The following is a 57,671-nucleotide window of genomic DNA, read 5'->3' as shown; positions in this document are numbered from 1 at the left end:
TTGTACCACGAAGAGTAAGATCTCCTGTTACGTTATATTCATTATCGTCTGTTTTTTCAATGGCAGTAGCTCTGAACGTCATTTTTGGGTGATTATCCACATCAAAGAAATCTGCAGAACGAAGGTGAGCATCGCGATCACTGCTACGTGTATCTATACTTGCTACATCCACTGTAAATTCAATATCAGCTGTTGTTAAATCCGTTGGATCCGCTACAATTGTTGCATCATATTCATGAAAACCGCCTTTAACTGTAGCGAACATCATGTGCTTCACCGAAAAGTCCACTGTACTGTGGGATTTGTCAACATTCCATACTGTTTTACCCATAATAATATTCCTCCTAAATTCCCTTTTAATAAAATATCTTTAATTCAAGATTTATAACTTCAAGATAAATTATATGCTGGAGGTGTTAAATTGTCAACAACTATTTTTTCCTATAATTTACTCTGTTTTAAAAATATGAGATACAACTCGTGACATGGGGATACTCTTATGATATGTTGCAGGAAACACCAATTTCATATAAGAGGTGAAGCTGTGAAAAAGGATGAAAAGGAAGAATTAGAGGAGTTTGAGGAGCCTTCTTTGGAAGATTTCCAAATAAACGAGGAAGAATTAGCAGCCAAAGCTAGGAAAAAACAAAAACGTCAAAAGACAATAAAGTACATAACATTTTTTATCATATTAGCCCTATTAGTAAACATATGGGCCATTTTTCCTCGTGTCGTGAATATCCCATCCATACAATTTTTGTTAAAATCCAATGAATTATCAAAAGATAGTGATATACAGGCATGGAAGGAAGCCGTTGTAACCATTAACGGAAACGGGCGAAAAGGAACAGGATTTGTCATTGATCCTGCTGGATTAATTATTACAAACTTTCATGTTATTGATAAAATGAAAGATATACAGGTTTCCTTTTCAAATGGAGAAATATACTCAGCAGAAATTCTAAAGGAAAATCCAGAAAACGATATCGCATTGTTAAAGGTTATGGGACAGAAAGAGAAATTCTCTTCCCTACCGTTAAGTGATCAAAAGGTTGAACCAAACCGACCTATCTATATTATCGGAAACCCACTAGCACATACTTTTATTGTAAATGAAGGCACTTCCGGAGAAATGATCCGTTCTTCATTACATTCAGACGTTTTACTCATTGATGTTCCTGTACATTCTGGTAACAGCGGGAGCCCTGTCATTACAGAAGGTGGAATGGTGGTAGGAGTGGTATATGCAACAACAGAGGAAAACAAGGGATTGGCAATACCATCGAAACAAATACTAGAGCTTTTAGACATTGATTAAAACAAACATCTAAAGTCTCTAAACATACATTAAAGGAGACTTCATCATGGACAAATTAAGCATCATTCATTCAACATCTTTGGATCGAACAAAATACAAGATAGAAGAAGATATTCAACAATTTTTTGAAACAAGAGAAGACCTGCCGACATTTGCTGAATATATAGAAGAACGTAGGCATTACGTGGAACAGATATGGTACAACGTTTGGCTTAATAAAGTAACTAACGACGTTGCCAGAAAAGAGAAAAAACAAATTTTGAGCGAACACGGGTTTGAAGTAGAAGGAGTAGACAAGAAGATTATCAACCAACTTTTCAAAAATGAAATGAGGGAATATGAACCTTTTGATGCAGTAGAGTGGTTGCAGAATTCTTCTTATACGAGCCCAACTGTTTGGGAAGAAAAATACATTCAGGCTCGTAAAGATTTTCAAAAAAGGATGGAAGAAAAACGTATACAACTTCGCATGGATGCTGTTACAAACACAGTTGATCAGGCTGCTCATAAGATAGTTGAAGCAAATCAAGCGAATTACTTCTTGTATGTCAGACACTTTGTTGCCAAGAAAGTAAGAGAGGACCTACAGAACAATCCGAAGTTTGAAGAAACAGATTCCTACAGAAGAGAAGACGTGTTAAAAGAGTCAGGCCCAATGGATGCATCTGACTATCACACGTTGAAGGACTTTTTTGGTGAGTTGACAGGTGCTGTTCACCAAAGCTTTGATTATTATGAGGAATACTTGGAGTATGAAACATACTATTTCTTCTATGAAAAAAGAATTACGGATTATCTTTTCGGTTTTTTACCCGGGCTAATCATGAATGAGCTTTCAGATGAGGTTTTGACAGAATACGAAACCGTGACTTCTGAAGAATTTACTGTTTCTAAGCTTAGAAAGTTACTTGCAAACTCTTTTTACTTATTGGTCAATGATTATATGGAGCAACTGCAAGAGGAATTTGTTACGGATCTGCTCGAACTTGCGGAAAAACCATTTGATTTAGAAATACATGAGCAGTATTTGCAAAGAGATATCAAAGATAGGGAAAGAAAAGAAGAAGAGATTTTAGCAGAGATCCGCCGGAAACAAGAAGAAGAGGAGCGGATGTTAGAAGATATTTTCGGTAGGGAGTATATTCCTTCCAACGGTAGAAGCACACGGTATGTAATACATATTGGGGAAACAAACACAGGGAAGACTTTTCAGGCTTTGCAGAGAATGAAAGAAGCAAAAAGCGGATTATATCTAGCTCCATTACGGCTATTGGCATTGGAGGTATATGATACCTTAAATTCTGATGGAGTACCATGCTCACTTAAAACTGGAGAAGAAGAGAAACTTTCTCCAGGTGCCACCCATTTCTCTAGTACGGTCGAAATGTTTTATGAAAAAGATCATTATGAAGTGATTGTGATTGATGAAGCACAAATGATTGCGGATAAGGACCGCGGTTTTTCTTGGTATAAAGCCATCACAAAGGCGAACGCAGATGAGGTGCACATTGTCGGTAGCTTCAGTATGAAAGAAATGGTACTGCAGCTTTTAGGAAATGCGGACATTGAAATTAACGAATATACAAGGGATACACCTCTGCAAGTTGAAGATCGGCCATTTACTCTTAGGGATACAAAAAGAGGGGATGCCCTTGTTTGTTTTTCTCGAAAGCGGGTTTTAGAAACGGCATCAATTCTTCAGAACAACGGTCATCAAGTCAGCATGATATATGGAAGTATGCCTCCTGAAACAAGAAAAAAGCAGATGCAACGTTTTATAGATGGAGAAACAACAGTAATTGTTGCAACAGATGCTATCGGGATGGGATTAAATTTACCGATTAGAAGAGTTGTCTTCTTACAAAATGAAAAGTTTGATGGAACGAGACGAAGACGACTCACCTCACAAGAAGTAAAGCAGATTGCAGGTCGGGCTGGCCGAAAAGGAATGTATGATGTTGGCAAGGTTGCTTTTACAGGAGACATAAAAGCAATGGAAAAACTACTAGGTGGGAAAGATCGTCAGGTACATACTTTTGCGATTGCCCCAACAAGTTCCATATTAGAGCGTTTTCAAAAGTATTCCAACAAACTAGGCCATTTCTTTGAACTATGGGAAAAGTTTGAAAGTCCTGCGGGTACAGAAAAAGCCTCCCTTAGCGAGGAACAAATTTTGTACGAGACGATAGAGGACACCATCATTGAAGCTAGACTGACGGTTAATGATTTATACGGCTTTTTACATCTACCGTTTTCCACTAAAGAACAGACCCTCATTAACCAATGGAAAAAAACAATGGAATCGATTGTAACTAGGGAAGATCTGCCGGAACCGTTCATGAATAAGGATAGCCTGGAAAATGTAGAGTTATCCTATAAATCCATCGGCCTTCACTTGCTGTTTTTATATAGATTGGATAGAAGGACGGAAGCAACATATTGGGAAAGAATAAGAGAATCATTTAGTGATGAAGTGCATGAACGATTGCAAACAGACGTCAAACTGCGGACAAAGCAGTGCACCAAATGCGGTAAGAAATTGGACCCTGATTTCAAGTATGCTGTATGTGACGCATGTCACTTTTCCAAGCTGCGGAAAAAGCACAAGAACTTTTCTATTAAACGCCCTTTTTAGGGGAATCATTTAAGAGGTGCTGTCGACAGCACCTCTTTTCTTTGATTGTTTTATAAAAACAATAAAACAGTATTAGAAGGATAATAATCGGGAGAGGAGTGTTCAACATGTCTACTTGGTAATTCGTGGGGAAAACGTTCAAACACAAACTAACGCCATCTCCTATCAATTAGATATGTTCGAACAGTTCCATGTTCAAGGTTTGAAAGTGGGGGACAAAGTTTTTTATAGTGACTCCACACACATTTGTTGTATAAGTAAAATAATGTCGCTCACGATAATTGATAAAATAACCATCACCATGCAGTAATGAACAACATCAAACACTTGCTACTAAGCACTTACGCAATACCTGGGGTCTGAAGAATTTAGATATCTTCAAAATGGAAGACAACAAAATTTTGTTACTAGATGATGAAAAAGAGCAATTATTGGATAGAAGGAATGGCCAAATATGAACATCTGGATAATCAATTGTTTCAATACAAATCGGTTAGAATCTTGCAACCATGAATTGGGACCAATTCATAGCAATTGGTGAACAGTTGCCTGCTTTTCAAATGCCGCTGCATATTTACTTGAATTCATTTCTGAATGAAAAAACCTTGGTGGATGACCGCTAAGGTTTTTTAGTAAGTTTAGGAGATAAGTGTGTGTGTGGCTGGTGTCGAAAAATGTAATAAGGTAGAAGGTGGTCGTTTAGTTGTAGAAACTCTCTCAATAATGGTAGAAGAGAGAGTCTAAAGTGTAGAAGTTGGTTTGGGAAATGTACAAGCAGATCTGGGAAATGTAGAACCTAGGTTCTCGATAATAGTAATCAACTAAAAATGTACCGCAACTCCTAATTTATATGTGCTACTTTTCACCCATTATATGACCTGATAATAAAACTAGCATGTATTTAGTACGAATTTTCAGAAATCTATATTGACAACGCTTTCACTCATTAGTAATCTTTTCTTGTATACATAGAAAGAGGGAGGAATTAGGGTGAATTCTGTATGGTTGGCAATTGTCGGATTTATTGTTTTTGCTCTGGGCTATCGTTATTATTCCAAATTCATCGCAGAAAAAATATACCGCCTAGATCCTGATTATGTAACACCTGCCCATAAGTACAATGACGGTGTGGATTTTGTACCAACGAAAAAGGTGGTCCTATGGGGTCATCATTTCTCTTCTGTTGCGGGTGCGTCGCCTATTTTAGGTCCTGCAATTGCACTTTATTGGGGCTGGGGGCCGGCTTTTCTTTGGGTAATACTTGGTACAGTATTTGCTGCAGGAGTCCATGACTTTGGAACCCTAGTGCTTTCAGTAAGAAATAAAGGACAATCTATAGGCACTCTAACGGACCGTTTGATTGGTAAACGTGCAAAAATGCTCTTCTTATTTATTATTTTGATTTTAGTCCTCATGGTTAATGCCGTATTTGCATGGGTTATCTCCAACCTGTTCATTAAGTTTCCGGCAGCAGTTATCCCAATTTTTATTGAGATCCCTATAGCGATTTGGATTGGATATGCAGTTTACAAAAGAAAGGCAAAAATGCTGGTTCCCTCTTTGATTGCACTTGCGGTCATGTATGGTTCAGCAGTTATAACAAGCAAGGTCGAGTTCCTCCAAATCGATTTAGTCCGTTATTTCGGCGGTGCAAATAATACGGTGATATTTGGTTTGGATGGTGTGTCCATGTCCTTCTTTGTCTGGATTGTAATCCTTCTTATCTATTGTTATTTTGCTTCCACATTACCTGTATGGAAGCTTTTGCAACCACGTGACTATATCAACTCTCATCAATTAGTTGTCGGTCTTTTAATGCTTTATGCAGGTTTACTTGTATTGAGACCTGAACTTACTGCACCGATGACAAATGAAGTAAGTGATGTTTCTTGGTTCCCTTTGCTATTTATCACCATTGCCTGCGGTGCCATTTCTGGATTCCATGGCCTGGTTGCGTCTGGTACAACTTCAAAACAATTAGATAAGGAAACAGATGCTCGTTTTGTAGGTTACTTGGGCTCAATAGGAGAGGGGGTACTTGCATTAATCTCCATTATCGCGGTAGCCACTTTGTTTGCCAATGCTGGTGACTTCAGGGCAGCTTACTCTGACTTTGGTGCAGCAAGCCTTGGTGGGATGTCCAACTTCATTAACGGTGCAGCCCAACTTGCTACAGGAATTGCGATTCCAGCAGATATTGCCAGAACCATTGTAACCGTCATTGTTGTCAGCTTTGCTGCAACTAGCTTAGACACATCCTTACGTCTCATGAGATACATCATTTCTGAAATTGGCAGTGAATATAACTTTAAACCTTTAACAAACATGCATGTCGCAACGTCTGTAGCAGTTATTTCCAGTGCTGCATTGGTGTTGATCCCTAAAGGACCAAATGGTTTTGGTTCAGGAGGTTACTTGCTCTGGCCGCTATTTGGTACAAGTAATCAGCTCTTGGCAGGGGTCAGTCTACTTTTAATTTCGGTATGGTTAAAGAAGCAGGGAAGAAACTTCTTCTATACTTTCGTACCGATGGTTTTTATTTTCTCTATGACTCTTTACGCTATGTTTGTACAAGTCGTCTTTCAATGGTCAGGTCTAGGTGAAACAGATGCAAACATGTTACTTTTCATTCTAGGTGGAATTATTTTCGTGTTCGCGTTTTGGATTATATTAGAGGCGTTCAGAGTATTTTTTAAGACGGACAAGAGCCCTCCAATAGATCCTTCCATGTAACATTTACCGAGAGGATGAAGCATGTTGCTCATCCTCTTCATTTATAAAAGCAGAAAGGGGGCTTCCTTCCTAATGGACATACTGGAAAAATTCAAGAAAGTCATAACTATTTATGATGAAATACTTCAACAACCACATAGAACGGAAATCGCAAGGGAGTTGAGGGAGGAAGAGGACCTGTTCACATTATTATGTTTTTCTGAAATGCTCGGTCTTCCTAATCCTGCATTTTACTATACGTTGGAGTTATATCCATTTGTCATTGAGAGGTTTCATGATTGGCACCTTCGAATGGGGATGGAAAAATCACCACTAAACGGCATACGCTGCTGTTAGGAGGAAGAAGAATGAGTAGGCTTTTCAACCATAAAATTATGTTTATTGGTGGCAAAGGGGGAGTTGGAAAATCAACCACAGCTTCTGCCATTGCCCACCTTTTATCAGAAGAAAGCAAAAAAGTTTTGTTGGTTTCAACAGATCCAGCCCACAATATAGGAGACATCTTTCATGTAAAGCCGAAAGATAAAGTAATGTCGATAACCACATACCTCCACCTTCTAGAAATTAACCCTCAAACTGAATCAAAGAGGTACATCGAGGAGGTTAAAACTAATCTAAAGGGATTAGTAAAGGCAACTATGGTGGAAGAAGTACATAGACAAATTGATCTGGCAAGCGCGTCACCTGGAGCTGACGAGGCGGCACTATTTGATAAAATTACTTCCCTAGTGCTGGAAGAATACGATTCTTACGACCATATCATATTTGACACCGCTCCAACCGGCCACACCATCAGGCTGTTAACATTACCTGAACTAATGAACGTTTGGATCAGCGGACTGTTGGAAAAAAGAAGAAAGGTTCAGCAAAACTATAGCCAGCTATTAAATGATGGAGAACCAGTGGAAGACCCGATATTTGAAAAATTACAGGCTAGAAAACAAAAGTTCGTTAAGGTAAGGGACATCCTCCTTGATCAAAGGAAGACAGGTTATGCATTTGTACTAAATGCCGAAAGACTTCCTATCCTTGAAACACAAAAAGCAATAGAAATGTTGGAGAAGCAGAACATGAACGTTTTCACTGTTTTTGTAAATAAGGTTATTCCCGAGCATGCAGATGGGGTCTTTATGGGAAACCGTAGAGAAAATGAGAGACCATATATTCAACAGATTCATGAAATTTTCAGCAAGCAAGAAATCATTAAAATTCCATTGTTTGAACATGATATTTCTAATGTGAAACATCTAAGCAAGTATGCTGGTAGCTTAACAAATGACTTTCCATTGAAAAACTCTTAAGAAAGGACAAATTCCTCCTTTTCTCAGGAGTTTTTTCTTGTTTGAAGGAAAGCCTATTAGGAAATGAGTACGGGAGATATGGTACATGAAAATGTTGTGTCTAGATGGAGGTGGAATTAGGGGAGTATTTGCCGTTTCTATTCTTCAGGAGATGGAGGAAGAATACAACCGGCCAATAGCCGACATGGTGGACCTAGTTTCAGGCACGAGTACAGGTTCGATCATCGCCTCATCCGTTTCCATAAAAAAGCCAATGAAAGAATTATTAGCAGGTTATCAAAAGTACGGAAAACGAATATTCACTCGTCAGGCAAAAGTGGGGATTTTTAAAAGCATTTATAGTGACCGTCAGCTTAGACGTTTTATCATGCAAGCGTTTGGGAAGCGGAAATTGAAGGATATCACAAGTCCACTGTTGATTCCTGCAGTTGACCTAACACATGGCAGGCCTTTTGTGCACCGTTCAAATTATGGAAACAAGGCAGCAAAAGATATGACTGTTCATTTATGGGATGCGGTGCTTTCCTCTTGTTCTGCACCAGTTTATTTTCCCCCAAACAATATAGGCAACGACTATCTTTCAATTGACGGAGGTCTGTGGGCTAATAATCCATCAATGGTTTGTATTACAGAAGGATTGGAATATTTCAAATTGAAACTCGAAGATATAGAAATTCTCTCTATCGGAACTGGACTTCAAAAAATCGATTTTACCATTCAGAAGAATAAATATTGGGGGGTGAAACAATGGCTACCCTTTCAATTCCCTTCTATGAAAGTTACGCCAAAATTATTAGACCTTGCTTTGCAATTATCATCTGAATCTGTGTCCTATCAATGCAGTCATCTCTTAGGAAGTAATTACATCCGTCTCAATAAGGAATTGGGAGAGGAAGTTCCATTTGATGATATAACGTATATGGACGAGCTGATCCAATTAGGTCAATCTGTTTATCATGAACAGAAAAATGTGATAAGCGAATTCTTGGGTTCTTGATTTGTTTTTTTCTATATGAGAAGGGGTACTATAACTATAGAAAATAAATGAAGGGGGAATTTCGATTTGTCTTCGGAAAAAAGAATCACACTGCATGAATTTAATAATTTAACAAAATCCTTGAGTTTTAATATGTATGATATCTGTTATACAAAGACTAAAGAGGAAAGGGAATCCTATATTGACTATATAGACGAACAATATAATGCCGATCGCTTGACTAAAATCTTAAAAAACGTTGCTGAGCTAATTGGTGCACATGTACTAAATGTCGCAAAACAGGATTATGTACCTCAAGGGGCTAGTGTGACGGTACTTGTTTCTGAAGGACCTGTAGTAGAAGTCCCGACCGAATCTTATGAGGAATCTCCGGGCCCACTACCAGATTCGGTAGTATGCCAGCTTGATAAAAGCCATATTACCGTACATACTTATCCGGAATATCATCCTGTAGAAGGAATAAGTACATTCCGGGCTGATATTGATGTATCTACATGCGGAGAGATCTCCCCATTGAAAGCATTAAACTATTTGATACATTCATTTGAAACAGATATCATGACTATGGATTACAGGGTTCGTGGCTTTACGCGAGATATTAATGGGAACAAGCTGTTTATTGACCATGACATTAACTCTATCCAAAACTACATACCAAATGATGTAAAAAGTCTTTATGATATGATCGATGTAAACATCTATCAGGAAAACATTTTTCACACAAAGTGCCGTCTGAAGGAGTTTGATTTGAACAATTATCTGTTCGGCTACTCTAAAGACAAATTGTCAGATGATGAAAGATATGAAATTACCAACAAGTTAACAAATGAGATGGACGAAATATTTTATGGGAAAAATATCAACTTTGGACACCGGGAAGATTGAATAAGGAATTTCAACTTTAAAAAAGCGATGAGTCAAATGACTTATTGCTTTTTTTGTTGGTATGAATTCCCCTTTTGAAGAATAACACCTATTAATAGGCTAAAAAGGGGAGATTCATATGGGACATGACCATGATCCAAATTTAAGCGGTTCCGATAAACTAATTTTAGCGATTTCTATGACACTTCTTTTTGCGCTTGCTCTGCTTTTTGTAGGTGGAGCGTTTTTGTTTGGTTTTGCTGGTCTTTTTCAACTGTTCAGTGTCCAATATGATACAAAAAGTTCATTGATTTACTATATTGTTTTACTGATTCCACTGACCTTGCTTTTTGAAATAGCAACCATGACCTTCCTGATTAGAGTTTTGCCTAGATTAAGGAGCAGGTGGAACATTACCATTTCAAAAATAGGGATTACGTTTCTTTTCATATGGATTCCTTTATATCTGACAGATGAATGGATAAAGGGCATCACAGTTCCAGTGTTCACAGAATTGGTTGCAGCTACTTTGTTGCTTGTATTGGATAGCTTGGTTGAAAAAAAGCATCTTTAAGGTTGTAACAAAAGAAATGAAGAGTTTGTATGTGAGGTGAAAAACTCCCTTTTTTGCAAAAGAAAGGGAGTTTTTTGCCGAGAAATTGAGCCATGGATGAAAATCCTGTACACTTAGAGAGATAATTTAAAAATGAAAAGGTGTAAAACAATGAAAAAAATAATAGTTATTGGGGCAGGGATTCTTGGGGCATCTGCCGCTTATCATTTAGCTAAAGCTGGCGAGAATGTAACAGTTATCGACCGTTTTGATCAAGGACAGGCCACAGATGCGGCTGCAGGAATTATCTGCCCTTGGATTTCGCAGCGCCGTAATAAAGCATGGTATAACATGGTCAAAAACGGTGCGAAGTATTACCCAACTTTAATTGATCAGTTAGAAGCAGATGGAGAAACCGAAACCGGGTACAACCGTGTAGGTGCCATAAGCTTACATAAAGATAAAGAGAAACTCGAGAAGATGGCTGAAAGAGCGATTAAAAGAAGAGAAGAAGCTCCTGAGATCGGCGAGGTGACAATTTTAAGTCCTGAAGAAACGAGAGAACTTTTTCCCGTGTTGTCAGAAGAGTACGGTTCTGTCCACGTTACCGGAGGGGCAAAGGTGAATGGTCGTTCCCTTCGCAATGCTCTCATAAATGCTGCCAAAAAACATGGGACAAAGTTCATGGAAGACAATGCTGGCCTTGAAGTCATAGATAACCAAGTGACAGGTGTAAAACTTGGGGAAGAGAGAGTGGAAGCAGACTTATTTATCGTAACGGGAGGAGCCTGGTCACAGGAAATCTTTCTAGAATTGGGAATAAAGTTCGAAGTTGTTCCCCAAAAGGCACAGATCGTTCATTTGGAAATCGATACGAAACAAACGAAAGAATGGCCTGTTGTCATGCCACCCAACAATCAGTACATCCTTAGCTTTGATGATGGAAGGATAGTGGTAGGGGCTACACATGAAGACGAAGCCGGTTTTGATACACGGGTTACTGCAGGTGGGATGAATGAGATTTTAAGTAAGGCTTTGGAAATTGCACCAGGACTATCGGATGGGACCGTATTGGAAACGCGAGTCGGATTCCGTCCGTTTACACCAGGATTCCTTCCGGTAATCGGAAAACTTCCAAATCACGATAATGTCTTAATTGCCAATGGGCTTGGAGCTTCTGGTTTAACCAGCGGACCTTTTTTAGGATCTGAATTAGCTAGGTTAGCAATGGATCAACCTACAGTTCTTGATAGCAGAAACTATGATGTGGCAGGAGCTATTCAAACACTTGGGTAAAAACTGTTATAGCTATTATCAAGCGGTTGTGTTACCATGTAGCTCTACTGAAAAAGAGGACGTGACTTACTATGATAAAAATTACTATCCCGAATCCTAGTGTTTCTATAACAGAACGCCAGCAGATTCGCACAAATGATGAACCTATAATTACACCAATAAATGGCTTTATAGATTTTCACAAGATTCCACGTGATCAAGGCGGAATCTATATGTTCTTTAATATCAATGAAGATTTGTTGTTTGTTGGAAAAGCGAGAAAGCTTCGCCAACGAATTAAAAAACATTTTGAGGACAATGTATCCCCAATTAAAAACCATCGTGATGAAGTGTACCGCATTGACGTTTGTATCGTTGAAGATCCAATGGAAAGAGAAATTTATGAAACATACATCGCTAACACACTTCAAGCAAAGTATAATGTTGAAAAAGTATTCTATAAATAATAACTGAACTTCGAAAAGCCGTTTTCCAAACAGGAGAACGGCTTCAGTGTGTAGACAAAGCTTAAAATAATAAAATTCTTTAGTTGATCGCAGTGGAAGGAGCGAAGACTCCTCGAAAATGCTAACGCATTTTCTTCGTGCGATGAATCGCTGTCGAAGTCTTCCTTGTCCTGCGGGAGGAAAGGACATGGAAGACCCCGCAGGGCGTAGCCCGAGGAGGCTTCCGGACTGCCCGCGGAAAGCGAAGCTCCTGAAACGGAGATCAACTCTTCCAACAGATAACCTAACTAGATAATAGTTTGCCGACAGTCTGAAGCCGTTTTTCCCAATAGGAAAACGGCTTTTCATTTTTTCAAAATCTACCCATTTTCGCAATATATTTCTCGAATTTTGATAGATTAATGGTAAAATAATCGATATGACAACATTTGGAATAGTTTAGGGAGGAAGAGAAATGAATAATAATCTTAATAAACCAAAAGGGTTCGGGGAAATCCTTGATCAGACGTTTAAAATCAGCAAATACAAGTTTAAAGATTTTTTCATCATCTTATTACTTTTAGTTGGACCAATTTACCTTTTGCAAGCAATCATTGAATTAGCTACCGGGAAAAGTTTTCTTAGACAAGAAGGCGGCGGTGGAGCTTGGTATGAAGAAATGATGAGAAATATGGAATTAACGGAAGATACCTCTTTATCTACAAACCTTGCAGCTGATATAGGCACTTTCTTTGTTTCGCTATTGGTATTGTTTACATATCCGGTCGCTCAAGCTGCCATTTTATTTGGTGTAAATCATATAAAACATAATCGAGAGTTTACGGTTAGTACGGTAATCAAACAGGCGTTTGGACGCTTTTTCCCGTTGATTGGTTCCTCTCTGTTATACGTTATCATTGCGTTTAGTATCATTTTTGGATTTATACTTATAGGTGTACTTATTCCCATTATGTTTTTCGCTATAGATGTTATAGCAGGGGTTATCGTTTCAATCGTACTTACTGTCAGTTTGTTCCTCATTGGAGCGTTTCTCCTTACAAGATGGAGTTTCTTCTTCGGCTCAGTAGTATTGGATAAAAACTCTCCTGGATTAACAAGAAGCTGGAGACTATCAAAAGGGAGAACATTTAAATTGATAGGTCTTTATATCATATTCTTTTTAATTACCACCTCCATAGCTGTAGCAATCGAAATGTCCGTTTCTGCGTTCCTTGGAAACAGTGTCCTACTTGGATTAATAGTCAGTTTTACCACTTTGTTTACTACCCTCATTATGGCAGTTGGATACGCGGTCATGTATTTGGATTTGAAAGTTCGTCATGATGCTGATGATTTGAGAGATATGATTGATGAGTACCATATTAGTTAAACCCGATTCCTTTGGAAAAGGCAGGTGAAATTTATCGTGCTTAAAGAACCAGAAGCAAGAGAGCAACTAGAGGAAATCTTGAACCAACAGGAATATCAAATATACTATGCTGATACACGGAACACCTTGCAAATTTGGTGGGATGAATTTAAAGCATGGCTTGGAGATTTACTATCTCGACTCTTTCCATCCATGGAAAATACAAGCGGAACAGCGGGGAACATAATGGTTCTCGTAATTCTCCTAGTAATCGTTCTATTAGCAGCTTTAGTCATTACTTACCTCGTGAAAAACAACGGTTTTATACGCAATAAAAATAACAAGCCTTTTCAGTCGGGTGTGGAGTTGGAATTGTCATTTCAACAACATGTAGCCGAGGCGAAAAGATATGAAGATATGGAAGACTACTCACTCGCTACAAGACATCTGTTCCTTGGCTTGCTTCTGAACTTTCATGAACGGCAATGGCTAGAAGCGAAAATATGGAAAACGAATTGGGAGTATTATGAAGAGTTAAAAAGAGAACAAAAAGAGCTTGCTGATTTTTTCTTCAATTTTGCTTTAGTCTTTGATCGAGGAACTTACGGCAAACAAAAGATAGCAAGAGATGAATATTTATCCTATCGAGATATCGCATTGAAATGGATAAATGATACTGATCATGAAATATAGAAGGAAGGAGGGTGGGACTTGAAAGTAAATACTGCTAAGAAAAAAGGATGGATATGGTTTGGTGTGCTAGTCGTTCTTTTTGCCATCTGCTCCTTCTTTGTTCTATCCCAAAAGCCACAGGAATTCTCACCTTACGATTCAAAGTCTCCTTCACCTAATGGGTTGAAAGCATTCTACACTTACTTGGACAACGAATTGGGTAAGGTGAGGAGATGGGAACAGCCTCCAACCTTGCTTCCTGAATCACAAGGAAAACAAGTATTGTTGATGGTAGAACCATATTTTACTCCGGATTCAAAAGAGATGGCATCTTATATGGACTTTATGGAAAAAGGCAACACTATTCTTTTATTGAAAAATAATCCAAAAGGATTTTTTGATATTCGAACGACCTTTGTTGAATCGATGATTCCGGAGCAAACTATCAATTCCAGTGGAACCAATCTTTTAGGGGACATTTATTCTTCTGTGAGGTTAGAACCAGGAGAGGAAGATGACATACTTCTTTCCGATCAGCTAGGTGATGTAGCTGTTAAGCGGAAGTATGGAGATGGAACGCTCATCGTAGCATTGACGCCTAATTGGCTAACAAATCAAGACATCTTACAAAAAGATCATCTCCCACTTGTACTCGGCCTAATACAACAAGATGGGTTAAACAATAAAACTTCCTTCCTTTTTGATGAGTACAATCACGGCGACACAGATGCGTCTTCCTTCGAAGTTTATCAGGATTGGTTTTTGCTGTTGCTCTTCCAAGGAATGTTAATCGCGTTATTTTTACTTTGGAAGCTAGGGAAAAGATTTGGTCCAATTTTACAGCCTCGTGAGGAAACAGTCCGATTTAGTGATGAAAGCCTTCGAGCACTAGCTGCCTGGTACTTGAAAGGAAATGCCTATCAGGATTCCCTGGCCTCTCAAGCCGAGTATGTAAAATACTTATTGCAAGATAAATGGGGGATTCCTTATAACCGAGAGTGGAAAGATTGTTCCGTTTTATTGCATAAAAGGTGGAAAACGCTAGAAGATGGAAAAATAGATTTATATGTTTACCAATTAACACAAGTATTAGCAAAAGAGAAAATTACAAAACAAGAATACTTAGAATGGTCAACCAAACTTGATATATTGAGGAAAGAGGTGGAAGAGGGATGAAAGTAGAATTAGCATCTCTTCTTGAAAAATATGAGGAAAGAATACTAGGTCAACAATTAAACCTAAAACTCTTACTATCTTCCGTTCTATCAGGCGGGCACGTTTTATTAGAAGGTGTTCCCGGCACAGGTAAAACTCAGATGGTTAGAACGCTTGCAAGCCTTTTAGGAGGTAAATTCAATCGTATTCAGTTTACTCCTGATCTACTGCCAAGTGATATAACAGGAAGTTCCATTTACAATATGAAAGAAGGCACGTTTGAAACGTTGAAGGGACCTATTTTCACAAATATTCTACTTGCAGATGAAATTAATAGAACCCCTGCCAAAACACAGGCTGCACTTCTTGAAGCGATGGAAGAGAAACAAGTCACGATACAAGGTGAAACGTTTCCTTTAGCAGATGTGTTTTTCGTGGTTGCCACCCAGAACCCTATAGAATTTGAAGGCACGTACCCACTTCCAGAAGCCCAGCAAGACCGCTTTCTTTTCAAGCTACATATTGATTTTCCAACTCTTGAAGAAGAAACCGCAGTTCTTAAACAAGTAATGGAAAATAAATTTACACATGTTGAAGTTGAGCCAGTATTAGATATGGAAACCTTCCTAGGCATTAGAAAAGAAATACAGGAAGTTACCCTCAGTGAAAGCATCCTAGATTACATGATGCAAATTGTCCGTAAAACACGCGAATCTGATTCCATCCGTTTCGGGGCAAGCACTCGTGCGGGAATCTCTATCGGAAGAGCTGCACAGGCATGGGCGTACTTGAGCAACCGTAACTATGTAACCCCTGATGATATTAAAATGGTGACAAAGCCTGCTCTTCGCCACCGTATTCAATTATCTCCTCATATGGAATTGGAGGGAGCGACTGTTGAACAAATCATTGAAGAACTTGTGGGGTCGATTCCTGTTCCGAGATAAAGGAATCTTACCAACTAGTAGACTAGTTCTATTACTTTCTTTACTTTCTTTAACTTTTATTCTATTGAGTTTTTTTGTAGCCATTTCTTGGCCGATAGTTATATTGATAAATGTGTTCTTTATTCTTTTCAGCTTGGTGGACCTTGTACTTACCCCAAGTAAAAAAAGACTCAGAATGACGAGAAGCATTCCGGGTGAATTGGAACGGGGTATAGATTATCCTGTCCACATTGTCGTGGAAAACCCAACTGAATATGACATGAAAGTAGAAATAAAAGATGGAATACCACAGTCCTTTTCTCGGCCTTTTCCTTTTAGCGGAATGGTTGCACAAAACACTAGTAAACAATTTACCTACCGTACTATTGCGCCTGTAAGAGGAGAGTATGAAGTCACAAAGCTATATTTGAGGTATCAAAGTCGTATTGGCCTCTGGCAAAAGCAAATGGCATTTAAAGAAGAGGATAGGATAAAAGTTATTCCTGATATGACAGAAACGAAACAGTACTTGGAGAATGCACAAAAATTTCTGATTCATGAAGGAGTAAATATTAGAAAGCAGAAGAGTGGCGTTGGGGAGTTTTCTAAAATACGTTCTTACGTGGTCGGGGATGATCCAAGAAAGATAAACTGGCGACAAACGGCCAAATTACAGGAAGTCATGACAAATGAGTATGAACCAGAACACGGTAAATACATTACGATACTCATTGATTGTGGAAGAATGATGGGGGCCGAACTGAAAAAGGGGAACCGTTTGGAGAGGTCATTAGAAGCAGCATTGACTGTTACTGCAGCGGCTTTGCAAAAAGGAGATTATGTCGCAGTACTTGCTTTTTCTAAAAGTGTAAAAGCATATATTCCACCCGCAAAAGGGATGCCTCATCTGCAAACTATCTTGAAAACCATTTATAACGTTCAAGTTGATGCAGCTGAATCCAACTATGCTGAAGTATTTCAATATTTGCAGCTTGTTCAGAAGAAACGAAGCTTGATCCTTTTATTTAGTGATGTTAAAACATTTCTGCATGAAGAAAGCGCCCTAATCTACCTTAAGAGAGTAAGGCAAAGGCATCTCTTTTTCATGATCGGCGTTGAAGACGAGATAGTGGGGAAAAGAGCAGCAAACCCTGTAACCTCTTTAGAAGATACAATGATTAAAGGGGTTGCGCAACAACAACTATTAACGAAGAAACATGGGAAAGCAAAGTGGGAAAAGCAAGGCCTCCTAATGATGGAGGCCCGTGAAGAACGGCTAGCAACTACCGCTGTTTCTCATTATATTGATACCATGAATAGAGGATTATTGTAACTGGGCCTTATGAAGTTCAGCCTTGCGAAGCTTAAGACTTCCTAAAGCAACGTAAAGTATTAAACCAATAACGGTCAAGCCGGCAACCAAATACTTAGCTTCCAACGATATTGCAGCAGGGGTGATGAAACCTTCAATTATCCCTGCTATGATAAACATTGGTATCGTTCCAAGTAATAACTGCACTGAACGTTTAGCATTCCGCTTTAACTGATAGCCTCTAGAATATTCACCAGGGACAAAAAGCTTATACCCCATCAATAAACCGGCTCCTCCGGCTATGAAAATCGCTGTCAGTTCAATCATCCCATGTGGAACAATATAAGCCCAAAACTCATAGGTCATATCATAATGCCAAAACAAGGCCGCAATCGCGCCTACAATAATTCCATTGTAAATTAATACATAGACAGTCAACAAACCAAAGGTAATCCCGCCGGCGAATGCAAGTATGGCAACCTGAATATTGTTGGTCAATATACTCGCTGACATCACAGGGGCATCCACCATTCCGTCACTCTCTCCTAATTTTTCGGGATCAAAGTTTTGTGCCATGTCCCCCGGAAGAACAGAGTACAAATAAAGTGGATCCGACAGGACGGTAAAATAACTCCCAAGCCCGCCAATTGTAAAGAGAAGCATAGCAACCACGACAAATTTCCATTGTTCATAAAGGAGTCCAATAAACTTGTGACCGAAAAAATCGCTCGCTTGCTTCCAGCTCGTTATTTGATCCTTGTATAGAAGATTATGAGATTTCGATACAAGACCATTCAGATACGAAGTAACTTCTTCATCAGGAAAATAAGTTTGGCTATAAGAAAGGTGTTGAGCTGCCTTTTGGTAGAGACTGTGAAATCGTTCAAGGTTCTTGCCGGTAATATTCTTTTTCTTATGTAAGTCAGATGCTAGTTTTTCTAGCTCCTTCCACTGGTCACGATGCTGTTTAATAAATTGTTTGACATTCATCTTTTACACCTCGTGTCTCGTTTTCATCTATCAACTATATTATAGTAATATTATAGAGAAATAGAAACAACTTAAAGTAAAATTTATCCATAGAAAGTGGGAATCATCTTGAAGACTGGACAAGTCGATATAAAAACTCCCGAATATGTTTCATTGCAGTTTCAGGCTGCTGGTCTAGGCAGCCGTGCAGCAGCCTTTATACTTGATACCATATTGTTGGTGATTGTTAATATTCTAATTGTCATTGCACTAATCTTCGGATTGAATGCAAGTATATTTGACTATGTTGAAACGGACATGCCATCTTATATGTTTGCAGGAGTCCTTATCTTAATGTTCTTCTTAAATTGGGGCTATTTCTTCTTGCTTGAATATTGTACAGGAGGCCGTACAGTTGGCAAGAAGATGCTTGGCATACGAGTCATTCAAGAAAATGGGCACAGCATCACCTTGCTTTCCAGCATAATCCGCAACTTCCTGCGAATCATAGATATGTTACCTGCGAATTATCTGGTCGGGATGCTGATGATTTTTTTCCATTCCAAGCACAAACGATTAGGGGACCTTGTAGCAGGCACGATTGTTGTCCATGAAAGAAGAGGGAAGAAGAAAAAGAAAGCTTCCAAGCTGGAAAAGCTAATTGATGAAAAAGGGCTTAATGCGGAGGGCGGCCTAGTAGAAGAATGGGCTTTGAAATCGCTTGGTGCTAAAGAATGGAAACTTTTAAAGACATACACAGACCGTTTAGATTCTTTATCTACAGATGACCGTATCGTTTTAACTCGTAAAATGGCAGATATCCTATTCCCGAAAATCGGGCTTGATCCTTCTAGTAAGCATTATGAAGAGTTGGAAGATATGTTACTGGTGCTATATTTGCAGATGAAGGACGAGTGGGAGTATGAGTTGTAATTCGGCGGGGAGGATTTGAGGATTTGACGGTTTGGATGGGGCGATTGCTTTTGCGCGATTTTGCGGCTTATGGCTTTTGTAAGGCTTTTTCCTGTGGGGGCGAATAGAAGCAGAAGGTGGGCTGGTTTTACCTATTTTTGGGAATCGACCGATTTTATACGATTTTCGCCCGTAAAGTTGAATTATCGCCCGTAAATCTTAAAAATCGCCCGATTCCTCTGCATTTTCGCCCGTATTTTCTAAAAATCGCCCGTAAATAGAAATTATCGCCCGATTTCAAAAACCGCCTTAATTTCTAGGCGACACTCCACTGAGGAAGTGGTATAATTTACTAATAAATCAGCATAGGAGGTTACAAATGATAGTAAAAGAGAGAGATTTTCCAGCTAACCTATTATTTTTGCAAGCTATTGAGAGACGCCTCGAAAATGAACACCCCTCGATGCCGCGAGTAAAGGAATTGATAGCGAAGCAAATAAAAGGCTATAAAGGCGAAAGTGCCATTGACTACCCCTTAAGCATCCTTCCAAATCAAGACTACAGCATTCTACATTCCCTCAGTTTACAATTCCAGAAGCAAAACTTTCATATTGATACCTTACTTCTATCCAATAACTTCCTACCTCTATTGGAAGTGAAAAATATGGGTGGGACCATCCATTTTGACAGGAAATTCAATCAGCTGACTCATACATATATTGGCAATGTGAAATATTATCAGTGTCCGATCATACAGGTCAATAATCAAGAAAGATTATTCAAGCAATGGATGGAACAGTTCGGCTTTCCACAAATACCAATCACTTCTTTCGTAGTTATCTCAAACCCGTCTTGCATGATTCAAGTCGACCCTGGGGATAAGTCAACCAACCCAAAAGGTCATCCACGGTCATTATCTTCCTAAAAAATTCGAACAACAACAAGCAATCTCCAATAGACAAAACCTTTCCACTATAGAAATACAAAACCTGGCCCACACCATAATGAAACATCATAAAGTTAGACCAACGCTTACTTTAAAACAGCTAAACATAAAGACAACAGAACTCCTAATAGGTGCACAATGTTCAAACTGCCTGGCTATACCTATGCAAAAGACTCATTCATTTTGGTGTTGTCCTAAGTGCACCAATAAATCAAAAGGCGCGCATATCCCGGCTTTAAGAGACTTTTGTTTATTATTCAACGAGACCATCTCTAATAAAGAGGCTAGAGAGTACTTACATGTCCAATCCACTAGTGTAATGAAAAGGATCCTAACTTCCATGGGACTTCAAACGGTTGGAAACACTAGGTCAATTAAATACAGCCTGCATCCACTCATTAATTTGACATCTCCATCCAACCACGATATAATTATCTCGAATTCAAGATAAATAACTTAATAACATTTAAATAAAAGGGGAGATCCTTATGATAAACGGACTAAAAGGGATTCATCACGTAACAGCGATAACTAGCAGCGCAGAAAAGAACTACGAATTTTTCACGTATGTGTTAGGGATGAGACTTGTTAAGAAAACAGTTAACCAAGACGATATCCAAACGTATCACCTGTTTTTTGCAGATGATACCGGAAGCCCAGGAACCGATATGACATTCTTTGATTTTCCAGGCATTCCAAAAGGTAGTCACGGAACTAATGAAATTTTCAGGACTGGCTTCAGAGTGCCATCCGACAAGGCATTAACATATTGGATAGACCGCTTCGACCGCTTAAACGTAAAGCATGACGGCATCCAAGATCAGTTCGGAACAAAGACACTTTCCTTTGTCGATTTTGATGACCAACAGTATCAATTTGTCTCCGATGAAAATAACACAGGGGTAGAGCCGGGCACGCCATGGCAGAAGGGGCCGATTCCTTTAGAATATGCAATCACGGGGCTCGGGCCTTTACACATACGTGTAGCAAATTTTGATTTCTTTAAGGAAGTTTTAGAAAAAGTTCTGCTATTTAAAGAAATTGATCAAGACGGAAAGACACATTTATTTGAGGTAGGAGAGGGAGGAAACGGGGCAAGACTTGTTGTAGAACATAATGATACCCTTCCTCAGGCCCAGCAAGGATTTGGGACCGTGCATCATGCTGCATTCCGTGTTAACGATCGCTCTGTTATCGATGAGTGGGATGCTAGGTTGAAAGGCTTTGGCTTTAACACATCGGGACATGTGGACCGATACTTCTTTGAATCCTTATATGCACGCGTTGCGCCGCAAATTCTGTTTGAGTTTGCAACGGACGGACCTGGTTTCATGGGGGATGAGCCATATGAAACATTAGGAGAGAAGCTTTCTTTGCCACCGTTCCTTGAACCGAAACGCGAACAAATTGAGAAGCTTGTTAGACCAATTGATACTGTAAGAAGTACCAAAGACTTTAATAAAGAATAACTCATGCTAAAACCTATTTCTTTTATGAGGAGATAGGTTTTTTTTGCCCCTAAAAATAAACCAACCCATACAACCTTCATTCCCGGAAAAAATGAATAGGATACTTTAATGAATTTTAAGAGGAGATGAAGGAATGTATTATCCTACAAATAACTATCCATATCCTTATGTTGTGAACCCATATGCATACAACTATATGAGAAACAGTTATTGGCCATATCCAAACTATTATTTGCCAAACAACCCCAGAGCAGTAGAATTGAAGGACTATGGTCCAAATCCATTCGCAGAAGATATTAACGAACTAACCTTGCAAAACAATAATTTCCGAACAGCCTTATGGACGGGGACACATTTTCAAATTACTTTAATGAGTTTGAACCCTGGAGAAGATATTGGTTTAGAGATGCACCCGAATGTTGACCAATTTCTGCGTTTGGAACAAGGGCAGGGAATTGTTCGAATGGGTAAGAATAAAGATAATTTGACGTTTGAGAAAATGGTTGCAGACGACTATGCGATCGTCATTCCTGCTGGCACTTGGCATAATCTAACTAATACTGGTAGCACGCCTTTAAAACTTTACTCTATTTATGCGCCACCAAATCATCCGTTTGGTACAGTTCATCCTACCAAAGCAGACGCGGAGGCCGCGGAAGAGAAAGAAAATGGGGCAACGGTTATCGATGGAAAAACACCCGATGAATGGGTGAAGTATACGGAGTTTTTAGTAAATGAAGGATTGGAAGATGTTAAAAGAGGAATTAATGCTGTTCACATCCTGCAAGAATTTATTTTAATGGGGGTACTTGTAGGAAAAGGATATTCTCCGGAGAAAGCCTACGAAACAGTAGAAGAGTGGGAGCGAACTGGAGAATCCCAACTTCTTCAACAAAGTAAAAATATGTAGAGAAGAACAGCACCGTTTTTTTAACGGTGCTGTTTTCCATCATCTAAATGGCTGATTAATCGCAGTCAATCAGATCATCCAAGCGGCGGGCTACTTTTTTGATTACTCTTTTGGCCATTTGAGTTCTTCTTTCCAAGTAATCTTCGCCCTCTTCGATTAGGTTTTCACCTAATCTTGTGACATAACGGTAATAACGCAACATGTTGTCACCCCCTTTGTTTCTATCATATGAGAGATGATAGAATCGGACAGGGTATATACCTTCTTTCTATTATTTTTTTCAAATCTATTCATTTTTACTAGTAAGAACCGAAGAATACAATTTTCACCAACACTCCGTAAATGATTGCAAAGAGAAAGGAAGTTAAAGTCCCAAGCAAAAAATACTCCGCCCAATCGCGGTCATCCATCTGCTTGAATCGTGTAAGGGATTTGGCTGCGACTATAAATCCAACTGCAGAAAAGGATCCCATCAATATTAAGGCCACTACCAATAATCGTTCTAGATACCCAATTACTTTTCCTCTTGAAAGGTCTTGGTGTTTCATCACCATATATGTATATTCCTCTGACATGTTTTTTTCACTGTTGGGACTGATGGCAAGATCCTTTAACGTGTATTTGCCTTCAAAAAGCGAAATATGTTTAGTCAGGGAACCAAGCATGATTCTAATTAAATGGCCAGTAACAGTTGTACATAGTATCAACATAATTATTAGAAATAAGAATCCTTCCAATAAACCAATCTCTGGTCGCATACCTTCTTTTAAGTTGAATAGTACTAAAACAGTATGGAACATAGCCTGTAAATCTACTTGTAAAGTAAAATAGCATACTGCCAAAATAGTAATGACGTGCAAAATTTGATCTACGATAAATAAACCAAAATTCCAGGCGTTTTTCTGCACTAATTTAGCTGTTTTTCCCTGTAAGAAAATCTTTAAGTAATCAATACCCCCGTGAATACTAACCAACACGGTGGTGGGCAACAATACCTCCATAATAAAATCATTTCCTTGATAGAAATAATTGAGGAGGAGACTCATAAACATGATCGCAGCATGATGAAATAAATGGAGCTTCAAGAACTTCCTTTTTTCCTTCACCATGTGCTCTGTCTGAAAATAAAAATCTGCAAGTAAATGGGCTAAAATTAGGGAAAGGGTTATCATTTCAAACGCTCCTTGCTATATATAATCATATAGAAATGATCGCATCAATATTTTTATGAAGCTCATTTTTAATGGTTTGGGTCAACTCTTTCGTAATATTATGCGGTTGGTTTCCAAAGCTGTTTGCTTCTAACTTGTCCATCGTTTCTTGGAGTGTGTATAAGGTATTCAATATTATCTCACAATTCCCTTTCTTATAGTGGCTTGAGATAGTAGAAGGAGACTTATTAACTAGCCTTGCTATGGCTTTTTGCTCATCTAGAATCGCGTAAAGCCTGGAGATCAATTGCTGCAAGGACGTTTGGTCACTCATGAATTTATGCTGATAGGACAATAGCAAATTGGCCATTTCTAATGACGTATTTTCCATCGATTCCTCACCTGGTAGCAACAATATGGATGAACGTTGGGAGGAGTGCTTTATTTTTTCATTGGCTATCCTTGCCTGACGCATTAGCGGATGATTCCATTTATCTAAATCAATCTGCTGTAAGCTTGTATCTACTGTTCCAAATGTGATTCCGAAGTAGGGAGGCTGTTCTTTGTATTTCCAAATTTGGCTAATATAAAATGCTACCGTATATGCAGTAGAGTAGTGATCAAACAACCCGACAATTTCGTCTCCTAACCGGTGTTTAACCTGTGCATGCGGGAGACCTCTCGTCCACCTTTTCACAAACCCTTCCACTTCCCCTAAATAGGACGTTATTTCGTTCCAATTTTTTGATGAGTTTGTCACATCCATCATAAAAATAGATATTGGTTGCTTCATCTTTTCTTATTCCTCCTAAAAAGAATTCCACATTAGTTTAATTCAATTCGACTAAATAATCAACTTGAACATATTTCGATAGATTAATCGAATTATAGATAAATAGATGAAAAAGTCAAACTTTTAGAGAAATATAGAATACGAGCAGAAAGGTTTACTAGCGGTTGGAAAGAAGTTATCATTTGAACAATAAATAATTCCGATAAAAACAATATGAAAAGGTGTGATTGAATTGGCAGAAACAACTTATACTGCTGCTCGATTTGAAAAGCAACCAACCACAATTGTTGCTAAATTGAATCCAATCCAAAAACCTTTCTTGACGATTGGAGTACTAGCAAGCATCTTGCTACTCATAACAATTGTCGCTACAACAGATTGGGTTCAAGGGACTTTATATATGATTGGCTTGGCGCTGGGGATTACACTACTGCATGCACGTTTTGGGTTTACATCTGCATTCCGGCGCCTAATGTCTGTAGGTAATGTACAGGGATTGCAAGCGCACATGTTAATGCTGGCAGTAGCTACTACCTTGTTTGCCATCATCCTAAGTACAGGCTTCAGTTTTACTGGTAGTACACCAACAGGGTATGTTTCACCGGTAGGGGTAAGTGTGTTAGTCGGTGCTTTCATGTTTGGTATCGGGATGCAGCTCGGCAGTGGTTGTGCATCCGGTACTCTTTACTCAGTGGGTGGAGGCTCTTCCTCGATGATCCTGACATTAATGTCGTTTATCGTTGGATCTGTCATTGGAGCTTACCACTTTACGTTTTGGATGGAAGATACACCGGCACTACCGCCAATTTCCATTGCGGAATCGACTGACCTTGGCTTCTTTGGGGGATGGGCGGTACAGATGGCACTATTTGTGGGTATTTACTGGATAACAGTCCAAATAGCTAAGCGAAAAAATCCGCCAAGTATGAAACCATTGGCGACGACAACCGGTTGGAAAAAAGTAGTGCGAGGTTCTTGGCCTTTATTCGCGGCTGCTATCATTTTGGCACTTCTAAACGCTCTTACATTGGCAGTACGAGGTAACCCTTGGGGCATTACTTCTGCATTCGCCCTTTGGGGAGGGAAGGCATTAATGTTAATAGGAGTAGATGTTTCAAGCTGGGGGTATTTCACCGGAGCAAACGGTGAAGCTTTAACTCAGACGGTCCTCGCTGATTCCACTAGTGTGATGAACTTTGGAATTATCCTAGGAGCATTTATTGCAGCAAGTGCACAAGGTACTTTTAGACCCAAGAAAATCAAACCTGGGATTGCAGGAGCTTCCATTGTTGGTGGATTATTAATGGGGTATGGAGCAAGACTTGCTTTTGGATGTAATATCGGAGCATACTTTGGAGGAATTGCATCCTTCAGTTTGCACGGTTGGGTATGGATGGTCATGGCCATGCTAGGTACATTGTTAGCATTATTCATACGTCCACTTTTCGGATTGAAGAATCCAAAACCAACTGATTCAATATGTTAAAATATAAGAAAAAGCGATCCTTCAAAGGGTCGCTTTTTTATTTTTTATAAATAAAGCGGGAAATAATTATTAGTTAAAAATTAACACTTTCTTGGAATAACAAAAGAGAATAATATTCCAAGGAAGAATTTTTATATTGCAATAACATATGATTTTGTTATATCAAAATCATTTCCCGAACCCACATTATTCAAATGTAGTTGAAATATTGCAAATAAATTAGGTATTGTTAAAGAGAGATGTATTTAATATCAATTTTGTAGAATAAGTTAGTCAAGGGTAGGAGTTGAAGGTAGTCATGGGGGAACAAGAGAAGTTTAGAATTTATACCCAAGAAAGAGAATGTGTCGGGACTGCTTCAAGGGAAGAGGTCCATAAGAAAGGGTATTGGCATGAAACGTTTCACTTTTGGCTGATTGCAGAAATTGATGGGGAACATTTTCTTTATTTCCAACTTAGAAGCGAAGATAAAAAGGACTATCCTGGACTTTTAGATATAACTGCGGCAGGGCACCTGTTATATAATGAAAGTGTAGAAGATGGGATAAGGGAAGTAAAAGAAGAAATAGGTTTAACTGTAGCGATAGAAGAATTAGATTATCTAGGAGTTTTTCCTTATGAGAAAGAATGGAGGGACTTTATAGATAAAGAGCATGCGCACGTCTTTTTATTAAATAGGAAGATTTTGCTTCATGAATTTACTCTACAGCCGGAAGAAGTGAGTGGAGTGTATCTGGTTCCTTTGGATGGTTTTATGGATTTATGGTTTGAAAATCAGTCGCAAACAATTTTAATCGATGGGGTTATTCAGAGCATGGAAGGGAAAATGGAAGCGAGTAAGCGGAAGGTAAATAAAACAAATTTCGTTCCCCATAGAGAGGATTTTTACAAAGATGTATTACAAGCCATCATTAGTAAGATTTCATAAAGATAAAAAAACTGCTTTCCCCAAGTTTAGGGAAAGCAGTTTTTGATGTTTATTTATACTTCTCCTTCCCCTTGGCTCCCCAAAGGAACAAAACGAAAATACCTGTTACCACAATCAATGGCGAAGCATACATAATTAAGAAGTTTTCCATAGAACATACCTCCTTATTTTTTACCTTGCACGTACTTGTTGTCAAATAAGAACAGTCGCATCAATAGATACAAAGAAGGGATTAACAGAAACAGTCCTGCAATAAACGCTGTTATTAAGGCTATCGCCATCGCTTCATTTGTAAATCCATCATAGATTGTTAGATACGGATACAACAGATATGGCATATGTGATGCCCCGTAACCGAAGAAGGCCGTTGCAAATTGGAGCATCACCAAGATAAAGGCTACTCCAAGATGTTTCTTTTTCCACATGAGATAAACCGCTCCGAGGAAAAAGAGGAAGGAAAGACTGAACATCCAGGAAAGTTCCAACATTTTATCAAAGTGTTCAGGGTTATGATCGCTTAAGGCGAAAAAGACGAGAACACTGGCAAGTATCGTTGGAAGACTCCAATTTAAGGCATATTTTCTTAACACATCAAAGGCTTTTTCGTCTTGCGCTGTTTTAGCGTAAAATGCCAGGAAGTAAGCGGAGATGTAAAGAACACTTACTAACGCCAAGATGACAACTGCCCAGGAATAGAAACTGCTAAATAAGGCTGCATAATCAAGCCATACGGCGTCTTCATGTTTATAAATAAATCCACCCTCTGAAATGGTAAGCACAACAGAAAGGGAAGCAGGAATTAAGAGTCCTGTGGCTCCATATAAGGCTTGGTAAAAGTTGTTTCCTTTCTCTCCATAATGATGAAAAGCGTAGTAGGATCCTCGAATTGCCAATAGCACAATGGCGATACTTCCCGGTACTAAAAGGGTTGTTCCATAATAATAAGCGGTAGAGGGGAAGAACCCCACAATTCCAATGAAGAAGAAAACGAGAAACACATTTGTTACCTCCCAAACAGGGGAGAGGTAACGGACAATCACTTTGTTGATTAGATGGTTTTTCTTTGTAATTGTTGAATAATAACTAAAGAAACCAGCGCCAAAATCAATAGATGCTACAATTAAATAACCGTACAAAAATGTCCACAGTACAGTAATCCCAATTACCTCATAGCTCATTTGTCATCCCCCTTACTCCATGCCCCTGTCGTGAAGTTCATTCTCCACCGGGTTATTTTTAAACATTTTCCGTAACACAGTCGCACAAGTTGTCAGAAGAACGATGTAAAGTAAAACAAAAAGGACTATCATCAGATCAACATGCTCAGAGGTCGTTGCCCCTTGTTCAACCGTCATATAACCCACAAGTAACCATGGCTGTCTGCCAAGTTCTGCGAAGAACCAACCCATCTCAATCGCTAGTAGAGATAATGGTCCACCGGCAACTATTGCCCATAATAAAGGCTTGTTCCATTCATTCCATTTTCTCACTTTTGCAATCAAGACATATAGAATAGATATAAACGCCAGGAACATACCGATTCCCACCATTAAATCAAAGAAGTAATGGACAATTAATGGAGGAAGCTCATCCTCAGGGAACTCTTCCAAACCAATCACTTCTGCATCAGGCGTACCGTGAGCCAGAATACTTAAGGCATAAGGAATTTCCAAGGCATATTTCACTTCATTATTCTCTTGAAGTACACCACCCAATATCAGAGGAGCTTCTGTTGAAGTCTCAAAGTGCCATTCTGCTGCGGCAAGTTTTTCAGGTTGATATTTTGCTAGATACTTACCTGAGAAATCACCAATGATAGCAGTAGATATGGCAAAGATTGCAGCTGCTGTCATCGTAAGATGCAATGCTTTTTTATGATAAACATGATCTTTTCCTCTAAGTATCGCGAAGGCTGCTATTGCAGCTAAAACAAAAGCAGTTGTTAAATAAGCAGAAGATAAGACGTGAGCAACCTTTGTAGGGGTTGCGGGATTAAACATCGCTTCTAATGGACGGATATTGGTCAAAACGCCGTTTTCAAGGTCAAATCCTCTAGGTGAATTCATAAATCCGTTCACTGTTGTAATAAAGAAGCCAGAAGCCATTGCACCTAATGCCACAGGAATTAGGATAAAAAAGTGATAGATTTTCTTTTTAAACCGGTCCCATGTATATAAATAGATACCGAGGAAAATAGCTTCAAAGAAAAACGCAAAGGTTTCCATGAACAATGGAAGGCTGATAACATGGCCGGCCATTTGCATAAAATTCGGCCATAGCAAGCTCAACTGTAAACCGATAGCAGTCCCTGTCACTACTCCAATTGCAACGGTTATAACGAATCCGCGAGCCCATCTTCTCGCAAGCAGGCGATAATGTTCATCATTTCGCTTTATTCCCATCCACTCAGCCAAAGCTATCATAAGAGGAACTCCCACGCCGACAGTGGCGAAAATGACGTGAACAGCCAATGTAATACCTGTTAGAATTCGACTTAGGAAAACCGGATCATATTCAAACATCCCAAACATCCATACTCCACTCCTTTTTCAAACAAAAATTGCATTTCTTTACGTTACATTTACATTATACAATAGATTGCTCAATACTTCACAATATAAACTTCAAGCAAACTCTCTTACTAGTATATTCCCTTTAATCAATAAGCAAAACAGGGGGAAAGCGTTTGAATATGACATCTTTATGGCAAAGATTCGGCTAATTTGTGACAACGAGTGAAGAGAAGGTGAGGTTAAGATGCAATATGTTTATTTTCCCATTAATAGAAAAATAGTAGAAAAAAAAGTAAAACTTGATGGAATGTTGTATAAATATGTAGAAGAAGGTGGTAAAATATTCTTATAATTCACACAAAGGGTGTATACAATGAGTAATTTAAAAAATTATATCAATAGGCTTACTAAGGACACATTCTCGCTAAATTACAATCTAGATCAAGGGATTGTTGGCACCTTCGAATTATCAAATGGACATGAAGAAAAACTAAAAGTTCATGGGAATCTGAAATTTAAAACACCAATAGAGGAGCTATTATACAAGATTTATGATTTTACAGTGCTCCAGAATAAAAAAGCTGCAAGGGAAAAGTTTTTATACTTAAATGATGAGTTTGATATTGGTGATGTCTTATCAGATCCGAGCATAAACTTACTTTATCTTGTGGTAAAACTTAAGTACTATATCCTTAATAATGATAGAAAGCTTTATGAGCCAATATATAATCAAATAAGAAGTTTACCAAACAGCACAAATCCCTCGGTTGAGTATATACACCATAAAACGTTAGGAATCTATTTTTATCGAACCAATAATTTCTTACAATCCACTTTAGCACTTGATAATGCCTTATCTTTGGCTGAAAAACTTCCTTATATTTCTGAAGATGATAAAGCAGAACTTTATTATCAAATTTCATTAACAAAAATTAAAACATGTGATACATTTGAATCCATCTTTTACGCCGAAAAAGCTCTTTCACTCTACCAAAGTCTCTATAACAATAAACGCTCGGCTGAGTGTCATATTATTTTAGGTATCAACTATAATCACTCCAAACGACAAGACTTTGCTGAAAAACATTACCTATCTGCAAAAAACATTGGGGAGAACATTGGAGACTCTTATCTGGAATCGATGGCACTTCATAATCTGGGTTGCATCAAATCTTATTTAAAACAATCAGAGGAAGCGATCTTCTATTATTTAGAATCATTAAAAAGGAAAAGAGAAGAAGAAAGAAGTGTTTATTCCATACTAGGCCTTGTGGAAGAATATTACTTTTTGGACCAAACAGAATTTTCAAAGGAATGGGCGGAACAAGGGTTGAAATTGGCCATAAGAATGGATTTATCGGAATATATTCTTCACTTTACTGCACATATCTATCTATTAGATAAAAATATAGAATTAGAGCCGTATATCTTACAAAAGGTAATACCATATTTTAAAAATGCCGGGAATGAACGATATACCATTAAGTATATGGAAATGTTGGCCAAATACTATTTTAAAAACCATCAATACAAGTTAGCAAGTGAGTTTTACAACAGTTGTTTGCAAAATATAAAATTAAAAACCTCTTACTAAGAGCTATTTTAGAAGCCCACACTCAAAATTTGGTGTGGGCTTCTTTTGTAATGAGTGGGTATTTTGGTTTAGTTTTATTTTCTTGTCTCTATTCAAGTTTGAAAATCAAATATAGGGTATGTAAGCATTATTTAATTCTTTTACTTCAAGAGAAAGGTAGTGTTTACAGTGTTCGGAATAAATGACTTGTGGAAATTTTTCCTCTCTTTTTTTCTAGTGTTACCTGTTGTGACAATCATCCATGAATTGGGGCATTATTTCTTTGCTAAGCTCTTTGGCGGCAAGGTCATTGTTCATATAGGGACGGGAAATGTCCTTTTTAAATTTGGCTCTATCCGTGTAAGAAAGTTATATTTTTATGATGGTTGGTGCGAATATATTTCATTGAGCAAAAACGCATCTAAACTAGATAAGATTTTGGTTTACTTAGGGGGATCACTATTTAACACTTTGTCCATATTCATCCTGAATACTTTAATATTAAAAGAAGTATTGGAGCCGAGTATTTTCTTCTATCAGTTTACTTATTTCTCGTTTTACTTTTTGTTCTTTTCTCTATTTCCAATTAATCATTTAAATGGCTGCCCGAGTGATGGGATGGCAGCTTTAAATATAATAACGAATAAAAAGTTCAGTAAGAATCCATCTAATTAAAGAAAATATATGACATTTGTCATTACATGCCTATGACACGTATGACTATGCCACGTTTCAATAAAGGGGTAAAATGGAATTAAAAGTTTTAAATGTTATTTTACAGAACTTTCCTACTGATTTTGATATAATAACGTTAAAAGACATGTAAAAGGATAAATGAGGTTTCAAGTATGAAAAAGAGATATTTAATGTTTCAAAAAGGTTCTGGAATATCCCCTTATATCTGGAGCGTATTCAGCATTCTCCCATTTTATTTTATTTTCCAATCATCATCCACACCTGAAATAATAGTGGGTATATTTTTAACGATTCTATTTTTTATTGCTTATAGATTCGCGTTTATTTCTAATAAATGGCCTGTCTACTTATGGACCTGTTTATTGATAGGGATATCCATCACAATGACTATCTTGTTTCATTTCATTTACTTTGCTTTCTATATTGCTTTTTACAATGGAAAAATTAAAAATAAAATAGCCTTTACTGTGCTATACATCATCCATCTAATTGCAACTACAGTAGCAATCAACATAAATGTTGTCATGAGGGATGAGTTATTCTTAAAACAAATCCCATTTGTAGTGATTATATGGATTGCTGTAATTTTGCTTCCATTCAATCTTTATAATAAACGAAAACAAGATCAGTTAGAAGAGCAGTTGGATGTAGCAAACAAAAGAATTTCTGAACTTATCATACAAGAAGAAAGGCAACGGATTGCAAGAGATCTTCACGATACACTCGGGCAAAAACTCTCGTTGATTGGCTTAAAGAGTGATCTTGCAAGGAAGGTAATGAATAAGAACCCTGATCAGGCTAAATCGGAGTTAAAGGATGTTCAACAAACAGCGAGAACCGCGTTAAATGAAGTAAGACAAATGGTGTCTCAAATGAGGGGAATTCGTTTAAAAGAGGAATTTGTAAGGATAAAACAAATTCTGGACGCCGCAGAGATAGAACTAAATTTGGATCACGATCTACCTTTAAAGGACAATTCATTGTTCTTAGAGAACATTTTGAGTATGTGTTTGAAAGAAGCGGTTACCAATGTAGTTAAACATAGTAAAGCATCTAAATGCATGGTCCGGATGGAACAATTAGGAGACGAAATCAGGCTGACCATCCAAGATAACGGGGTTGGTATGACAGAGCAAGATGATATAGGAAAAGGCAGCGGACTGCTCGGTATTAAGGAACGACTTGAATTTGTAAATGGCTTGATGGAGATTAGTGGGGAACAGGGAACAACAATCCGAATTAAGGTGCCTAAAATGGTCAATCAGAGGGAACAGGAGGAGAAAGCATGATAAGGATAGTAATAGCAGAGGACCAACGTATGATGTTAGGCGCCTTAGGTTCATTACTAGATTTGGAAGAGGATATGGAAGTGGTCGGTATGGCCGGAAACGGGGAAGAGGCTGTCGCTTTATATCATAAATATAAGCCTGATGTATGTATCATGGATATTGAGATGCCAGAAAAAACAGGCTTGGAGGCAGCCGAAGAGTTAAAAGGCTTAGGGTGCAAAGTAATCATATTGACCACATTTGCAAGAACAGGGTATTTCCAACGGGCCTTGAAAGCGGGAGTTACAGGGTACCTATTAAAAGACAGTCCAAGTGAAGAGCTGGCAAACTCCATTCGAAGCATCGTGTCAGGAAGACGCGTCTATGCCCCGGAATTGATGGATGACTTTTACGGCGAGGAAAACCCGCTCACTGAAAGAGAAAAAGCGGTTCTGGAGCTTGTAGCAGATGGGAAGAATACGCAGGAAATAGCAGATGAATTAAGCATTAAATCAGGGACTGTTAGAAACTACATTTCTACCATACTGGATAAGCTCGAAGTGAAAAACCGAATTGAAGCCATTACCCAATCTAAGGAAAAAGGTTGGTTTAAATAAAATTGGATAGAATGATTACTGGCCGATCTGATAAAAGGATCGGTTTTTGTATATGCTCTACTTTATAATATGATATAGTTATTGGAGCTATTTTTTATAGGCTATAAATAGAAAAGAGACGTGATAAGAGTGACTGATTTTTTAAATTTAGGGATTCGTAAAGGAGTAAATCATTCCTTGAAATCCATGGGGATCAATTCCCCAACCCCAATACAAGAACAAACCATCCCTACAGTGCTAAAGGGACATGATGTAATTGCACAGGCGCAAACAGGAACAGGGAAAACATTAGCTTTTGTCCTTCCTATTTTGGAAAAAGTCGATGTGAATAACCCTGATACCCAAGTATTGATATTAACACCAACCAGAGAGCTTGCCCACCAAATTACAAAAGAGATAAAGAAATTAAAGGAAAATATAGATGATTTAAACGTTCTCGCAGTATATGGAGGACAGGATGTTAATTCCCAGTTGAAAAAGCTAAAGGGAGCACAGCATATTATCGTGGCAACACCTGGGCGTTTGTTAGATCATGTGAGAAGAGGGACTATTGATCTTTCCACCATCTCCATGCTAGTAATTGATGAAGCCGATCAGATGCTATTAATGGGTTTTCTTCCTGATATTGATACTATTACGGCAGAAACATTTTCTTCCCGACAGACGATGTTGTTTTCTGCAACGATTCCAAATGAAATTCATGCATTAGCTAAGAAATATATGAAACAACCAAAACATATTCAAATAGCGGAGAAACAAGTAACAGTAGCTACCATCAACCACTATGCCGTGGAAACGACTGACCGCCGTAAAGAAGGAACTATGATTCATCTCATTAAAGAACATAATCCCTACTTGGCCATCATCTTCTGTAGAACAAAGGCGAGGGTGCAAAAGTTGACTGAGGTTCTTAAACATGAAGGAATAGAATGTGAAGCATTACACGGAGATATCCCGCAATCCAAGCGTAACCGAGCAATGAAATGGTTCCGGGAAGCCAAACTTCAATACCTCGTTGCAACAGATGTAGCTGCTCGAGGGCTGGATGTAGAAGGTGTGACACATGTCTATAATTATGACATTCCTCAAGATTTAGAGACCTATATTCACAGGACAGGGAGAACAGGACGTGCAAGCGGAACAGGGGAAGCCTACACGCTCTATGCTCCAAGGGATGTGGATTTCCTACAAATGATTGAAAAGGGTATTGAAATGCCACTTGAAAAGCTCGTTTTTAAAGGCATCAGTATTCCTGACCGTGAGGACTATGAGGAAGAACGCAATGTTAATATAGCGAAAGCGCGAAAAGAAAAGGCAAGAAAAAAAGAATTTACTAACAGGAACTTCAAAAGATAGAAAGGAAGCGTTAATCGATGAACATTAAAGGACATGAAGCGGAAAAACTTAAAGACCCTACAGGTATTATTGAAGGGGACAGATATGAATTTTTTCTTGATTTGGAAATTGACGAAGAAGATGAGTTGTATTCAGAACAAGGTGTTTATTTAAAAGTGATATTTGCTGTGGAAGAGAGTGGCCATAGAATTGCACAATATCAATTCCTCGAAGAGAATACTAATAAAGCACTTGATTTCGAAATGGAAGAAGAAGAAGAGCAGGCTGTGCTAGCTTACTGTGGAGAGCATTTCCAGTCAGTACTTTAATCAAAACCATTTGCATTTTTTCTCGTTCTCCTGTACTATAGGGAAACAAGCTACGATGTACGTAACCATAACAAAGTTTTAACCTTTATACTTAACTAGGGAGTTTTATATAAAATCAGGAATGTCATGCCTCCATGGATAGAGGACGACAGGAATGGTTTTGCGAACACCCACTTTCAGGAGTGGTGGTTTAAAACTTTCTTATACTAAGTTACGGCAGTTGTGGCTTGTTCCTTTAAAAACACACTAAAAAACGAGCTTCCATCTTTAGAGGTGGAGGCTCGTTTTTATTTAGGCATTCACCAATCTAGTAACACAGTGTGTTAAGATAAGTAAGTTCTATGCAGTGTATAGAACAACGAGTACAAGGAAAAGACTTACAAGAGCAGTCAGTAAAAGAAGGGAGATATAAAAATGGAAAAGATAGAAGTAGGAGATATTTTTATTGTGACAGATGAAAATGATCAAGAGCAAGAACTTGAGGTACTTGGTACGATGGACGTAGCAGATTCTGTATACGTGGCAGTCGGATTTGTGGAAGAGATAGCAAAAGAAACGACTGGCGACGTAGATATTTTCTTCTTAAAAGTGGAAGAGGATGGCGAGTTATCAGAAATCGAAACGGATGAAGAGTTCAATGAAGTATCTGCAGCATTTGAAGCGATGGTAGACAAAGAACAATAATATTTATGAGGTTGTCCTGTAAAAAGGACAACCTCGTTTTTTGTTTGATGGGCATGTATGAGAATAAGCTTAATACACTATAACAGAGAATGATTTTTCCATGGAAAGTTATTCTTTAATATCCATTTCCTACTTGACAGGGATGTTTTAGTGGATTAAAGTATTTAATTAAGAAAGAAGGGGGAGGTAGTATGGATACTTTGTTTATTGTACTTAATATTATTTTATTACTTTTACTTTGCTTTGGGCTCTATACGATGCAAAAGAAAGGTGTTTCCTTTTCTAAGCGTGTATTCTCCGCATTAGGAACTGGAATTGTTTTTGGGCTTGGCCTTCAGTTTGTTTATGGGGCAGGTTCAGAAGTATTGAGCGGCTCCATCGACTGGTTCAACATTGTAGGGTCGGGTTATGTGAAATTTCTGCAGATGATTGTCATGCCATTAGTGTTCATCAGTATCATTGCCGCTTTCACAAGACTTACTTTAAAGAGTAATATCGGTAAGATCAGCGCTCTAATTATAGGTATCTTGGTTGGAACGACCGCAATAGCAGCTGCGGTTGGTATCGGTACCACACTCGTCTTCGATCTAGAAGCAATCCAAATTGAGCAAGGGGAAGCGGAGACCGCCAGAGGGGAACAGATGGAGCAACGTGCAGGGGACCTTGCATCCAAAACATTCCCGCAACAGATGCTGGACTTCATCCCATCCAATGTGTTCCTAGATTTCACTGGTGCACGTTCTACATCTACCATAGCCGTAGTAATCTTTGCAGCCTTTATTGGGATTGCCTATTTAGGGGTCAGAAGAAAGAACCCGGAACAGGCGGAATCCTTCTCTAAAATAGTAGATACATTCTATACCATCATTATGAGAGTTGTGACACTGATTCTCAGGCTAACTCCTTACGGGGTGTTAGCGCTAATGACTAGGGTTACCGCCACAAGTGATTACGGAGCCATTGCTAAACTCGGGCAGTTTGTAGCAGCATCTTATGTGGCACTGGCAATTGTTTTCGGTATTCATTTAGTTCTTTTAGCGATTGCCGGCTTGAATCCATTAACTTATGTTCGTAAAGCGATTCCGGTGCTATCGTTTGCCTTCACTTCGCGCACAAGTGCTGGAGCTTTACCATTGAACATTAAAACACAGACGAAAGAATTCGGTGTGTCAGATGGAATTGCCAATTTCGCGGGTTCTTTTGGATTATCCATTGGTCAAAATGGTTGCGCGGGTGTTTATCCAGCCATGCTGGCAGTGATGATTGCACCGACAGTTGGTATAAATCCGTTAGATCCATCATTCTTGTTTATGTTGATTGTCATTGTAGCTATCAGTTCGTTTGGGGTTGCTGGAGTAGGAGGCGGTGCAACTTTTGCAGCCATTCTCGTGCTTTCTGCAATGGACTTACCAATTGCACTTGCAGGTTTGCTGATTTCTGTAGAACCACTTATTGATATGGGACGTACGGCGGTGAATGTGAGTGGTAGTATGACCGCAGGTGTTCTGACGAGTAAAGTGACAAATGACCTTGATACCTCTGTATTTAACAGTAAAGCATCGACGGATATGGAGTTGGATGTTTGAGACGTTTTGGATGAGAAGAGAGGGCAGCTTAGGCGCTGCTCTCTTTTTTTGTGGTGTTTTATTACGAAATCCCAAATGTCACAATAACCGTTATAAAAGTCACACAATAGCTAAAGAAATAGTTACAATTTACCTCCGAAAAGTAACAATCCTAAATGTCGTATGTTAAAAGTAATAATAATTACCTTTAAACGTAATTTTATGTTGCTTTTGAAAAGGATTTCAATTACTCTATAAAGTAACAGGAGGTGAAAATATTGGAAAATGTAAGATTGAATGTAGCTTTATTGCGGAGAAAGGTACCAAACCTAACGAGCGCGGGTAAATCTGTGGGCTTAAGACCCGCCACCGTTTCAAATCTGTGCACAGGCAAAATTCCAATTGGAAGAGCAGAGGTACGCACCATTATCGCACTGGCAGATTTAGCGGAGTGTAGCTTGGATGAATTGATATTAAGAGGGGAGAAAGTCGATATGATTGAAACAAAAATAAAAGCAATCGATTTATTGGCTCCATTGACTAAAGGTGGAACTAACGGACTCGTAGCAAGGCCAGGAATGGGGCAACTTGTGGTTCTAGCAGAATTGTATTACCGCTTAAAACGCGATGGATATACTTCTATTATGCTTTCACCTAAGGGCGAGCATCCCGAAGTTGATGACATTCTTGATCATGTAGACTTCACAGTTAATACAATTGAAGAAGCTTACCAAAAAATCATGGAACTTGGACCAAATAAAGAGATAATTTTCACTGCCGACCGTGGCCATGTAGCCAATGGGAACATTCAGGACCTTCACAACAAACTAGAAAAGGTAGGAATGAACACAGTTACAACATTCCTTCTTGATTTAAGTGGTCAGGTAGTGGACGAAGACCTTCCTTATGGACCTTTAGAAACGTTATGGCAATTTGACGCAGACCTTGCAGCAAGACACAAATATCCAGCCATTAATCCCTTACAATCCACCTCATCTGTTTTAGAGGGCGCTCACCTAGATCAACACCACTTAACTATACAACAACGCTCACAAAAACTTCTTAGACGCTACCGTGAATTACGCTCACTTGTTCAAGTTAGAGGTATGGATCTACTTCCTGAAACTGAAAGCCAAACATATAAGAGAGGGGAAAGATTAGAAGCATATCTTACCCAACCATTCTTTGTAGCTGAACCATTCTCCGGTAAAAAAGGAGAAGATGTTGACCTCCCGACGATGCTTGAAGATATTAGAAAAATACTAGAAGGTTCCTATGATTCTGCAGAAGTGAATTCTTTATCCTATATCGGAACAATAAAATAGCTTGATAGCAACATAAAAAAAGAGCCGCTCAGCTTGGGGCTCTTTATATGTTTAATCCCTTATATCAAAATCCTCTACTTCCAAAAGATGTTCAGGTCTTTCTCCAATAGGATCTCGATGAAAATAATCCCTGATAACACCTTTCTTTAAGAAATTGGTGATAGAAGCCAAAATCATTCCCTGGTCCAACGATAAGTGAGTATGGGCAACTTCACCTGTTTCCAGATTAACCGTATCATAATAGCCATAATCTTCTCCATAGACTCCCATGTCTTGCAGCTTTTTAAGATTGTCATAGACTTCTTCAGGAGCATGCTCCAATGCAAGAAAGCTAGCATGGGGTGTTACTGTTGCTTTATCCTCATAACCTTCTGCTCCTAATACAGGTGCCCCAAACTCTCCATAATTATTTAGGATTGCTGCAGGCGAAAAGCCCCAAGCACCCAACTCATTCACTTCTGCATAACGGATTTGACCTTTTACATGCTGCAAATTATTTAAACCTAAACCATTTACACCGAGTTCGTTCTCTTTCATGACGAGGCTTGGCATCAACCCTTCAAACATACTGCCACCCCAGCTTGGTACATATTTGATTCCTTCATATTCATAGACACCTTGAAACACATTTACACCGTCGTAATTCTTCATAATTCCTGTAGGAGTTTGAGATTGCCAATCAAACTCTGGCGGAAAAGTTCGGTACAACTTCCACCAATGTTCCTCAGGTACATCTCCTTTGCCAATAGCAATGTAACTTGCCACTCGCGGCTCCGTATATAACATTCCGTAATGGTGAGGGGTGAGGCTTTCTTGTTCCTTATCATATCCACCATGTAGATGGCCAACAGAAGGGTCATAAAGGGTGGAATATTCCATTTGCTCCACGAGAGGATCTGTTAAGTCTTTCAACCCATCAAAATATTGCCCTGAAACGATTAACCCTGCAGTCAACCAACCATTATCAACACTAGAGATAAACTGTCCCCAATCTTTTTTTGGAGTTCCATCCTTCGTGTAGTACCAATTGTAATAAAGTCCGTTCCAAGTTTCCATTTCATTTAGTGTACGTAAAGTTTTTTCAACCCTTTGCTCGGCTTCCTTTTTGGATATGAATCCAAGTTCCACACCAGATACCATCCCTAACATATACATGGCAATATTAGTAGGGGATGTATGTTCAGCTTTCGTTTCATCTTGCTCAAAGTCCACACGATCCATGGTAAGCCCAGTATCAGTGTCTGTATAATCTTCAAAAAATCGAAACGTTTTTTCTGCCGTTTCTAATAGTTCCTTTTCCATTTCATTTTGCGGTTGAACAGTAGTTTTTTCTGTAGTACTTGTAAAATAAAGAACCATACCAACAACCACCATGACTGATAAAAATAACCCAAGTAACCTTTTCAAATATGAACAACTCCTTTTACTGGATTTAGTGAAACGTTTCGATAAAATGACTGAAAACGCCTTCATTTGTGTAAAATATACTCCTTATTTCAAAGTTATTCAACACTTTTCCTCCAAAAACAAATAAACAAATTGGCAAGCTATAGGTTATCGTAATAAAAGCTTGTCACATTCCCACCATTTTTGATATAGTAATATGTTGTAACTTCTTATATAAAGAAACAAGTATGTCAACTATGTAAATAGATAAATTTAATAAAGGTTATGGTGATTATGATGAGTCAAGACTATAGAGTATTATTGTATTATAAATATGTAGATATTGAGAATCCGGAAGAGGTTACTCAAGAGCACATGGAATTCTGTAAAGAGTTAGGGTTGAAAGGCCGTGTATTGATTGCAAAAGAAGGAATTAACGGAACTGTTTCAGGGACAATCGAGCAAACAGACGCTTATATTGAGCATATGAATTCACATCCTCTTTTCTCAGATATCATCTATAAAGTAGACGAAGTATCTGAACATGCATTCCCTAAAATGAAGGTTCGTTACCGTCCAGAGTTGGTGACATTACGTTTGGAAAATGACATTGACCCACGCAAAACTACAGGGAAGCATTTAAAACCAAAAGAATGGTTGAAAGCATTACAAAGCGAAGATACAGTAGTAATCGATGCTCGTAATGATTATGAGTACGACCTTGGACATTTCCGTGGTGCAGTGAAACCTGACATCAATACGTTCAAAGAACTACCTCAATGGATTAAAGAAAACAAGAAGAACTTTGAAGGGAAAAAGATCTTAACGTATTGCACTGGCGGAGTACGTTGCGAAAAGTTCTCTGGATGGTTGCTTGAAGAAGGTTTTGAAGATGTTTCCCAGCTGGATGGAGGAATTGTCACATACGGGAAAGACCCTGAAGTGCAAGGAGAACTATGGGATGGACAATGCTACGTATTCGACGAGCGAATCAGTGTTCCAATTAACCAGAAAGAACATGTAGTAGTCGGGAAAGATCATTTTTCTGGTGAACCTTGCGAGCGCTATGTAAACTGTGCAAATCCTGAGTGTAATAAAAAGATTTTGAGCTCTGAGGAAAACGAACACAAGTACCTGCGCAGCTGCTCCCATGAATGCCGTATAGATCCAAGAAACCGCTATATCATCGAGCACGGATTAACAGAAGAAGAAGTAAGCAAAAGAATGGATGCAATTAAACAAGAAGTTACAAACTAATTTAGCTAACCTGTTTCTCAAATGAGAGACAGGTTATTTTTGTGCAGTTAAAGAAATAATTATCTGAAAGACTACGTTTTTCTTTTTACTATAAAGGTAAATAGTAAGTAATGAGAAGAAAGGAGAGTTTACATACATGGAATATAGAATTGAAAAAGATACAATGGGAGAAATAAAAGTTCCTAAGAATAAGCTATGGGGAGCACAAACGCAAAGAAGCATCGAAAATTTTGCTATTGGTGAGGAGAAGATGCCAATAGAAATCATCCATGCTTTTGCACTATTAAAAAAAGCAGCGGCAAAAAGTAATCATAAATTGAGCAAGCTCTCTACCGGAAAAGCAGAGGCATTTACAGCCGCTGCTGAAGAGATAATAAACGGAAAATGGGATGAACATTTTCCACTTGTTGTGTGGCAAACAGGAAGCGGGACACAATCCAATATGAATGTAAACGAAGTGATTGCCAACAGGGCAAACCAACTTTTATTTGAGAGCGGAGGAGAGGACCGAATACATCCAAATGACGATGTGAACATGTCACAAAGCTCCAATGATACGTTTCCCACTGCCCTTCACATTGCTGGCGTGTTAGCAGTCGAGGAAAGACTTCTCCCAACTCTAACGAGACTAAAAGAGACCTTGCTTCAGAAGTCAGAGGAATTCAAGAATGTCATTAAAATAGGAAGAACACACTTACAAGATGCTACACCACTGACACTGGGCCAAGAAATCAGCGGTTGGTATCATATGCTCGAAAAAGGGGAGAAGATGATTGCAGAAAGCCTACCTCATATGAAAGAACTGGCAATAGGGGGGACAGCAGTAGGGACAGGAATAAATGCACATCCCGATTTTGGGGATATGGTAGCCGAAGAAATCACAACACTGACTGGGAAAAATTTTACTTCTGCAGCTAATAAATTTCATGCCTTAACAAGTCATGACCAGGTTGTTTATGTACATGGAGCAATTAAGGCACTTGCTGCGGATTTGATGAAGATAGCCAATGACGTAAGATGGCTTGCCAGTGGCCCAAGAAGCGGAATAGGAGAGATAATCATTCCTGAAAATGAACCCGGCAGTTCTATCATGCCAGGTAAAGTCAATCCAACCCAAAGTGAAGCATTGACGATGGTGGCAACGCAGGTGATGGGGAACGATGTAACAATTGGAGTTGCAGCAAGTCAGGGGAATTTTGAACTAAATGTATTCAAGCCGGTCATTATCTACAATTTTCTTCAATCGGTGACACTTTTGACGGATAGCATGAACAGCTTTAACGACAAATGTGTTAGAGGGATGGAACCTAATTTTGAAAAAATAGCCTTAAACCTTCAAAACTCTTTAATGTTAGTAACATCTTTAAACCCTCATATAGGATATGAAAAAGCTGCATCCATTGCTAAGCTTGCACATAAAGAAGGTTCTACGTTAAAAGAAGCCGCACTAAAACTAGAACTGTTAACAGAAGAAGAATTTGATGCCTTTGTTGATCCAAGTAAAATGGTACATCCACAATAAATAAGGTGGGCTGTAGGGAATACCCATTACACTGGAATTCCCTACAGCCCATTTCAATCTATTTCTCCATCATTTCGGTTTCACTGACTTTGTCAATTTTATCTACAAACATCTGAAACACTTTTCTTTTTTCATCCAGCTCTTTTATGTATTGTTTAAGTTCATTGAACTTCTCTTCATATGGCTTGTGATACGATTCTTTAATATTGTCAATGATTTCATCATTTATTGTAGACTGTATCACTTGTTTCGTAATACTGAACTTAATAGAATATAACTGAAGATCTGACTTCACTTTTTCATATTCATCATCAATTTCTTTCTTCTGCTTTAACATTTCTTCTTTCCATTCCAATAAAGAATCCTTTACATATGTCTGCATAGTTACCTCCCATGAACATACTGATACTAAGGTTATGTATTGTATATATAATATTAAAGAAAACGATCGAGTTTGTGGGGGTATTTTTCTTTACAGTATGTTTACATATTACTTACTTCAAAATATTTTTACTGTCCCCCGTATCTTAAGGGCCTAATGAAACGTTTAGATAATAGAGTGGAGTAAAGGAGTGTGGCTCAGTGAAAAATGCTAAGAAAAGAATGTTAGTTAAGACTGATTTGTCCCGGGAAGAGTACATGCAGGACCATTACCATAAATTGCTTCGCTACTGTCTCTTTCTCACAAAAAACGAATGGGATGGAAATGACCTTGCGCAGGAAACCATGGAAAAGATCATCAAGCATTACTCTCATTCAGCTGTTATAAGCCAAAGTCTTCTCAAGAAAGTTGCTTATAACAAGTGGATTGATGTTGTTCGAAGACGACAAAAGGAAACAATTCAGGATGTTCTTAATGAAGAGATCTATCATCACCATTTGGAGAAAGCCCTCTTCATTACAGATACTTTACTTACACATACTACACCAAAACAGGCAGTGATATTCTTTCTTACAGAGGCATTTGATTATCAATCCGCTGAAATTACCGACATGCTTGGCACAACCGAAGGAGCGGTAAAAGCAGCTTTGCACCGCTCTAGAAAAAGACTCAACAAAAAAGAGGCACCTAACATTGAGCGCATAGATAGTTTTTGGAGCGATGAGGAAAATCAATGATCAGATTGCTAATAGTGTCGTTGCGCAATTGCTGTTTCTAGCTGCTGATGACCCAGATAAAGACATATCCATCTATATCAACAGCCCAGGCGGCTCTACTACTGCTGGGTTTGCCATTCTTGATACAATGCACTATATCAAACCAGATGTTCGAACAATCTGTATTGGGATGGCCGCATCTTTTGGAGCAATGCTGTTGATGGCCGGAACGAAGGGAAAGAGGCTGGCATTACCAAATAGTGAAATTATGATTCACCAGCCACTGGGTGGGGCAAGAGGTCAGGCGACGGAAATTGAAATATCCGCTCGTAGAATCCTGAAGTTAAAGGATGACCTTCATAAGCTGATTGCTGATTATACTGGACAGCCAATTAAAAAGATTGAGCGGGATACCGACAGAGATAAATTTATGACTGCTGAAGAGGCAAAAGAATACGGAATTATCGATGAGGTAATCAAAAAGTGATGATAAAAAACAGGCACCTCACTAGAGGGTGCCTGTTTTTACTCTTTTTTACCGATAATACCGTAAAAAAAGATATTGGTAATGTCTTCTGTTAGCGGAAGTACTTTTTGATATACCTCCTCTTTTTGCATATAATCTTTCAGCATCTGAACATAGAAAAGAATTGCCTCCTGGGAAAGATTTGGATCAACATATCCTTGTTCCTTCCCTTCCTCAAACAGCTTAGCAAAATAGGGAAGTGCTTTTTCTACATAGATTTTCTCAATGATATTACCTTCCGTTGCATATTCCTTCATCATGAAGTGATAAAATTCCTCATGAATCTGCTTAGAGATTTCTTTTTTATTGAAGATAATTTGTTTTATCTTTTCTGGGAATGGAATATCGCTATGAATGAGTTTTTCAAAGTCGTCAGAAGTTTTATTTATGTAATAACCAAACACATCACTTGTTAATTTATGTTTGCTTTCGAAATAATTATAGATTGTTACTTGCGAAACATTGGCCTTTTGCGCTATTTCTGATATGGATACTTTCTGAACTCCATACTCCATAAAAAGAGCCAAGGCTGCTTCTAGGATATCTTGTTTCTTTTGTTCTCTCCGTCGTTGAAAACCGTCCATCATTTTTCACCTCATCTTTATTTTAATCAAAATTATGTAATAAAACAAATAAAATAGTTCATAAACTCTTGTCAAAGGGTCACTTTATATATATTATGAACTATGTAAGTTAAAATATTTCATATTTTGCTTTTCTGTATGATTTATCATGTAGATTAAGGGAGGGTCTTTCATGACCATATTAGAGACAAAACATTTATGTAAAACTTTCGGGAAATTCACTGCGTTGGACGGGGTTAATCTAAATGTTAACAGCGGCGAGGTATATGGCTTTATCGGACCAAATGGAGCGGGGAAATCCACCACTATTCGTATATTATTAGGCATTCTAAAAGCTACACAGGGGGAAGCAAAGATATTTGGACTTGATGCTTGGAAGGACGCTGTAGAGATTCATAAACGCATAGCATATGTACCTGGTGATGTGACATTATGGCCAAATCTAACTGGAGGAGAGGTCATTGATCTATTCATGAAACTTCGTGGAGGAAGCGACAGCGGAAGGAGGGAAGAGCTAGTTGAGAGATTTAAACTGGATCCTTCTAAGAAATGTAGAACCTATTCTAAAGGAAATCGACAAAAAGTAGCATTAGTTGCAGCATTTGCTTCTAATGCAGATCTATATATATTAGATGAACCTACTTCAGGGCTTGATCCGTTAATGGAAATGGTTTTTCAGGAGTGCGTCTTAGAGGCTAAGCTCGCCGGAAAGAGCGTACTTCTCTCAAGCCACATCTTATCCGAAGTTGAAAAGCTATGTGACCGTGTTGGAATCATCCGACAAGGAAAGATCATTGAAACAGGGACGTTACAAGAGTTGAGACACTTAACAAGAACAAACCTTCTTATCGAAACAACCCAGCCTGTACTGGATATTGGCTCTTTGAAAGGAGTACATGAGGTGGAACAGAGGGAAGATGCATTATCTTTTCAAGTAGATGCTGAAGAACTCGCAGCGGTCATGAAACATGTTAGCGGGTTCGGTCTTGTAAAATTAGAGAGTTCTCCTCCAACACTAGAGGACTTGTTTATGCGTCATTATGAAGGCGGCGCTTCCAAAATGGGAGCGGGAGGAGAAGCCTGATGTGGAAACAACGTTTTAGTAATACAGGTAACCTTATTTTCTTCATTTTGAAACGGGATAAAATTCGCATTCCGATCTGGCTTATTTCAATTACACTAATTACTTTACTAACTGCCACTTCTTTTTCTGGTTTGTATGCCAATGACCAGGAAAGGCAAGCAATCGCTGAGACGATGAAAAATCCTGCTATGACGGCAATGGTTGGTAAGGGCTATGGATTGGAAAACTATACAGAAGGACCGATGATGGCACATCAAATGCTTCTTTTTACAGCAATAGTGGTGGCAATCATGAGTATCCTTCTCGTTACTCGTCATACAAGAAATGATGAGGAAGAGGGACGAATTGAATTAATACGTTCCTTGCCTGTAGGTCGTTTAGCTAATGTTACTGCAACTCTAGTTGTAATGACTGCAACAAATGCTTTATTGGCTTTATTAATTGCATTTAGCTTATTCTTTTTGGGGATAGAAAGCATCGATTTGAACGGTTCTATTTTATATGGTGCAGCATTAGGTGCTACAGGGCTATTTTTCACGGGTATTACAAGTCTTTTTGCACAGTTATCCTCGAATCCGAGGGGGACAATTGGTTTATCATTTACAGTCCTTGCATTTTCGTACTTAGTTCGTGCGGTAGGGGATGTAAGTAATGATACTTTGTCATGGTTTTCCCCACTGGGGTGGGTATTGGGTACAGAGGTTTATGTGAACAACTATTGGTGGTCAATTTTTCTTACAATTGGTAGCTCTATAATAATTGCCATAATTGCGCTCTATTTGCATTCGCTGCGTGATATTGGCTCCGGCTTCATCCCAACAAAGCCAGGTAAAAGGAATGCATCACGATTCTTAAGTAGTCCTTTCGGATTGGCGTTCAGGCTCCAACGGACTGCAATCATCGCTTGGGCAATTGGAATGTTTATCTTAGGTGTGTCTTATGGCTCCGTGTTGGGAGACCTCGAAACATTCTTTTCTAGCAATGAAATGATGGCTGAAATGTTACCGCCTGTGGAAGGATACACGTTAACCGAACAGTTTATGACCATGCTCATGGCGATTATTTCGATGATTTGTACAATTCCTCCTATCATGTTTTTGTTAAAGCTAAAAGGGGAGGAGAAGAGGGGGCAACTGGAGCCGATTCTTTCTAAGAGCGTGTCAAGATTAAAGCTCCTCGGAAGTTATATGCTGTTGTCTCTCATCTTTGGCTTTATTATGCTAACCTTAGCTATAGTCGGTTTGTGGGTAGCAGCAGATTCAGTCATGGACGATCCTATTTCGTTGCAGTCATTTTTAAAAGCAGGGTTAGTCTATTTGCCCGCTTTGTGGATCATGACTGGAATTGGGGTTGCTACAATTGGATTAAAACCTAAACTAACAGGCATCACTTGGCTTGTACTGGGCTATTCATTTTTTGTAGTTTATCTTGGTGGAATGCTCAAACTACCTGAATGGATGGCAAATTTATCGCCATACGGACACATTCCGCAGATTCCAGTGGAAGAGGTCAGCTATCTAACTCTTGCGATCCTTATTTTTATTGCTATTTTATTAACATTAGTAGGTTTTATTGGATATCGTCGTCGTGATATAACTGGATAATGTTAATGTGCCCCCTTGTTTTAATAACGAGGGGGGTTTACTTGTATAAAACACCTTTTCATCGAGCAATCTACAAAGGAAAAGGAGTGAAATATATGAAGCATTTAATGCCGATATTAATCAAATTCATTGCAAGCTTTTTAATCCTATCCTTTTTCTTAAATCAGTTTGCTGAAATCTCGTTCCTAGATATCCTTTTGACAACCGTTCTCCTTATTACTTTTTCGTATTTTGTAGTGGATGATATGGTATTGCCGCGAACGAATTATACATTTGCGGCTGGATTTGACTTTGTATTTAACTTTGCCACTATCGCTTTTATGGTATACATTTTAACTAATTTAAGTGGCGGATTCTTGTTACCATCTGCAATTGCAGCATTAACCATCACAGTCTTTGAAGTGTTTTTTCACCTATACCTTGTCAAAAGTGTTTTTCCAGATCACCCGAGAAAGAAATCGAAGAGGGAAGCTCCACCGATGGAACTACAAACAGAGTTCTCAGAAGAGTTAAGTGTACATGAAAGCAAGAAGAGAGAAGACTAAACCCAATATTTCTGTTGGGTTTTTCTTTTTGTTTGCTATACTTTTATATATTCCGTTTTAATTGGGGAAGGAGTCTATGAGCAATTATGAGTCTTGATAAAGTGAAAGATTGGGTAGAGGCATTAGGGCTTGAAGCGCATCCAGAAGGGGGCTTTTACAAACAAACATACGTGTCAGGAGAAAACATCACTGATAATGAACTATCTGTTTCTTTCGATGGTAAGCGAAAGCTCTATTCAAGCATCTATTTTTTACTTACAGATAAAAACATTTCACACTTTCATCGGTTAAAATCAGATGAATTATGGTATTTTCATGGGGGCAGTTCATTAACCGTCCACGTCATTACAGAATCAGGGAAGTATGAGCAACACAAGTTAGGTTTGAATTTAGGTGAAGGGGAGAGACCACAGGTATTAGTTCCAAAAAACTCTATTTTTGGTTCAAGTGTCGACATTCCAAATAGTTATGCTTTAGTTGGTTGCATGGTGTCTCCTGGCTTCGAATTCAAGGATTTTGAAATGTTCACCCAAACAGAATTAATGGAAAAGTATCCAGAACACGAGAAAATTATTCGGAAGATGGCTTATGAAGAGTTGCCAAATGAATGAAGTAACCCCCTTTCAAAGGAATGGAAGGGGGTTACTTATTTTTCATTTGTATCAATTAAAACTAACTCTTTATCTGGGTAGGTTTTCTCAATATGGTGTTCCCCCCATGCACAAAGCATGTCCAAAGCAGGCTTCAGGGACCAGCCGTAATCAGTTAATTCATACTCTACTTTAGGAGGTACCTGATTATAAATAATGCGATTGACAACACCATCAGCCTCAAGCTCTCTAAGTTGTTGAGTGAGCATCTTTTGCGTAATAGTAGGCATCAGTCTTTTAAGTTCGCTAGTGCGTCTTTTACTTTTAATTAGGTGACACAAGATCACTACTTTCCACTTGCCACCGATAACTTCCAATGCAGCTTCCACTGGAATATTGTATTTCTTCATAAAGTATCCCTTCTTTGTAAGGTATTTATTTCACTCATTATACCACCATGTTCTTAAAGGTAAATAGGGTACTTCCAGGTGCCTACCTCACTTTAAAGTGCGTACTTACATTTAATAACCACTGCCCTCATAATAAGAACTCGAAAGGTTACCAAATGGCGCCAAAGGTAATCTGCATATTATGAAGGAGGCATTTATGATGAATTCACAAGCAATTTCTATAGATCAAACTAAAACAAACAGAAGAAATAGTACGTTAGCATTGTTAGCATTAGCAATTAGTGCTTTTGGAATTGGGACAACGGAATTCGTTCCAGTTGGCTTATTGTCAACGATATCAAATGATTTAAACATCTCGATCACAATGGCCGGTTTATTAATCTCGGGCTATGCGATGGGTGTTGCCATTGGTGCACCAGTTTTAACCGCACTAACAAATAAGATGAATCGAAAGACGTTACTTATCTCCCTAATGATTGTATTTATTATTGGTAATACAGTAGCAGCACTATCCAATAGTTATGAATTACTATTAGTGGCACGGTTTATCACTGCTTTCTCACACGGAATCTTCTTTTCAATAGGGGCAACTATTGCTGCAGATCTTGTTCCTGCCGACAAAAGAGCAAGCGCCATTGCATTGATGTTTACAGGATTAACTGTGGCGACAGTAACAGGTGTACCACTAGGAACCTTTATTGGACAAATGTTTGGCTGGAGAGCAACGTTTTGGGGAGTTGCTTTGTTGGGAGTGATTGGAGCAGTAGCAAGTTCAATTCTAATTCCGCGCAATTTAAAAGAGGCACCACCATCAACGTTACGTGAGCAACTTGATGTGTTGAAAAACAGTAAACTTCTGATGGCTTTTGCGATAACCGCTTTAGGATATGGTGGGACTTTCGTGGCATTCACTTACTTGACACCACTTTTAGAAACCGTCACAGGATTTAGCGCAAAGTGGGTAAGTGGTATCTTACTTGTTTATGGAATCGCTGTTGCAGTAGGGAATGTAATTGGCGGTAAAGCATCAGATAAGAACCCTTTGAAGGCACTAATGTGGATGTTTATAATGCAAGCTGTCATTTTGGTTGTGTTGACATTTGCAGCACCATTTAAAGTTGTAGGGTTGATTGTGATCTTCTTAATGGGGATGTTTGCATTTATGAATGTACCTGGACTTCAGGTGTTGGTCGTGAACCTTGCGGAAAAATATGTACCTTCTGCAGTAAACGTGGCTTCTGCGCTCAATATTGCAGCATTTAACGTAGGGATAGCGATTGGATCGTTGTTAGGCGGGATTATTGTGGATTCCATAGGTCTGATTCATACTCCATGGATTGGGGGAGTCATGGTGATGGGGGCTGTCGGGTTGACAGTTAAGTTGATGAAGATGGAAGAAAAAACTGCTCAGTGATGGGCGGTTTTTTCTTTTTTTATGAGGGGAAGTGCTATTATTTGCACTTAAGAACAAATGTTCGTATAATAGAAATATAGGTAATTAGATCTAGAACTAGAGGAGAGGAAGGCGAAAATATGAAGCAGATGCCAAATAGAAAAATCACCTTAGACCTCCGAGAAATTATTAAAATGTATGAAGATGGCATGAGTACCACTGAGATTGCAATCGAAGGGAATGTAACTAGCCGAAGAATTACACAAATTCTTAAGAAAAATAATGTGAAACTGCGACCAAGGGGACATTGGAAAAGGAAATATCATATAAATGAGGATTATTTCAAGTGCTGGTCACCGAACATGGCGTATATATTAGGATTTTTTTAGCAGATGGCGTTATAAGTGGAGAAGGACAAACAGTAAGTTTTGCACAAAAGGAAATTGAAATTCTTGATGAAATAAGGCATGAAATGAAATCTAATCATCCAATTGGGGAATATAAAAATGGGGTATATTTCCTTAATATAAACAGCAAAATTATTAAAGATGACCTGATGAATATACATGGTTTAACACCAAACAAATCTAAAACGGTTAAATTTCCTTATGTACCAGAAGAATATATGCATCATTTTATAAGAGGTTATTTTGATGGAGATGGAAGTATATATAAAAAAGGAAATATGATAAACTTTGTTGGAGGTTCATATTCCTTTATTTTAGAGTTAAGAAATATACTCGAAGACAAAGGATTCGACCCAATAATTACGAGCAAAGATAATCACTTCAGAATTTACATAAGCGGCAAAAAGACCATAAAACAATTTGGAGACTGGATATACAATGATAAAAAATTATATCTGAAAAGAAAGTTTGATATTTACAATAAAGAAGAGTTAACAGCTGAACAGTTAATAAACAAAGCGCCAAAAAATCCTACTAAGCAAAGAGTATTCCTTAAAGAGTTAAAGTTTTACAACTCTATAAATAAAGCACGTTTACATGCAAATATTTCTGTTGAGCAGTTAGAGAATTGGATTAAAACTGATGATCGATTTGCAAATATTAAAATCATAACAAAAATATAAATACTTGAGATTAGAGGAGTAACTTAATACTCCTCTAATCTTTTATTTTCTTCGGGGTCTACATAACACTTATTATAGGAAGTTATGTAAAAAAAGCTATTTTGTATCAAAAACAAAGTAAACTTATGATAGTGAGACGAAATTAAAAAAATGATTAAAATACATCGTTTAATTATTTATTAATTTTAATTGGATTTGTTCAATAAACTTACAATCATTATTATCAAACCTAAAACCTTAAACCAATCAAGTATTTCTGGCTAATCAGATTTAGTTATTTTTTGATCTATTGTCCCTAATATCATTTATTTTTAATCATCATATACAGTCATCTCTTTTCATTACGGTTTACATAATAGTATTACCGCAATCATTTTTTAATTTTGTTCCTCCATTGCTGCTAATAATATTTACATGTATTTATTTCTCAAGCGTATTAACTCTAAAGAAATGCAATAAGATGTTAGAAATCCCTTTCTGTGGAGGTGTTTCTTTGGAAAAGCATATGCACGAATTCTTTCTTCACCGCGCCATTGACTTGGCTGTACAAAATGTTAAAGAAAATGGCGGTCCATTTGGCGCAGTTATTACAAAAAACAATCAAATAATTGCTGAAGGTGTCAACAAAGTGACCAGTAATCTCGATCCAACGGCCCATGCTGAAGTTATGGCTATACGGCAGGCTTGCAATAGTTTACAAACCTTTGAACTTAAAGATTGTATACTTTATAGCAGCTGTGAGCCTTGTCCGATGTGTCTTGGCGCTATTTATTGGGCACGAATTCCAACCGTATATTTTGCTGCAGACCGAAAAGACGCTGCAGCCATTCATTTTGATGACGAGTTTATTTATCGTGAAGTTCAACTTGATCCTGCAAATCGAACCCTCCCTTTTATTCATTTACCTCTAGTAAACTCCTTGCAACCATTTATAAATTGGAGTAAAAAAATTGATCGGACTCATTATTGAAAAACAACGCCACTTTGCAATGGCGTTGTTTTTATTAATTCTTTATTGTTTTTTGTTGAAACAATTTTTTCACTTCATGAGTTGTAATAACCTCTGCAAATTCTTGGTGTAATGCCGATAAAGCGTAACGATGAACTTCTTCTGCTGATAGCTTCAAACCGTCATAGGAAACAGTCTCATATGCTGCAGTTGCGTCACTGCAAACATATGTTCTATACCCGAGATTTCCAGCCATTCTTACTGTAGTAGATATACAATGATTGGAGGTTAATCCAATAACAATTAGTGTTTGATAGCCATTTTTCTTTAGGTAACTGTCCAATTCTGTTCCGATAAAACAACTGTTAACATTTTTACGGATAAAATATTCATCTTCCATCGGCTCAAATCCCAGCTTTAAAGCATATCCAGGGTTGCTGGGATGAAGTTTAGAGTTTGGATCTTGGGATACGTGTTGAACGTGTATGATAGGAAAATCTTTTTGTCTCCACGCTTTCATAAGTTCTAGCATTCTATCTTCTGCATCCGGGTTATTGCGTTGACCCCATGCTGGATCATCAAATCCTTTTTGTACATCTACAACTAGTAATACTGGCTTCATAATACATCCCCTCTCTTTTCTCCACTATATTATTAGACCGTTTTAATAGATATGCTTGTATTAATTTTTCTTGGTGCATTATTTACTCCATATTATATCAGTTATTGCATTCTCTTCTGTTTCAGAATTAATTTTTAAGTGGAGAATCTGTTCATATTTTGAACTGTTCTACCTTTAATTCGTGACCTTCTACCATAAAACTGTTACCTTCTACATTTCCCGGATTTACTTCTACATTTCCCACACAACCTTCTACCTCAAAATTAAGATGTTCTACACTTTTAGCATTTTAACTCACCTTAAGTTTACATAATATAAATCCAGTAAACTAACTACTGTCTTTTCAAGCACCCTTTCACCAAAAATTTGACACAACAAACAAAAAACCGCCTTTCCACGCGAAAACCTCACGCAGAAAAGCGGTCTAATTTCTATTTTTCCTTACCTTCTACTTCCTCTTCCGTCTCGACCCACATCTCCACTACATCTCCTGCTTCCTGTTGGTCCAGGACGAAAGATCCGTTTGAATAGCGGTCATTGTTACGGTAAGATGCGGCAGCTAGTTTCTCCACCGTACCTTTATCTGTTTGTACATAAATGAAACTTGAAGGCTCCACAAGATCAACTGCTGCTATCTGATGTGGATTATTTTTTACTTCACGAAGCATGACAAGCCCGCGTTTAGCTCGAGTTGCTTTATCAAACTCAGTAATTTTCAATTTCTTCACGGCCCCTCGATGAGTGGCGATAAACAACATGGCCTTTGATTCTTTCACGAATACTAATCCGCTCACTACAAAATCACTTTCTTTCAAGTTTATACCCTTCACCCCAGCTGCACGGACGCCAACGACATTAATCTCCTCTTCCGTAAACCAAAGTCCATATCCGCTTCTCGTTGCCAAGAAGATATCCTGAGCGCCGTCTGTTAGATGCACATCGACTACCTGGTCATCCCCTTTAAGGTTTACGGCCATTAATGGCTTAGAGTAGCGTTGTGCTTTGTAAGCACTCAACTCTGTTTTCTTGACCATCCCATTACGTGTTACAAACAACAAGAATTTAGGGTCCTCGAAATTACTTACAGGTATTGCTTTTATTATGGACTCATCTCGGTCAATTGGGACAATGTTTGCCACGTGCTGGCCCATGTCCTTCCAGCGGATATCAGGTAGTTCATGGACTGGCAGATACAGATAATTACCTTTGTTAGTGAACAATAGCAACGTTTGTGTTGTATTGATATCCAGTTTAGAAATGATTCGGTCGGTTTCTTTCATGCCGAAATCCTGCCCATTGGATGCTGAGTAGGAACGTAAGCTTGTACGTTTTACGTACCCATCCTTCGTGACCGTCACGATGACATCCTCTGATGGAATCATCACTTCCAAGTTAATTTTTAGTTCCTCAATCTGGTCCTGGATTCGGGAGCGACGATCATTGGTATAAAGCTTTTTCACACGCTTGAGATCAGATTTTATGACAGAAAACAGTTTTTTCTCGCTTGCTAGAATTGCTTCTAATTCTGCAACCTTCTTAGCAAGTTCATCCGCTTCTGCTTGCAACGCTGTGATATCAGTGTTAGTTAAACGGTATAACTGCAAGGAAACGATGGCTTCCGCTTGCGGTTCTGTAAAAGTGAACTTGGCAATCAAGTTATCTTTAGCGTCGCGTTTGTCTTTGGAAGCACGGATTGTAGCAATTACTTCGTCTAGAATAGACAGGGCTTTCATTAAGCCTTCTACAACATGTTGGCGTTCCTTTGCTCTGTTTAACTCAAAGCGTGAACGATTTGAGATTACTTCTTTCTGGTGATCTATGTACGCATCTAAAAAGTGAGGTAATCCCATTAATGTCGGGCGCTTTTTATAGATGGCAACCATGTTGAAGTTGAATGTGATTTGCAGATCGGTATTTTTATAAAGGTAATTTAATATACCGTTTGCATCTGCTTCTTTTTTTAACTCGATGACAACACGTAAGCCTGTACGGTCGGTTTCGTCACGTACTTCTGAGATACCGTCCACTTTTTTGTCATATCGAAGTTCATCAATTTTCTTTACGAGATTTGCTTTGTTCACTTCATATGGAACCTCAGTGATAACAATCTGCTGCTTTCCGCCACGGATGTCTTCCACTTCAGCCAACCCGCGCACGATGATCTTGCCTTTTCCAGTTTCGTAGGCTTTTTTAATTCCTTCTACCCCTTGAATAATACCCCCGGTAGGGAAATCTGGTCCCTTGACCACTGTCATAAGCTCATCCACTGTAACAGAAGGGTTATCGATACGCATGATGGTTGCATCAATAACTTCTCCGAGATGATGTGGTGGTATGTCTGTTGCATATCCTGCAGAGATTCCGGTAGAACCATTAACTAAAAGATTCGGATACATCGCAGGAAGAACAACCGGTTCTTGAGAGGTATCATCAAAATTAGGAATAAATTCTACTGTTTTTTTATCAAGATCACGTAAAAGCTCGGATGCGATTGGTGATAATCTTGCCTCCGTGTAACGCATCGCCGCTGGTGGGTCACCATCAATGCTACCGTTGTTACCGTGCATCTCGATAAGCATATTTCTTACCTTCCAGTCCTGACTCATACGGACCATAGCATCATACACAGAGGAATCTCCATGTGGATGATAGTTACCGATTACGTTACCGACAGTTTTGGCAGATTTACGGAATGGTTTATCATGTACATTTCCTTCTGCGTACATGGCATATAAAATTCGTCGTTGTACTGGTTTAAGTCCATCACGTGCATCTGGTAATGCACGCTCTTGGATAATATATTTACTATAACGTCCAAATCGGTCGCCTAAAACTTCCTCTAGGGGTAAGTCGTGAAATTTCTCTATCTGTGTCATCTGTTATACCTCCTCTGCTGCGACCAACAAGTTATCATTTTCAAGAATATTAGGGTCCTCTTCCAAACCAAAGGCAACATGGCTTTCAATCCATTTACGTCTTGGTTCCACTTTATCACCCATTAGTGTAGTTACACGGCGCTCAGCACGAGCTGCATCGTCGATTCGTACGCGAATTAGGGTACGGGTATCCGGGTTCATGGTTGTTTCCCACAATTGATCTGCGTTCATTTCCCCTAGACCTTTGTAACGTTGAATAGTATAACCGCGACCAATCTTTTGGATAGCTCCTTGCAACTCTTCATCAGACCAAGCGTATTCCAATACTTCTTTCTTCCCGGTCCCTTTGCTTACTTTGTAAAGAGGTGGAAGGGCGATAAACACTTTTCCAGCTTCAATAAGCGGCTTCATATAGCGATAAAAGAAGGTCAATAGCAACACTTGAATATGCGCACCATCTGTATCGGCATCGGTCATGATAACCACTTTATCGTAGTTTATGTCTTCCACTGAAAAATCCGGTCCAACTCCACCGCCTATTGCATGAATAATCGTATTGATCTCTTCGTTTTTAAAGATATCTGCAAGTTTCGCTTTTTCCGTGTTAATGACTTTTCCTCGAAGTGGCAACACTGCTTGGAAACGGCGATCACGGCCTTGTTTTGCGGAACCTCCTGCAGAGTCGCCCTCTACCAGGTAAATCTCATTTTTCTGAGGGTTACGGGATTGAGCTGGAGTCAATTTCCCACTAAGCATCGCATCAGAACGTTTTCGCTTTTTCCCGCTCCTAGCATCTTCTCTTGCTTTTCTAGCCGCTTCTCTGGCTTGGAAGGCCTTAATAGATTTTTTAACGAGCATCGAACTGGTATCAGGATTTTCCTCTAAAAAGTAAGCAAGATGTTCTGAAACTACACTATCTACCGCAGAGCGCGCCTCACTGGTCCCAAGTTTCCCTTTTGTCTGTCCTTCAAACTGCAAGAGTTCCTCTGGAATGCGAACGGAAATAATCGCAGATAATCCTTCTCTTATATCAGATCCGTCCAAATTTTTGTCTTTTTCCTTTAGAAGATTCACTTTTCTGGCGTATTCGTTAAAAATACGGGTCATTGC

At 38.6% G+C, this 57,671-nt stretch carries 58 protein-coding genes and 1 other RNA gene (2 of these 59 running past the window's edge); 44 read left to right on the top strand and 15 right to left on the bottom strand.

Features of this window, described 5'->3' with window-relative positions; all coding sequences use genetic code 11:
• Window positions 1–331, bottom strand: partial view of a YceI family protein gene (locus LC091_RS07920; RefSeq protein WP_226681488.1) — the 5' portion only. It extends 200 nt beyond the left edge of the window; 331 of the gene's 531 nt are visible here — the first part of the coding sequence; the start codon lies at window positions 329–331; its stop codon lies off the left edge, out of view.
• Window positions 332–544: 213 nt separating this feature from the next.
• Here LC091_RS07920 and LC091_RS07915 point away from each other — a divergent pair, with 213 nt between their 5' ends.
• From LC091_RS07915 to LC091_RS07840, 16 genes are all read left to right on the top strand, one after another.
• A complete protein-coding gene (locus LC091_RS07915; protein ID WP_226681487.1) occupies window positions 545–1,318 on the top strand; it encodes a S1 family peptidase in 774 nt (257 codons plus the stop codon).
• 46 nt (window positions 1,319–1,364) lie between these two features.
• A complete protein-coding gene (locus LC091_RS07910; RefSeq protein WP_226681486.1) occupies window positions 1,365–3,953 on the top strand; it encodes a DEAD/DEAH box helicase in 2,589 nt (862 codons plus the stop codon).
• A 115-nt stretch (window positions 3,954–4,068) separates the two neighbouring features.
• Window positions 4,069–4,263, top strand: coding sequence for a hypothetical protein (locus tag LC091_RS07905; protein WP_226681485.1), 195 nt, complete (start codon window positions 4,069–4,071; stop codon window positions 4,261–4,263).
• Between the two features lie 680 nt (window positions 4,264–4,943).
• On the top strand, window positions 4,944–6,686 hold the full coding sequence (locus tag LC091_RS07900) for a carbon starvation CstA family protein (protein WP_226681484.1): 1,743 nt from the start codon (window positions 4,944–4,946) through the stop codon (window positions 6,684–6,686).
• Between the two features lie 72 nt (window positions 6,687–6,758).
• Complete coding sequence (locus LC091_RS07895) at window positions 6,759–7,022, top strand: cory-CC-star protein (protein WP_148986263.1); 264 nt, start codon at window positions 6,759–6,761, stop codon at window positions 7,020–7,022.
• A gap of 11 nt (window positions 7,023–7,033) precedes the next feature.
• On the top strand, window positions 7,034–7,987 hold the full coding sequence (locus LC091_RS07890) for an ArsA family ATPase (RefSeq protein ID WP_226681483.1): 954 nt from the start codon (window positions 7,034–7,036) through the stop codon (window positions 7,985–7,987).
• Between the two features lie 85 nt (window positions 7,988–8,072).
• Entirely contained in the window at window positions 8,073–8,984 is a 912-nt protein-coding gene (locus tag LC091_RS07885) for a CBASS cGAMP-activated phospholipase (RefSeq protein ID WP_226681482.1), read from the top strand.
• Between the two features lie 66 nt (window positions 8,985–9,050).
• Entirely contained in the window at window positions 9,051–9,869 is an 819-nt protein-coding gene (gene speD, locus LC091_RS07880) for an adenosylmethionine decarboxylase (protein ID WP_226681481.1), read from the top strand.
• Window positions 9,870–9,987: 118 nt separating this feature from the next.
• The gene (locus LC091_RS07875) at window positions 9,988–10,422 is read left to right on the top strand and encodes a YrvL family regulatory protein (protein WP_226681480.1); all 435 of its coding nucleotides are present in this window, start codon (window positions 9,988–9,990) and stop codon (window positions 10,420–10,422) included.
• A 150-nt stretch (window positions 10,423–10,572) separates the two neighbouring features.
• On the top strand, window positions 10,573–11,697 hold the full coding sequence (locus tag LC091_RS07870; RefSeq protein ID WP_226681479.1) for an NAD(P)/FAD-dependent oxidoreductase: 1,125 nt from the start codon (window positions 10,573–10,575) through the stop codon (window positions 11,695–11,697).
• 71 nt (window positions 11,698–11,768) lie between these two features.
• Window positions 11,769–12,143, top strand: a complete 375-nt coding sequence (locus LC091_RS07865) for a nucleotide excision repair endonuclease (protein WP_010199589.1) — start codon at window positions 11,769–11,771, stop codon at window positions 12,141–12,143.
• A 454-nt stretch (window positions 12,144–12,597) separates the two neighbouring features.
• On the top strand, window positions 12,598–13,512 hold the full coding sequence (locus LC091_RS07860) for a VIT1/CCC1 transporter family protein (protein ID WP_226681478.1): 915 nt from the start codon (window positions 12,598–12,600) through the stop codon (window positions 13,510–13,512).
• 36 nt (window positions 13,513–13,548) lie between these two features.
• Entirely contained in the window at window positions 13,549–14,184 is a 636-nt protein-coding gene (locus LC091_RS07855) for a DUF4129 domain-containing protein (RefSeq protein WP_226681477.1), read from the top strand.
• 18 nt (window positions 14,185–14,202) lie between these two features.
• On the top strand, window positions 14,203–15,339 hold the full coding sequence (locus LC091_RS07850) for a DUF4350 domain-containing protein (protein WP_226681476.1): 1,137 nt from the start codon (window positions 14,203–14,205) through the stop codon (window positions 15,337–15,339).
• Window positions 15,336–16,265 (top strand): AAA family ATPase, encoded by a 930-nt coding sequence (locus LC091_RS07845; RefSeq protein ID WP_226681475.1) that lies wholly within the window; start codon window positions 15,336–15,338, stop codon window positions 16,263–16,265. Before LC091_RS07850 ends, LC091_RS07845 begins: the two co-directional genes overlap by 4 nt.
• Window positions 16,216–17,577, top strand: coding sequence for a DUF58 domain-containing protein (locus tag LC091_RS07840; protein WP_226681474.1), 1,362 nt, complete (start codon window positions 16,216–16,218; stop codon window positions 17,575–17,577). Before LC091_RS07845 ends, LC091_RS07840 begins: the two co-directional genes overlap by 50 nt.
• Here the strand turns inward: LC091_RS07840 and LC091_RS07835 are convergent.
• Entirely contained in the window at window positions 17,569–18,546 is a 978-nt protein-coding gene (locus LC091_RS07835; RefSeq protein ID WP_226681473.1) for a stage II sporulation protein M, read from the bottom strand. The genes LC091_RS07840 and LC091_RS07835 overlap by 9 nt on opposite strands.
• A 108-nt stretch (window positions 18,547–18,654) precedes the next feature.
• Between LC091_RS07835 and LC091_RS07830 the strand changes: the two genes are divergently transcribed.
• The 4 genes from LC091_RS07830 to LC091_RS07815 all read left to right on the top strand — a co-directional run bounded on the left by LC091_RS07830 (window position 18,655) and on the right by LC091_RS07815 (window position 22,762).
• Window positions 18,655–19,458: an RDD family protein gene (locus LC091_RS07830; RefSeq protein WP_226681472.1), complete on the top strand. Its 804-nt coding sequence runs from the start codon at window positions 18,655–18,657 to the stop codon at window positions 19,456–19,458.
• A gap of 358 nt (window positions 19,459–19,816) precedes the next feature.
• Window positions 19,817–20,362 carry a nuclease-related domain-containing protein gene (locus LC091_RS07825; protein WP_226681471.1) on the top strand — a complete coding sequence of 182 codons (546 nt, stop codon included), beginning with the start codon at window positions 19,817–19,819 and terminating at the stop codon, window positions 20,360–20,362.
• Window positions 20,363–20,874: 512 nt separating this feature from the next.
• Entirely contained in the window at window positions 20,875–21,852 is a 978-nt protein-coding gene (locus LC091_RS07820; RefSeq protein ID WP_226681692.1) for a ring-cleaving dioxygenase, read from the top strand.
• 133 nt (window positions 21,853–21,985) lie between these two features.
• On the top strand, window positions 21,986–22,762 hold the full coding sequence (locus LC091_RS07815; protein ID WP_226681470.1) for a cupin domain-containing protein: 777 nt from the start codon (window positions 21,986–21,988) through the stop codon (window positions 22,760–22,762).
• 55 nt (window positions 22,763–22,817) lie between these two features.
• Here LC091_RS07815 and LC091_RS07810 read toward each other — a convergent pair whose 3' ends face one another.
• The 3 genes from LC091_RS07810 to LC091_RS07800 all read right to left on the bottom strand — a co-directional run bounded on the left by LC091_RS07810 (window position 22,818) and on the right by LC091_RS07800 (window position 24,706).
• Window positions 22,818–22,964, bottom strand: coding sequence for a hypothetical protein (locus LC091_RS07810; RefSeq protein WP_226681469.1), 147 nt, complete (start codon window positions 22,962–22,964; stop codon window positions 22,818–22,820).
• A gap of 97 nt (window positions 22,965–23,061) precedes the next feature.
• Complete coding sequence (locus LC091_RS07805; RefSeq protein ID WP_226681468.1) at window positions 23,062–23,934, bottom strand: DUF3307 domain-containing protein; 873 nt, start codon at window positions 23,932–23,934, stop codon at window positions 23,062–23,064.
• Between the two features lie 25 nt (window positions 23,935–23,959).
• On the bottom strand, window positions 23,960–24,706 hold the full coding sequence (locus LC091_RS07800) for a helix-turn-helix domain-containing protein (protein WP_226681467.1): 747 nt from the start codon (window positions 24,704–24,706) through the stop codon (window positions 23,960–23,962).
• A 232-nt stretch (window positions 24,707–24,938) separates the two neighbouring features.
• On the opposite strand from LC091_RS07800, the gene LC091_RS07795 reads away from it, so the two are divergent.
• Both LC091_RS07795 and LC091_RS07790 read left to right on the top strand, forming a co-directional pair.
• Window positions 24,939–26,192, top strand: coding sequence for a YeeE/YedE family protein (locus LC091_RS07795; protein ID WP_226681466.1), 1,254 nt, complete (start codon window positions 24,939–24,941; stop codon window positions 26,190–26,192).
• Between the two features lie 286 nt (window positions 26,193–26,478).
• Entirely contained in the window at window positions 26,479–27,120 is a 642-nt protein-coding gene (locus LC091_RS07790) for an NUDIX hydrolase (protein WP_226681465.1), read from the top strand.
• A 49-nt stretch (window positions 27,121–27,169) separates the two neighbouring features.
• On the opposite strand, the gene cydS is transcribed toward LC091_RS07790, so the two are convergent.
• From cydS to LC091_RS07780, 3 genes are read right to left on the bottom strand one after another with little or no spacing between them, the layout of a single operon-like run.
• The gene (gene cydS, locus LC091_RS20555; RefSeq protein ID WP_404819671.1) at window positions 27,170–27,271 is read right to left on the bottom strand and encodes a cytochrome bd oxidase small subunit CydS; all 102 of its coding nucleotides are present in this window, start codon (window positions 27,269–27,271) and stop codon (window positions 27,170–27,172) included.
• Window positions 27,272–27,284: 13 nt separating this feature from the next.
• Window positions 27,285–28,298 (bottom strand): cytochrome d ubiquinol oxidase subunit II, encoded by a 1,014-nt coding sequence (locus tag LC091_RS07785; RefSeq protein WP_226681464.1) that lies wholly within the window; start codon window positions 28,296–28,298, stop codon window positions 27,285–27,287.
• 12 nt (window positions 28,299–28,310) lie between these two features.
• The gene (locus LC091_RS07780; RefSeq protein WP_226681691.1) at window positions 28,311–29,642 is read right to left on the bottom strand and encodes a cytochrome ubiquinol oxidase subunit I; all 1,332 of its coding nucleotides are present in this window, start codon (window positions 29,640–29,642) and stop codon (window positions 28,311–28,313) included.
• Window positions 29,643–30,006: 364 nt separating this feature from the next.
• Here LC091_RS07780 and LC091_RS07775 point away from each other — a divergent pair, with 364 nt between their 5' ends.
• The 10 genes from LC091_RS07775 (at window position 30,007) to LC091_RS07730 (ending at window position 39,025) form a co-directional block, all read left to right on the top strand.
• Window positions 30,007–31,227 (top strand): tetratricopeptide repeat protein, encoded by a 1,221-nt coding sequence (locus LC091_RS07775; protein ID WP_226681463.1) that lies wholly within the window; start codon window positions 30,007–30,009, stop codon window positions 31,225–31,227.
• 186 nt (window positions 31,228–31,413) lie between these two features.
• A complete protein-coding gene (locus LC091_RS07770; protein ID WP_264179258.1) occupies window positions 31,414–31,881 on the top strand; it encodes a site-2 protease family protein in 468 nt (155 codons plus the stop codon).
• Window positions 31,882–32,054: 173 nt separating this feature from the next.
• Window positions 32,055–33,191, top strand: coding sequence for a sensor histidine kinase (locus tag LC091_RS07765; protein ID WP_226681462.1), 1,137 nt, complete (start codon window positions 32,055–32,057; stop codon window positions 33,189–33,191).
• Complete coding sequence (locus tag LC091_RS07760; protein WP_226681461.1) at window positions 33,188–33,787, top strand: response regulator transcription factor; 600 nt, start codon at window positions 33,188–33,190, stop codon at window positions 33,785–33,787. Before LC091_RS07765 ends, LC091_RS07760 begins: the two co-directional genes overlap by 4 nt.
• Window positions 33,788–33,916: 129 nt before the next feature.
• Complete coding sequence (locus LC091_RS07755; protein ID WP_226681460.1) at window positions 33,917–35,143, top strand: DEAD/DEAH box helicase; 1,227 nt, start codon at window positions 33,917–33,919, stop codon at window positions 35,141–35,143.
• Window positions 35,144–35,160: 17 nt separating this feature from the next.
• Window positions 35,161–35,451: a DUF6509 family protein gene (locus LC091_RS07750; RefSeq protein ID WP_226681459.1), complete on the top strand. Its 291-nt coding sequence runs from the start codon at window positions 35,161–35,163 to the stop codon at window positions 35,449–35,451.
• Between the two features lie 44 nt (window positions 35,452–35,495).
• A non-coding RNA gene (gene ssrS, locus LC091_RS07745) (6S RNA) lies at window positions 35,496–35,684 on the top strand.
• A gap of 181 nt (window positions 35,685–35,865) precedes the next feature.
• The gene (locus LC091_RS07740) at window positions 35,866–36,135 is read left to right on the top strand and encodes a DUF1292 domain-containing protein (protein WP_010193616.1); all 270 of its coding nucleotides are present in this window, start codon (window positions 35,866–35,868) and stop codon (window positions 36,133–36,135) included.
• 191 nt (window positions 36,136–36,326) lie between these two features.
• Window positions 36,327–37,721 (top strand): L-cystine transporter, encoded by a 1,395-nt coding sequence (locus LC091_RS07735; protein WP_226681458.1) that lies wholly within the window; start codon window positions 36,327–36,329, stop codon window positions 37,719–37,721.
• Between the two features lie 257 nt (window positions 37,722–37,978).
• Window positions 37,979–39,025 (top strand): ATP synthase beta subunit C-terminal domain-containing protein, encoded by a 1,047-nt coding sequence (locus tag LC091_RS07730; RefSeq protein WP_226681457.1) that lies wholly within the window; start codon window positions 37,979–37,981, stop codon window positions 39,023–39,025.
• 51 nt (window positions 39,026–39,076) lie between these two features.
• On the opposite strand, the gene LC091_RS07725 is transcribed toward LC091_RS07730, so the two are convergent.
• Window positions 39,077–40,432 carry a glucoamylase family protein gene (locus tag LC091_RS07725; protein WP_226681456.1) on the bottom strand — a complete coding sequence of 452 codons (1,356 nt, stop codon included), beginning with the start codon at window positions 40,430–40,432 and terminating at the stop codon, window positions 39,077–39,079.
• A 276-nt stretch (window positions 40,433–40,708) separates the two neighbouring features.
• Here LC091_RS07725 and trhO point away from each other — a divergent pair, with 276 nt between their 5' ends.
• The gene (trhO, locus tag LC091_RS07720; protein WP_226681689.1) at window positions 40,709–41,668 is read left to right on the top strand and encodes an oxygen-dependent tRNA uridine(34) hydroxylase TrhO; all 960 of its coding nucleotides are present in this window, start codon (window positions 40,709–40,711) and stop codon (window positions 41,666–41,668) included.
• Window positions 41,669–41,804: 136 nt separating this feature from the next.
• Window positions 41,805–43,190, top strand: a complete 1,386-nt coding sequence (gene fumC / locus LC091_RS07715; protein WP_226681455.1) for a class II fumarate hydratase — start codon at window positions 41,805–41,807, stop codon at window positions 43,188–43,190.
• A gap of 58 nt (window positions 43,191–43,248) precedes the next feature.
• Here the strand turns inward: fumC and LC091_RS07710 are convergent, their stop codons facing one another.
• Window positions 43,249–43,572 carry a hypothetical protein gene (locus tag LC091_RS07710; RefSeq protein WP_010193599.1) on the bottom strand — a complete coding sequence of 108 codons (324 nt, stop codon included), beginning with the start codon at window positions 43,570–43,572 and terminating at the stop codon, window positions 43,249–43,251.
• A gap of 200 nt (window positions 43,573–43,772) precedes the next feature.
• On the opposite strand from LC091_RS07710, the gene LC091_RS07705 reads away from it, so the two are divergent.
• Window positions 43,773–44,309 (top strand): sigma factor-like helix-turn-helix DNA-binding protein, encoded by a 537-nt coding sequence (locus LC091_RS07705; protein ID WP_226681454.1) that lies wholly within the window; start codon window positions 43,773–43,775, stop codon window positions 44,307–44,309.
• Window positions 44,293–44,775: an ATP-dependent Clp protease proteolytic subunit gene (locus LC091_RS07700; RefSeq protein WP_226681453.1), complete on the top strand. Its 483-nt coding sequence runs from the start codon at window positions 44,293–44,295 to the stop codon at window positions 44,773–44,775. Before LC091_RS07705 ends, LC091_RS07700 begins: the two co-directional genes overlap by 17 nt.
• Before the next feature lie 38 nt (window positions 44,776–44,813).
• On the opposite strand, the gene LC091_RS07695 is transcribed toward LC091_RS07700, so the two are convergent.
• On the bottom strand, window positions 44,814–45,398 hold the full coding sequence (locus LC091_RS07695) for a TetR/AcrR family transcriptional regulator (RefSeq protein WP_226681688.1): 585 nt from the start codon (window positions 45,396–45,398) through the stop codon (window positions 44,814–44,816).
• Window positions 45,399–45,570: 172 nt separating this feature from the next.
• Between LC091_RS07695 and LC091_RS07690 the strand changes: the two genes are divergently transcribed.
• The 4 genes from LC091_RS07690 to LC091_RS07675 all read left to right on the top strand — a co-directional run bounded on the left by LC091_RS07690 (window position 45,571) and on the right by LC091_RS07675 (window position 49,242).
• Window positions 45,571–46,482, top strand: a complete 912-nt coding sequence (locus tag LC091_RS07690; protein WP_226681452.1) for an ABC transporter ATP-binding protein — start codon at window positions 45,571–45,573, stop codon at window positions 46,480–46,482.
• Window positions 46,482–48,086: an ABC transporter permease gene (locus LC091_RS07685; RefSeq protein WP_226681451.1), complete on the top strand. Its 1,605-nt coding sequence runs from the start codon at window positions 46,482–46,484 to the stop codon at window positions 48,084–48,086. Before LC091_RS07690 ends, LC091_RS07685 begins: the two co-directional genes overlap by 1 nt.
• Window positions 48,087–48,181: 95 nt before the next feature.
• Window positions 48,182–48,631: a DUF2512 family protein gene (locus LC091_RS07680; protein WP_226681450.1), complete on the top strand. Its 450-nt coding sequence runs from the start codon at window positions 48,182–48,184 to the stop codon at window positions 48,629–48,631.
• Window positions 48,632–48,717: 86 nt separating this feature from the next.
• Window positions 48,718–49,242 (top strand): cupin domain-containing protein, encoded by a 525-nt coding sequence (locus tag LC091_RS07675; RefSeq protein WP_226681449.1) that lies wholly within the window; start codon window positions 48,718–48,720, stop codon window positions 49,240–49,242.
• A 35-nt stretch (window positions 49,243–49,277) separates the two neighbouring features.
• Here LC091_RS07675 and LC091_RS07670 read toward each other — a convergent pair whose 3' ends face one another.
• Window positions 49,278–49,631 (bottom strand): winged helix-turn-helix transcriptional regulator, encoded by a 354-nt coding sequence (locus tag LC091_RS07670; RefSeq protein ID WP_226681448.1) that lies wholly within the window; start codon window positions 49,629–49,631, stop codon window positions 49,278–49,280.
• Window positions 49,632–49,830: 199 nt separating this feature from the next.
• Here LC091_RS07670 and LC091_RS07665 point away from each other — a divergent pair, with 199 nt between their 5' ends.
• From LC091_RS07665 to LC091_RS07650, 4 genes are all read left to right on the top strand, one after another.
• A complete protein-coding gene (locus LC091_RS07665; protein ID WP_226681687.1) occupies window positions 49,831–51,045 on the top strand; it encodes an MFS transporter in 1,215 nt (404 codons plus the stop codon).
• Window positions 51,046–51,164: 119 nt separating this feature from the next.
• Window positions 51,165–51,413, top strand: a complete 249-nt coding sequence (locus LC091_RS07660) for an RNA polymerase sigma factor sigma-70 region 4 domain-containing protein (protein ID WP_226681447.1) — start codon at window positions 51,165–51,167, stop codon at window positions 51,411–51,413.
• A complete protein-coding gene (locus LC091_RS07655) occupies window positions 51,371–52,114 on the top strand; it encodes an LAGLIDADG family homing endonuclease (RefSeq protein WP_226681446.1) in 744 nt (247 codons plus the stop codon). The genes LC091_RS07660 and LC091_RS07655 overlap by 43 nt, the downstream gene beginning before the upstream one ends.
• A gap of 505 nt (window positions 52,115–52,619) precedes the next feature.
• Window positions 52,620–53,084, top strand: a complete 465-nt coding sequence (locus LC091_RS07650; RefSeq protein WP_226681686.1) for a nucleoside deaminase — start codon at window positions 52,620–52,622, stop codon at window positions 53,082–53,084.
• 34 nt (window positions 53,085–53,118) lie between these two features.
• On the opposite strand, the gene LC091_RS07645 is transcribed toward LC091_RS07650, so the two are convergent.
• The 3 genes from LC091_RS07645 to parE all read right to left on the bottom strand — a co-directional run.
• Window positions 53,119–53,685 (bottom strand): cysteine hydrolase family protein, encoded by a 567-nt coding sequence (locus LC091_RS07645; protein WP_226681445.1) that lies wholly within the window; start codon window positions 53,683–53,685, stop codon window positions 53,119–53,121.
• Window positions 53,686–54,116: 431 nt separating this feature from the next.
• A complete protein-coding gene (gene parC, locus LC091_RS07640; RefSeq protein ID WP_226681444.1) occupies window positions 54,117–56,561 on the bottom strand; it encodes a DNA topoisomerase IV subunit A in 2,445 nt (814 codons plus the stop codon).
• A 3-nt stretch (window positions 56,562–56,564) separates the two neighbouring features.
• On the bottom strand, window positions 56,565–57,671 hold the 3' portion of the coding sequence (gene parE / locus LC091_RS07635; RefSeq protein WP_226681443.1) for a DNA topoisomerase IV subunit B. The gene runs 870 nt beyond the window's last position; only the last 1,107 of its 1,977 coding nucleotides appear in the window; the start codon falls outside the window, past its right edge — the gene reads right to left on this strand; it ends in the stop codon at window positions 56,565–56,567.

The organism is Sutcliffiella horikoshii, from assembly GCF_020524325.1.
In the GTDB taxonomy this organism is placed as follows: domain Bacteria; phylum Bacillota; class Bacilli; order Bacillales; family Bacillaceae_I; genus Sutcliffiella_A; species Sutcliffiella_A horikoshii_D.
The sequence above is the reverse complement of the archived record's forward strand: the minus strand, read 5'-3'. Positions and strand labels throughout refer to the sequence as shown.

Bases quoted from the DNA above. Each gene is read 5' to 3' on its own strand.
- LC091_RS07910 (WP_226681486.1), top strand. From the start codon at position 1,365: ATGGACAAATTAAGCATCATTCATTCAACATCTTTGGATCGAACAAAA.
- LC091_RS07660 (WP_226681447.1), top strand. From the start codon at position 51,165: ATGAAGCAGATGCCAAATAGAAAAATCACCTTAGACCTCCGAGAAATT.
- LC091_RS07810 (WP_226681469.1), bottom strand. From the start codon at position 22,964: ATGTTGCGTTATTACCGTTATGTCACAAGATTAGGTGAAAACCTAATC.
- LC091_RS07750 (WP_226681459.1), top strand. From the start codon at position 35,161: ATGAACATTAAAGGACATGAAGCGGAAAAACTTAAAGACCCTACAGGT.
- LC091_RS07865 (WP_010199589.1), top strand. From the start codon at position 11,769: ATGATAAAAATTACTATCCCGAATCCTAGTGTTTCTATAACAGAACGC.
- LC091_RS07760 (WP_226681461.1), top strand. From the start codon at position 33,188: ATGATAAGGATAGTAATAGCAGAGGACCAACGTATGATGTTAGGCGCC.
- parC (WP_226681444.1), bottom strand. From the start codon at position 56,561: ATGACACAGATAGAGAAATTTCACGACTTACCCCTAGAGGAAGTTTTA.
- LC091_RS07740 (WP_010193616.1), top strand. From the start codon at position 35,866: ATGGAAAAGATAGAAGTAGGAGATATTTTTATTGTGACAGATGAAAAT.
- LC091_RS07895 (WP_148986263.1), top strand. From the start codon at position 6,759: ATGGACATACTGGAAAAATTCAAGAAAGTCATAACTATTTATGATGAA.
- LC091_RS07645 (WP_226681445.1), bottom strand. From the start codon at position 53,685: ATGAAGCCAGTATTACTAGTTGTAGATGTACAAAAAGGATTTGATGAT.
- LC091_RS07875 (WP_226681480.1), top strand. From the start codon at position 9,988: ATGGGACATGACCATGATCCAAATTTAAGCGGTTCCGATAAACTAATT.
- LC091_RS07710 (WP_010193599.1), bottom strand. From the start codon at position 43,572: ATGCAGACATATGTAAAGGATTCTTTATTGGAATGGAAAGAAGAAATG.
- LC091_RS07700 (WP_226681453.1), top strand. From the start codon at position 44,293: ATGAGGAAAATCAATGATCAGATTGCTAATAGTGTCGTTGCGCAATTG.
- cydS (WP_404819671.1), bottom strand. From the start codon at position 27,271: ATGGAAAACTTCTTAATTATGTATGCTTCGCCATTGATTGTGGTAACA.
- LC091_RS07885 (WP_226681482.1), top strand. From the start codon at position 8,073: ATGAAAATGTTGTGTCTAGATGGAGGTGGAATTAGGGGAGTATTTGCC.
- LC091_RS07800 (WP_226681467.1), bottom strand. From the start codon at position 24,706: ATGAAGCAACCAATATCTATTTTTATGATGGATGTGACAAACTCATCA.
- LC091_RS07815 (WP_226681470.1), top strand. From the start codon at position 21,986: ATGTATTATCCTACAAATAACTATCCATATCCTTATGTTGTGAACCCA.
- LC091_RS07845 (WP_226681475.1), top strand. From the start codon at position 15,336: ATGAAAGTAGAATTAGCATCTCTTCTTGAAAAATATGAGGAAAGAATA.
- LC091_RS07765 (WP_226681462.1), top strand. From the start codon at position 32,055: ATGAAAAAGAGATATTTAATGTTTCAAAAAGGTTCTGGAATATCCCCT.
- LC091_RS07785 (WP_226681464.1), bottom strand. From the start codon at position 28,298: ATGAGCTATGAGGTAATTGGGATTACTGTACTGTGGACATTTTTGTAC.
- LC091_RS07665 (WP_226681687.1), top strand. From the start codon at position 49,831: ATGAATTCACAAGCAATTTCTATAGATCAAACTAAAACAAACAGAAGA.
- LC091_RS07890 (WP_226681483.1), top strand. From the start codon at position 7,034: ATGAGTAGGCTTTTCAACCATAAAATTATGTTTATTGGTGGCAAAGGG.
- LC091_RS07680 (WP_226681450.1), top strand. From the start codon at position 48,182: ATGAAGCATTTAATGCCGATATTAATCAAATTCATTGCAAGCTTTTTA.
- trhO (WP_226681689.1), top strand. From the start codon at position 40,709: ATGAGTCAAGACTATAGAGTATTATTGTATTATAAATATGTAGATATT.
- LC091_RS07860 (WP_226681478.1), top strand. From the start codon at position 12,598: ATGAATAATAATCTTAATAAACCAAAAGGGTTCGGGGAAATCCTTGAT.
- LC091_RS07690 (WP_226681452.1), top strand. From the start codon at position 45,571: ATGACCATATTAGAGACAAAACATTTATGTAAAACTTTCGGGAAATTC.
- LC091_RS07825 (WP_226681471.1), top strand. From the start codon at position 19,817: ATGATAGTAAAAGAGAGAGATTTTCCAGCTAACCTATTATTTTTGCAA.
- LC091_RS07675 (WP_226681449.1), top strand. From the start codon at position 48,718: ATGAGTCTTGATAAAGTGAAAGATTGGGTAGAGGCATTAGGGCTTGAA.
- LC091_RS07835 (WP_226681473.1), bottom strand. From the start codon at position 18,546: ATGAATGTCAAACAATTTATTAAACAGCATCGTGACCAGTGGAAGGAG.
- LC091_RS07670 (WP_226681448.1), bottom strand. From the start codon at position 49,631: ATGAAGAAATACAATATTCCAGTGGAAGCTGCATTGGAAGTTATCGGT.
- LC091_RS07685 (WP_226681451.1), top strand. From the start codon at position 46,482: ATGTGGAAACAACGTTTTAGTAATACAGGTAACCTTATTTTCTTCATT.
- LC091_RS07780 (WP_226681691.1), bottom strand. From the start codon at position 29,642: ATGTTTGAATATGATCCGGTTTTCCTAAGTCGAATTCTAACAGGTATT.
- LC091_RS07695 (WP_226681688.1), bottom strand. From the start codon at position 45,398: ATGGACGGTTTTCAACGACGGAGAGAACAAAAGAAACAAGATATCCTA.
- fumC (WP_226681455.1), top strand. From the start codon at position 41,805: ATGGAATATAGAATTGAAAAAGATACAATGGGAGAAATAAAAGTTCCT.
- LC091_RS07650 (WP_226681686.1), top strand. From the start codon at position 52,620: ATGCACGAATTCTTTCTTCACCGCGCCATTGACTTGGCTGTACAAAAT.
- LC091_RS07870 (WP_226681479.1), top strand. From the start codon at position 10,573: ATGAAAAAAATAATAGTTATTGGGGCAGGGATTCTTGGGGCATCTGCC.
- LC091_RS07805 (WP_226681468.1), bottom strand. From the start codon at position 23,934: ATGATAACCCTTTCCCTAATTTTAGCCCATTTACTTGCAGATTTTTAT.
- LC091_RS07775 (WP_226681463.1), top strand. From the start codon at position 30,007: ATGAGTAATTTAAAAAATTATATCAATAGGCTTACTAAGGACACATTC.
- LC091_RS07735 (WP_226681458.1), top strand. From the start codon at position 36,327: ATGGATACTTTGTTTATTGTACTTAATATTATTTTATTACTTTTACTT.